General features: G+C 68.6%; 52 protein-coding genes and 1 tRNA gene (2 of these 53 only partly in view). 33 read left to right on the plus strand and 20 right to left on the minus strand.

Translation table 11 applies throughout. The features are described from left to right. The 3 genes in view from lepB to BSZ40_RS04375 are tightly spaced (at most 58 nt apart) and all read left to right on the plus strand, a layout consistent with a single transcriptional unit that may run on beyond the window. Positions 1-363, plus strand: partial view of a signal peptidase I gene (gene lepB, locus BSZ40_RS04365; protein WP_084542617.1) — the end only. Its footprint begins 432 nt before the window's first position; the window shows 363 of its 795 coding nt (coding positions 433-795); its start codon lies off the left edge, out of view; the stop codon is at positions 361-363. Further along, entirely contained in the window at positions 360-1,052 is a 693-nt protein-coding gene (locus tag BSZ40_RS04370; RefSeq protein WP_073823663.1) for a ribonuclease HII, read from the plus strand. The genes lepB and BSZ40_RS04370 overlap by 4 nt, the downstream gene beginning before the upstream one ends. 58 nt (positions 1,053-1,110) lie before the next feature. Continuing rightward, the gene (locus BSZ40_RS04375) at positions 1,111-1,419 is read left to right on the plus strand and encodes a DUF2469 domain-containing protein (RefSeq protein ID WP_073823834.1); all 309 of its coding nucleotides are present in this window, start codon (positions 1,111-1,113) and stop codon (positions 1,417-1,419) included. Here BSZ40_RS04375 and BSZ40_RS04380 read toward each other — a convergent pair. Further along, positions 1,416-2,048, minus strand: coding sequence for a DNA-3-methyladenine glycosylase I (locus tag BSZ40_RS04380; RefSeq protein ID WP_073823664.1), 633 nt, complete (start codon positions 2,046-2,048; stop codon positions 1,416-1,418). The genes BSZ40_RS04375 and BSZ40_RS04380 overlap by 4 nt on opposite strands. A 203-nt stretch (positions 2,049-2,251) precedes the next feature. Between BSZ40_RS04380 and BSZ40_RS04385 the strand changes: the two genes are divergently transcribed. From BSZ40_RS04385 to dprA, 3 genes are read left to right on the plus strand one after another with little or no spacing between them, the layout of a single operon-like run. Continuing rightward, on the plus strand, positions 2,252-2,614 hold the full coding sequence (locus tag BSZ40_RS04385) for a YraN family protein (protein ID WP_073823666.1): 363 nt from the start codon (positions 2,252-2,254) through the stop codon (positions 2,612-2,614). A 1-nt stretch (position 2,615) separates the two neighbouring features. Continuing rightward, positions 2,616-4,163, plus strand: coding sequence for a YifB family Mg chelatase-like AAA ATPase (locus tag BSZ40_RS04390; protein WP_073823668.1), 1,548 nt, complete (start codon positions 2,616-2,618; stop codon positions 4,161-4,163). Then, a complete protein-coding gene (gene dprA, locus BSZ40_RS04395; protein WP_084542618.1) occupies positions 4,144-5,436 on the plus strand; it encodes a DNA-processing protein DprA in 1,293 nt (430 codons plus the stop codon). Before BSZ40_RS04390 ends, dprA begins: the two co-directional genes overlap by 20 nt. 96 nt (positions 5,437-5,532) lie before the next feature. Here dprA and BSZ40_RS04400 read toward each other — a convergent pair whose 3' ends face one another. Then, positions 5,533-6,300, minus strand: coding sequence for a hypothetical protein (locus BSZ40_RS04400; protein ID WP_084542619.1), 768 nt, complete (start codon positions 6,298-6,300; stop codon positions 5,533-5,535). Positions 6,301-6,408: 108 nt separating this feature from the next. On the opposite strand from BSZ40_RS04400, the gene BSZ40_RS04405 reads away from it, so the two are divergent. Next, positions 6,409-7,215, plus strand: a complete 807-nt coding sequence (locus tag BSZ40_RS04405; protein ID WP_073823671.1) for a TIGR02452 family protein — start codon at positions 6,409-6,411, stop codon at positions 7,213-7,215. After that, positions 7,208-8,761, plus strand: a complete 1,554-nt coding sequence (locus BSZ40_RS04410; protein ID WP_073823672.1) for a PQQ-binding-like beta-propeller repeat protein — start codon at positions 7,208-7,210, stop codon at positions 8,759-8,761. Before BSZ40_RS04405 ends, BSZ40_RS04410 begins: the two co-directional genes overlap by 8 nt. Here the strand turns inward: BSZ40_RS04410 and BSZ40_RS04415 are convergent. From BSZ40_RS04415 to BSZ40_RS04430, 4 genes are read right to left on the minus strand one after another with little or no spacing between them, the layout of a single operon-like run. Beyond that, entirely contained in the window at positions 8,758-9,375 is a 618-nt protein-coding gene (locus BSZ40_RS04415) for a response regulator (RefSeq protein ID WP_073823674.1), read from the minus strand. The genes BSZ40_RS04410 and BSZ40_RS04415 overlap by 4 nt on opposite strands. Further along, positions 9,372-10,649: a sensor histidine kinase gene (locus tag BSZ40_RS04420; RefSeq protein WP_158020865.1), complete on the minus strand. Its 1,278-nt coding sequence runs from the start codon at positions 10,647-10,649 to the stop codon at positions 9,372-9,374. The genes BSZ40_RS04415 and BSZ40_RS04420 overlap by 4 nt, the downstream gene beginning before the upstream one ends. Next, the gene (locus BSZ40_RS04425; protein ID WP_073823677.1) at positions 10,598-11,347 is read right to left on the minus strand and encodes an ABC transporter permease; all 750 of its coding nucleotides are present in this window, start codon (positions 11,345-11,347) and stop codon (positions 10,598-10,600) included. The genes BSZ40_RS04420 and BSZ40_RS04425 overlap by 52 nt, the downstream gene beginning before the upstream one ends. After that, positions 11,344-12,249: an ABC transporter ATP-binding protein gene (locus BSZ40_RS04430; RefSeq protein ID WP_073823679.1), complete on the minus strand. Its 906-nt coding sequence runs from the start codon at positions 12,247-12,249 to the stop codon at positions 11,344-11,346. The genes BSZ40_RS04425 and BSZ40_RS04430 overlap by 4 nt, the downstream gene beginning before the upstream one ends. Before the next feature lie 101 nt (positions 12,250-12,350). Between BSZ40_RS04430 and BSZ40_RS04435 the strand changes: the two genes are divergently transcribed. Continuing rightward, on the plus strand, positions 12,351-13,271 hold the full coding sequence (locus tag BSZ40_RS04435) for a tyrosine recombinase XerC (protein WP_073823680.1): 921 nt from the start codon (positions 12,351-12,353) through the stop codon (positions 13,269-13,271). 115 nt (positions 13,272-13,386) lie between these two features. On the opposite strand, the gene BSZ40_RS11265 is transcribed toward BSZ40_RS04435, so the two are convergent. Beyond that, complete coding sequence (locus tag BSZ40_RS11265) at positions 13,387-14,037, minus strand: M23 family metallopeptidase (protein ID WP_084542620.1); 651 nt, start codon at positions 14,035-14,037, stop codon at positions 13,387-13,389. A 367-nt stretch (positions 14,038-14,404) separates the two neighbouring features. Here BSZ40_RS11265 and rpsB point away from each other — a divergent pair, with 367 nt between their 5' ends. From rpsB to BSZ40_RS04505, 13 genes are all read left to right on the plus strand, one after another. Further along, the gene (gene rpsB / locus BSZ40_RS04445) at positions 14,405-15,238 is read left to right on the plus strand and encodes a 30S ribosomal protein S2 (RefSeq protein WP_073823682.1); all 834 of its coding nucleotides are present in this window, start codon (positions 14,405-14,407) and stop codon (positions 15,236-15,238) included. Between the two features lie 21 nt (positions 15,239-15,259). Next, the gene (gene tsf, locus BSZ40_RS04450; protein WP_073823684.1) at positions 15,260-16,099 is read left to right on the plus strand and encodes a translation elongation factor Ts; all 840 of its coding nucleotides are present in this window, start codon (positions 15,260-15,262) and stop codon (positions 16,097-16,099) included. 150 nt (positions 16,100-16,249) lie between these two features. After that, a complete protein-coding gene (pyrH, locus tag BSZ40_RS04455; protein WP_073823686.1) occupies positions 16,250-16,984 on the plus strand; it encodes a UMP kinase in 735 nt (244 codons plus the stop codon). Then, complete coding sequence (frr, locus tag BSZ40_RS04460) at positions 16,981-17,538, plus strand: ribosome recycling factor (protein WP_073823688.1); 558 nt, start codon at positions 16,981-16,983, stop codon at positions 17,536-17,538. Before pyrH ends, frr begins: the two co-directional genes overlap by 4 nt. 35 nt (positions 17,539-17,573) lie before the next feature. Continuing rightward, positions 17,574-18,482, plus strand: a complete 909-nt coding sequence (locus BSZ40_RS12025; protein WP_222842746.1) for a phosphatidate cytidylyltransferase — start codon at positions 17,574-17,576, stop codon at positions 18,480-18,482. Between the two features lie 53 nt (positions 18,483-18,535). Then, on the plus strand, positions 18,536-19,741 hold the full coding sequence (gene rlmN, locus BSZ40_RS04470; protein ID WP_073823842.1) for a dual-specificity RNA methyltransferase RlmN: 1,206 nt from the start codon (positions 18,536-18,538) through the stop codon (positions 19,739-19,741). Next, positions 19,738-20,292 carry a DivIVA domain-containing protein gene (locus BSZ40_RS04475; protein WP_073823690.1) on the plus strand — a complete coding sequence of 185 codons (555 nt, stop codon included), beginning with the start codon at positions 19,738-19,740 and terminating at the stop codon, positions 20,290-20,292. Before rlmN ends, BSZ40_RS04475 begins: the two co-directional genes overlap by 4 nt. Continuing rightward, positions 20,289-21,512: a 1-deoxy-D-xylulose-5-phosphate reductoisomerase gene (dxr, locus tag BSZ40_RS04480; protein ID WP_073823692.1), complete on the plus strand. Its 1,224-nt coding sequence runs from the start codon at positions 20,289-20,291 to the stop codon at positions 21,510-21,512. Before BSZ40_RS04475 ends, dxr begins: the two co-directional genes overlap by 4 nt. Positions 21,513-21,515: 3 nt before the next feature. Beyond that, positions 21,516-22,811, plus strand: coding sequence for a M50 family metallopeptidase (locus BSZ40_RS04485; protein WP_073823693.1), 1,296 nt, complete (start codon positions 21,516-21,518; stop codon positions 22,809-22,811). A 45-nt stretch (positions 22,812-22,856) separates the two neighbouring features. Then, entirely contained in the window at positions 22,857-24,032 is a 1,176-nt protein-coding gene (gene ispG / locus BSZ40_RS04490; protein WP_073823695.1) for a flavodoxin-dependent (E)-4-hydroxy-3-methylbut-2-enyl-diphosphate synthase, read from the plus strand. Between the two features lie 69 nt (positions 24,033-24,101). Further along, positions 24,102-25,919, plus strand: a complete 1,818-nt coding sequence (locus BSZ40_RS04495) for a proline--tRNA ligase (RefSeq protein WP_073823696.1) — start codon at positions 24,102-24,104, stop codon at positions 25,917-25,919. 2 nt (positions 25,920-25,921) lie between these two features. Next, positions 25,922-26,413 (plus strand): peptide deformylase, encoded by a 492-nt coding sequence (gene def / locus BSZ40_RS04500; RefSeq protein WP_073823698.1) that lies wholly within the window; start codon positions 25,922-25,924, stop codon positions 26,411-26,413. 118 nt (positions 26,414-26,531) lie between these two features. Next, entirely contained in the window at positions 26,532-27,029 is a 498-nt protein-coding gene (locus tag BSZ40_RS04505; protein WP_073823700.1) for a DUF3145 domain-containing protein, read from the plus strand. A gap of 66 nt (positions 27,030-27,095) precedes the next feature. Here the strand turns inward: BSZ40_RS04505 and BSZ40_RS04510 are convergent, their stop codons facing one another. From BSZ40_RS04510 to BSZ40_RS04530, 5 genes are all read right to left on the minus strand, one after another. After that, positions 27,096-28,325: a beta-ketoacyl-[acyl-carrier-protein] synthase family protein gene (locus tag BSZ40_RS04510; protein WP_073823701.1), complete on the minus strand. Its 1,230-nt coding sequence runs from the start codon at positions 28,323-28,325 to the stop codon at positions 27,096-27,098. A 91-nt stretch (positions 28,326-28,416) separates the two neighbouring features. Then, a complete protein-coding gene (locus BSZ40_RS04515; protein ID WP_073823703.1) occupies positions 28,417-28,665 on the minus strand; it encodes an acyl carrier protein in 249 nt (82 codons plus the stop codon). A gap of 26 nt (positions 28,666-28,691) precedes the next feature. Then, positions 28,692-29,708, minus strand: a complete 1,017-nt coding sequence (locus BSZ40_RS04520; protein WP_073823704.1) for a beta-ketoacyl-ACP synthase 3 — start codon at positions 29,706-29,708, stop codon at positions 28,692-28,694. Beyond that, complete coding sequence (locus BSZ40_RS04525) at positions 29,705-30,613, minus strand: ACP S-malonyltransferase (RefSeq protein WP_073823706.1); 909 nt, start codon at positions 30,611-30,613, stop codon at positions 29,705-29,707. Before BSZ40_RS04525 ends, BSZ40_RS04520 begins: the two co-directional genes overlap by 4 nt. A gap of 63 nt (positions 30,614-30,676) precedes the next feature. Continuing rightward, entirely contained in the window at positions 30,677-31,873 is a 1,197-nt protein-coding gene (locus BSZ40_RS04530) for a PucR family transcriptional regulator (protein WP_073823708.1), read from the minus strand. Positions 31,874-32,051: 178 nt separating this feature from the next. Here BSZ40_RS04530 and aspA point away from each other — a divergent pair, with 178 nt between their 5' ends. Continuing rightward, positions 32,052-33,542, plus strand: a complete 1,491-nt coding sequence (gene aspA / locus BSZ40_RS04535; RefSeq protein ID WP_073823709.1) for an aspartate ammonia-lyase — start codon at positions 32,052-32,054, stop codon at positions 33,540-33,542. Positions 33,543-33,577: 35 nt separating this feature from the next. Then, the gene (locus BSZ40_RS04540) at positions 33,578-34,735 is read left to right on the plus strand and encodes a Gfo/Idh/MocA family protein (protein WP_073823711.1); all 1,158 of its coding nucleotides are present in this window, start codon (positions 33,578-33,580) and stop codon (positions 34,733-34,735) included. Positions 34,736-34,810: 75 nt separating this feature from the next. On the opposite strand, the gene aceE is transcribed toward BSZ40_RS04540, so the two are convergent. After that, entirely contained in the window at positions 34,811-37,555 is a 2,745-nt protein-coding gene (gene aceE, locus BSZ40_RS04545; protein ID WP_073823713.1) for a pyruvate dehydrogenase (acetyl-transferring), homodimeric type, read from the minus strand. A 183-nt stretch (positions 37,556-37,738) separates the two neighbouring features. On the opposite strand from aceE, the gene BSZ40_RS04550 reads away from it, so the two are divergent. The 8 genes from BSZ40_RS04550 to BSZ40_RS04585 all read left to right on the plus strand — a co-directional run bounded on the left by BSZ40_RS04550 (position 37,739) and on the right by BSZ40_RS04585 (position 41,324). Continuing rightward, complete coding sequence (locus BSZ40_RS04550; protein WP_073823714.1) at positions 37,739-38,143, plus strand: DUF3052 domain-containing protein; 405 nt, start codon at positions 37,739-37,741, stop codon at positions 38,141-38,143. Positions 38,144-38,229: 86 nt separating this feature from the next. After that, positions 38,230-38,303: transfer RNA gene (locus tag BSZ40_RS04555), tRNA-Val, on the plus strand. Between the two features lie 152 nt (positions 38,304-38,455). Then, positions 38,456-39,202, plus strand: a complete 747-nt coding sequence (locus BSZ40_RS04560; RefSeq protein WP_073823716.1) for a formylglycine-generating enzyme family protein — start codon at positions 38,456-38,458, stop codon at positions 39,200-39,202. Positions 39,203-39,345: 143 nt separating this feature from the next. Then, positions 39,346-39,735, plus strand: coding sequence for a hypothetical protein (locus tag BSZ40_RS04565; RefSeq protein ID WP_073823717.1), 390 nt, complete (start codon positions 39,346-39,348; stop codon positions 39,733-39,735). Between the two features lie 109 nt (positions 39,736-39,844). After that, positions 39,845-40,192 (plus strand): hypothetical protein, encoded by a 348-nt coding sequence (locus BSZ40_RS04570; RefSeq protein ID WP_124911489.1) that lies wholly within the window; start codon positions 39,845-39,847, stop codon positions 40,190-40,192. Between the two features lie 45 nt (positions 40,193-40,237). Then, positions 40,238-40,588 carry a hypothetical protein gene (locus BSZ40_RS04575; protein WP_124911487.1) on the plus strand — a complete coding sequence of 117 codons (351 nt, stop codon included), beginning with the start codon at positions 40,238-40,240 and terminating at the stop codon, positions 40,586-40,588. An 18-nt stretch (positions 40,589-40,606) separates the two neighbouring features. Then, a complete protein-coding gene (locus BSZ40_RS04580) occupies positions 40,607-40,960 on the plus strand; it encodes a hypothetical protein (RefSeq protein WP_124851902.1) in 354 nt (117 codons plus the stop codon). Between the two features lie 52 nt (positions 40,961-41,012). Continuing rightward, positions 41,013-41,324, plus strand: a complete 312-nt coding sequence (locus tag BSZ40_RS04585; RefSeq protein WP_073823724.1) for a hypothetical protein — start codon at positions 41,013-41,015, stop codon at positions 41,322-41,324. 72 nt (positions 41,325-41,396) lie between these two features. On the opposite strand, the gene BSZ40_RS04590 is transcribed toward BSZ40_RS04585, so the two are convergent. The 6 genes from BSZ40_RS04590 to BSZ40_RS04615 form a co-directional block, all read right to left on the minus strand. Continuing rightward, positions 41,397-43,676 (minus strand): DUF6493 family protein, encoded by a 2,280-nt coding sequence (locus BSZ40_RS04590; RefSeq protein ID WP_073823725.1) that lies wholly within the window; start codon positions 43,674-43,676, stop codon positions 41,397-41,399. A gap of 65 nt (positions 43,677-43,741) precedes the next feature. Next, positions 43,742-46,183 (minus strand): DUF6493 family protein, encoded by a 2,442-nt coding sequence (locus BSZ40_RS04595; protein WP_073823727.1) that lies wholly within the window; start codon positions 46,181-46,183, stop codon positions 43,742-43,744. Further along, on the minus strand, positions 46,170-47,552 hold the full coding sequence (locus BSZ40_RS04600) for an SWIM zinc finger family protein (protein WP_073823729.1): 1,383 nt from the start codon (positions 47,550-47,552) through the stop codon (positions 46,170-46,172). Before BSZ40_RS04600 ends, BSZ40_RS04595 begins: the two co-directional genes overlap by 14 nt. Positions 47,553-47,673: 121 nt before the next feature. Beyond that, positions 47,674-48,426: a siderophore-interacting protein gene (locus BSZ40_RS04605; protein ID WP_073823730.1), complete on the minus strand. Its 753-nt coding sequence runs from the start codon at positions 48,424-48,426 to the stop codon at positions 47,674-47,676. 52 nt (positions 48,427-48,478) lie between these two features. Next, positions 48,479-49,693: a glycoside hydrolase 5 family protein gene (locus BSZ40_RS04610; protein WP_073823732.1), complete on the minus strand. Its 1,215-nt coding sequence runs from the start codon at positions 49,691-49,693 to the stop codon at positions 48,479-48,481. Continuing rightward, entirely contained in the window at positions 49,693-52,743 is a 3,051-nt protein-coding gene (locus BSZ40_RS04615) for an alpha-mannosidase (RefSeq protein ID WP_073823734.1), read from the minus strand. The genes BSZ40_RS04610 and BSZ40_RS04615 overlap by 1 nt, the downstream gene beginning before the upstream one ends. Positions 52,744-52,890: 147 nt before the next feature. Between BSZ40_RS04615 and BSZ40_RS04620 the strand changes: the two genes are divergently transcribed. Beyond that, complete coding sequence (locus tag BSZ40_RS04620) at positions 52,891-53,901, plus strand: LacI family DNA-binding transcriptional regulator (RefSeq protein WP_073823735.1); 1,011 nt, start codon at positions 52,891-52,893, stop codon at positions 53,899-53,901. Positions 53,902-53,963: 62 nt separating this feature from the next. Here the strand turns inward: BSZ40_RS04620 and BSZ40_RS12055 are convergent, their stop codons facing one another. Continuing rightward, positions 53,964-56,502 carry the 3' portion of an endo-beta-N-acetylglucosaminidase gene (locus BSZ40_RS12055; protein ID WP_073823737.1) on the minus strand. Its footprint extends 1,601 nt past the window's final position, so 2,539 of the gene's 4,140 nt are visible here — the last part of the coding sequence; its start codon lies off the right edge, out of view; its stop codon occupies positions 53,964-53,966.

The raw sequence follows: 56,502 nt of genomic DNA on the forward strand, positions 1-56,502 counted from the left end.
CCGCAAGACGGCGACGATCACCTCGCCAAACGGATCATCGGCCTGCCCGGTGACCGGGTCAAATGCTGCGCCAGTGACGGACGCATCGAAATCAACGGGGTCCCGGTCACTGAGCCGTACCTGCAGCCCGGGGTGGTGCCGTCGGCCATCGACTTCGATGTCACTGTCCCGGCCGGGCGCATGTTCGTCATGGGGGACAATCGTCCCCACTCCGCCGACTCCCGCGCCCACCTGGACTCGCCGTTCTTTGGGACCGTGCCGATCGACGACGTCGTGGGCGTGGTCTACCTGACCATGTGGCCCTTTGAACGGTGGCACGTGCACACCAACCCCGGCAACTTCAATCAGGTCCCCCGCCAGTGAGCCCCACCCGCGCGCTGGAAAGCGCGCTCGCGGCCAGCCACGGGCTGGTGGCCGGGATCGACGAGGTGGGGCGCGGCGCGCTAGCCGGGCCGGTGAGCGTCGGGGTGTGTGTCATTGGCCCCGACACGGGCCCCGCCCCGGTGGGGTTGCGGGACTCCAAACAGTTGCGACCGGCCGCCCGGGCGGCCCTGTGCGGGCCGGTGCGCGCCTGGACGCTGGCTAGCGCCGTGGGGCACGCCTGGCCGACCGAGATTGACCAGGTGGGCATCGTGGGGGCGCTGCGCCTGGCGGCGCTGCGGGCCTTGGCCAGCCTGCCGCCGACGGCCCGGCCTGGCTACGTGCTGCTCGACGGCGTGCACGATTGGCTGGCCAGCCCGAGTGATCTTTTTGCCGCCGACGCCGCGGAGCGTCTGTGCCAGGAGTCCACCGGCCGGGCACCGCACGAAATTCTCACCGCCCCGGTGCGCACTGTCGTCAAGGGCGACGACTCCGTGTCCGTCATTGCCGCCGCCTCTGTCCTGGCCAAGGTCGAGCGGGACGAACTCATGGCCCGGCAGAGCGACCCGGGTTACGGCTGGGCGCACAACAAGGGCTACACCGCCCCGGCCCACGTGGCAGGGTTGCGGCGCCTGGGCCCCAGCCAGTTCCACCGCCGCTCCTGGCGCCTGCCGGGTGTCGGCGGGGCGTGAGATTACCAACCGGCGCGGGGCGTGGGCCCACCTGACGGCCTTTGGCATGATGGAGGGCGTGAGTATCGAGGACCTGGAGAATTACGAGAACGAGCTGGAGCTCGCTCTTTACAAGGAATACCGCGACGTGCTGCCCATGTTTAAGTACGTGGTGGAGACCGAGCGGCGCTTCTACCTCGCCAAGACCGTCAACATGCAGGCGCGTAATGTCAGCGGCGAGGTGTACTTCGAACTCACCCTCACTGACGCCTGGGTCTGGGACACCTACCGCACCTCCCGCTTCGTGGACCGCGTCCACGTGGTCACGTTCAAGGATGTCAACATTGAGGAACTGCCGCCCTCCGAGTTTGGCTTGCCGGACGTCTAAAGCAGGCCCGGCGGGCGGCAGCGGCGTCGGCCGCGCACGTCCCACAGGCCGGTGATGCCGCGCTTCCAGGTGCCCACGAGGTTGGTGTCGACCACGCCGATGGCCTCCATGAGGGCAAACAGGGTGACAGGGCCGACCCGCACGAAGCCGCGCTCCCGCAGGGCCTCGGTCAGGGCACGGGACTGGGGGCTGGCCGACGGTACGTCGGCCGGGTGCAGCGGGACCGGCGTGACCGCTGGTTGCTGGTCCCACACCAGGCGTGCCAGCCCGCCGCCGCGCCGCAGCTCGACCGTGGCCCGCGCGTTGGTTACCGTGGCCGCGATCTTGGCGCGGTTGCGGATCAGGCGCGGGTCGGTCAGGAGGCGCTCGACGTCGGCGGCGGTGAAGGCGGCCACGGCGTCCGGCGCGAAGTCCGCGAAGGCGGCGCGCAGGGCCGGGCGCTTGCCCAGGACGGTGCGCCAAGCCAGACCCGCCTGGAATACCTCCAGGCAGAGTCGCTCGAAGATTGCCGCCTCGGTGACCTGGCACTGGCCCCACTCCTCGTCGTAGTAGCGGCGCAACAGCGGATCGGTGGCCGCCCAGGCGGGACGCACCCGGGCGTCCCACGCGGGCGGATCGGTGGTGGACATGGCGCCCTCCTCCCTTCTCTGCAGTTGCGGCCAGGCTGGCACGGGCTGCGGGTTTTGCCAAGGTCAGCCGGGGAGCCTGTGGGCGGGCGGGGACAGACCGATCCTGGGGATAACTACCGCCACTGATTTCCACAGGGCGTGGCCCGTCCACAGCTGCCAGGCCCGCCTGGACACCGGCGCGCCGCCGCCGTCAGGCTGAGGACATGGATACCCCAGCCGAGCGGGGCCGCCGCGGCGAAGACATTGCGGTCCAAATGCTCACCGACCGCGGCCTGCACGTCCTGGCGCGCAACTGGCGCGCCGGGCGCCGCGGCGAGTTGGACATTGTCGCCCACGATCCCGCCGCCCGCGCCCTGGTGTTTGTTGAGGTCAAGACCCGCACCTCCGACGCCTACGGTTCGCCCGCCAGCGCTGTCACACCCCCCAAGTATCGGCGGCTGCGACAACTGGCCGCCGCCTGGCTGGAGTGCCACCCGCAGCAGGCCCCGCACGTGCGCATCGACGTCGTCGAGGTGCGGCTGCGGGCAGGCAACGTGCCGCTGGTGACCCACCTGCAGGGGGTGTGACATGCCGCTGGCCTACACCCGCGCCGTCGCGCTGAGTGGCATCACCGGTCACCTGGTCGAAGTCGAGGCGCAAACGACGGCCGGGCTGCCTGCCGTCGTGCTCGTCGGCCTGCCCGACGCCGCCCTGCGCGAGGCCCGCGAGCGCGTGCGCGCCGCCATCGGCTCGTGCGGCCTGGAGTGGCGGGAGCGGCGCACGACCGTCAACCTGTCCCCGGCGGGCCTGCCGAAGGCGGGCACCGGGTTCGATTTGGCGTTGGCGGTGGCGATGCTCGCCTCGCAGAGGTTGGTGGAGGCGGAGCGGGCGGCCCGGGCGGTCCACCTGGGGGAGTTGGGGTTGGACGGGCGGGTGTTGCCGGTGCGCGGCGTGCTGCCTGCGGTGCGGGCGGCGGTGGCGGCGGGGCACTGCCGGGTGGTGGTGCCCGCAGCCAATGCGCCCGAGGCGGAGCTGGTGCCGGGGGCGCGGGTGCACGCGGTGGAGCATTTGGCGGACCTGGTGGCCGACTACGGTGGACATCCCCAGGCGCGGCCCTGCCGCAGTGTGCCCGCGTCCCCGGCGCCGTCGGTGCCGCCCGCGGCCGACAAGGACTTGGCGGAGGTGGTGGGGCAGGCAGAGGCCCGGCGGGCCCTGGAGGTGGCGGCCGCGGGCGGCCACCACCTGCTGTTGATCGGCACCGCCGGGGCGGGCAAGACGATGCTGGCCGAGCGCCTGCCGGGCCTGCTGCCGCCGTTGGAGGACGAGACCGCGCTGGAGGTCACAGCCTTGCACTCGCTGGCGGGCGCATTGGGGGAGGCCAGTGACCTCGTGCGCCGCGCGCCGTTCCAGGCACCGCACCATTCGGCCACCGCCGCCGCCATCCTCGGAGGCGGGGCGGGTCTGCCGCGCCCGGGCGCGGTCAGCCTGGCCCACGGCGGGGTGCTGTTCCTCGACGAGGCCCCCGAGTTCGCCGCCCGGGTGCTCGACGCGCTGCGCCAGCCGTTGGAGAGCGGGCAGGTGGTGTTGCATCGCGCGGCGGGCAGCGCCACCTATCCGGCGCGTTTCCAACTGGTGTTGGCGGCCAATCCGTGCCCGTGCGGCAACGCCCTCAGCCTGGTCAAGACCTGCACGTGTTCCCCGCAGGCGCGCCGCCGCTACCTGACCCGCCTGTCGGGGCCGCTGCTGGACCGCCTGGATTTGCGGGTGCGGGTCGAGCCGCTGCAGGCCGCGGACCTGGCGGCCGGCGGCGGGCAGTCCAGCGCCGAGGTGGCCGAGCGCGTCGGGGCGGCCCGCGAGCGCGCCGCCCACCGGTGGCGCGGCACCCCGTGGCGGCTCAACAGCCAGGTGCCCGGTTGGCACCTGCGGGACTACACCGAGGGCCTAGCCCCGGGCGCGGAGCAACTGCTGCACGCCGCGTTCGCCACCGGGGCGATCTCGATGCGGGGCCTAGACCGCATCTTACGGGTGGCTTGGACGCTGGCGGACCTGGCGGGTGCCGCTCGGGTGGAGGTCGAACACGTCGGGGCGGCCACCGCCCTGCGGGAAGGAGTTTTCGATGAGCTCACCAGTAGTTGAAGACGGCCTGGGGGAGCCGGGCCCGGGCGGGGCCGGGCGCGAGGCGGCGGGTGGGACCAGTGCCGGGCAGACGCTCCAGCCTGCGGGGCCGGAGATCGGGCAGGGGCGCGGGCCGGGGACCGACGCCACCGACCCGGACGCCACCGGCCTGGCGGTGGCCGCCTGGTCCCGCTTGACGGAGCCGGGGGACCGGGCCGCGCACGCGCTCGTGGGGGCCCTCGGCTACCGGGAGGCTTGGCGGTGGGTGCAGCGCCAGCCGGACCCGGCGGCGGCCTGGCAGCTGACGGGGGCCGCCACCGTCCGCCAGTGGGCCACTGCCCTGGCGCGGTGGCGCCCGCGCCTGGCGACGGTAGAGCCCGCCCAGGAGCTGCACGCCGCCCGCCTGCTGGGCGCCACACTGCTGTGGCCTGGCCGCCCGGGGTGGAGCCCTGCCCTGGCCGATCTCGGCCCGGACGCGCCCCTGGCGCTGTGGGTGCGCGGCGAGGTGGAGCTGTTGGAGCGGGCCGCGGTGGGCGGGGTGGCGCTGGTCGGGGCGCGGGCGGCCACCAAGTACGGGCAGCGCATCGCCACCCACCTCGCCGAAGGTTTGGCGGGCCAGGGCGGGGCCGTCGTCGTCTCCGGCGGGGCCTACGGCATCGACGCAGCCGCCCACGCCGGGGCCCTGGCCATCGGCGGGGCCACCGTCGCCTTCCTCGCCGGGGGCCTGGACCGCCTCTACCCGGTCGGCAACCGGGACCTGCTGCAGCGCATCAGCCGCGCCGGCGCCCTGGTCAGCGAGTGCCCGCCCGGCACGTCCCCGTCCCGCGTGCGCTTCCTGCTGCGCAACCGCCTGATCGCTGCGGCCACCCGCGCCACCATCGTCGTTGAGGCGGCGGCCCGCTCCGGGGCCCTGAACACGGCCCGGCAGGCCACCGACCTGCTGCGGCCCGTCGGGGCGGTGCCCGGCCCGCTCGGCAGCGACCTGTCGGTGGGCTGCCACGGGTTGATCCGCGACGGCGCCACCCTCATCGGTTCGGTGGCCGACGCCCGCGAGCTCCTCGGCCCCATCGCCGTCACCGCGGCCCCAGGCAACCCCGACGACGGGGTCGTCGACGGACTGCGGGACAACGAGCGCCGCGTCTACGACGCCCTGCCCACCCGGGCGGCCCGCCCCGCCGACGCGCTCGCGGCGAGCGCCGGGTTGAGCGTGGCCGAGGTGCGCGCCAGCCTCGGGGTGCTGGCGCTGCTCGGCAAGGTCGAGCGCACGCAGGCGGGCCAGTGGCGCCGCACCTGACCGAGCGGGCCCGGCGGTCCGGATCGATGGAGGCAGCACGGAAGGGTGGGCACGCAGCGGGGCGAGACCAGCGGGTCGGCGGGCAAGCCGAAGCGATCACCTCGAATCTGTCGCGCCCTCCGCCACGTAGGGTTGCGTCCAAGTCACCGGCTGGAAACCCAGTTTGGTCAAAATCGGTGCCGAGGTTGGTAGCGCGTCCACCCACAGGGTCTCGGCCCCCGCCTCAATAGCGGCCGCTATGCGACTGAATACCGTCCGGGTGAAGTGTCCGCGCTGTCGCTGCGCGGGGATGGTGCGTCCCCCGGCCAGCTCCGCTGCAGCGGACGGATGGTCTAGGTGAAGGCGGCCGCCCGAGACGGGGACGCCGTCGACGTAGACGATGTGCACTTGGAGGCGGTCAGTATCGGCGGTCATGGTTTCAGCGAGTTGGGCCCGCTCGACTTCGACGTTGCGGCGGCCGCTGTCCCTGGAGATCCGGGCGTAGTCAGCGAGTTGCGTGATGCTGGCGCGGACCGTCGGCAAGGCCGCGGCCAGCCCGTCCTTGACGTTTTCTGGGAGCTGGTGGATGTCGAGAGCCAAGACCGTCTCCCGGTCCCCGGCGATCAGCCCCGCCTCCTGCAGCGCCGGGCCGAGACAGGTGGGTTGGTCATGCCCGTAGAGTTTCCATTCGAACCGTGCCCCCTGCGCGTGTGCCAAGCAGAGCTCGCGCCGGATGACGTTCGGCAACGCGGACGCGGGACACGCGCTGTAGGCAATCCTGACTTCCGAGCCGTCAGCACTGGTTTGCCTGACGAGCGGTCCGGGAGCGGGAGTTCCTGAGCGTCGTCGGATCGCATCAAGCGTTGCCAGTAGCGGTAAAGACATGGTTTTCCTCCTCCGTGGCGGCCTCTGGCAGGAGTTGATCTCCGCTGAGGGCAACTGTCCTTTCACTGGCGGTGCCCGGCCGCCGCGCCGGTGCCCTAGTCTCGACCCATGCATCCTAAACAAGCGCGGGTAGCTCAAGCCCAGGAGACCGTGGCGGCCCTCACCAGCGGCAGCTACGTGACGGCTAGCGGGCAGCAGGTGGATATCAGCGCCCCGCTGGCGGCGGCCGTGGCGGGCACCTGCGAGTACGCCCCCGACTGGCAGCCCCCGGCGCCCCGGCCGCGGGGGGCGGCCACTGAGCTCGTGGTGGTGGGTCTCGATACCTTGGCCGCGGCCCGGGACCTGCCCGATCCGGTGGTGCTGAACTTTGCCTCGGCCCGCCACCCGGGCGGCGGCTTCCTGAACGGCGCGCAGGCGCAGGAGGAATGCCTGGCCCGCGACACCGGACTGTACGCCTGCATCAACGGGCGGCGCATGTACCAGCACAACCGCGGCAAGGACTGCCTCTACACGCACGCCCTGATCTACAGCCCGGCCGTGCCGGTGCTGCGCGACGAGACCGGGCAACTGCTGGCCGCCCCGTGGACGACGGCCATCATCACCGCCCCGGCCCCCAACGCGGGGGTGGTGCTGCAGCGCGAGCCCCACCGGGTTGCCGACATCGAGGCCGCCCTGACCGAGCGGGCCCGGCGGGTGCTGGCGGTGGCACACGCCCACGACCACCAGCACCTGGTGCTCGGGGCCTGGGGCTGCGGCGTCTTCCGCAACGACCCAGCTACCGTGGCCCGGACCTTCCACCAGCTGCTGGTCGGCCCGTACGCCGGGGTCTTCACGCAGGTGGTGTTCGCGGTCCTGGACTCCTCCAGCAAACGCCGCACCCTGCAGGCCTTCCAACACCAGTTCGCCGGTGAGTGAGCTGACCTTCGCCCGCCTCCTGACCAGCGGGGCCTTCCCGGAGGCCCAAAACGCCACCCGGGCCTGGCAAGGCCGCGACGCGGTGGCAGTGGCAGGCAGCTGGTCGGGTCAGCACGAGGGGCGCGAGACCGGCACCGGCGGCGAGGCCCTCTACCTCTACCGGCGCGCCGATCTGGCCCTGGCGGGGGAGCGGGTGTTGCCGGACACCGTCAACGCGGTGGCGTTCCATCCGCACGCCCCCGTGGCGGTGGTTGGTTACGGCGGCTACGACGGCGGCACCTTCTTCACTGGGGGCGCCCTGTGGTGGAACTGGCAGACCGGGCAGGCCCGGCCGCTGCTGCGCGACGACCGGGAGGTCGTCGACGTCAGCTTCAGCGCCGACGGCAGCCAGCTGCACCTGACCTGCTCCCCGCCCGACGATGAGGCCCACCCTTTCTTGCACACCACCTACCTGCTGCCCCTGCCCAGCCCGTCTCCCGTGGAGCTGGCGCAGCTGACGGTGCTGGCCACCTTCCCGCCCCCGCCGCTACCGCAGGCGGCCTACCAAGCCCAGCAACGCGCCGAGCTGGCGGACCTGGCGGCCCTGGCCACCGCGCACGGGGCCGACTTCGCGCCCGCCCCCATGGTGTGGGACCTGCTGTTCCTGCCCGACGGGCGGCTGGTCAGCGCCCACGAGCGCGCCACCGTGCGGCTGTGGCAGGTGGAGGAAGGCAGCTGTCAGCAGTGGCAACTGGAGGCAGGCAACCGCTGCGTGCAACTATTCGCCACCGGCCCGCGCGAACTGGTCGTGGTCGTCGAAACCAACCGCTGGCACGCCCCAGACAATGCGCTCACCACGTTCTTCCGCCTCGACCTCGCCGACGGTGCGTCCCGCCTGCTCGCCCGGCAGGCCCACCTGCTGTCTCAGGCGGCTGATGGCACGTTCCTGGCCCGCCAGGTGCTGGACGGTCAGGCCCGCTACCGGCCCGCCGACCTGCTGCTCACCGACCAGCTCCAGGTGGCGAAGAAGCTACGGCTGGGCAGCTATGACATGCTCAACCACTACCTGCGGCTGGACGGCGCACCCCACCACTACTGCCTGCTCGGCGCCTCGCCGCCCACCCGCCACAAGTCCCTGTGGCGCCTGCAGCCGACCACCGGCGAGCGCGAGCACTTCGCCCCCCTGGACGGCCCCGCCGAGCAGTGGCTGAACACCGCGGCCGTCTACCACCCCGACCGGCTGGTGGTGGCCGGTGCCATCCTCCACCAGCAGACCACCAGCTACTGCTTGCAGGCCTTCACTCCCACCGGGCAGGTGGCTTGGCGCCACCACCTGCCCACCCGGATCGTGGCCGCCACCCGCGGCCCGGGCGGGCGGCTGGTCACGGCCACGCGCGACGGGCAGCTGGCGGTGTGGCGCCTGGCCGACGGGCAGCAGCGCTCCACGCAGGCAGTCTTGCCGACCCCCACCACCGCCCAGCCCTTGTCCCTGACCAGCAACGACACGCACCTGGCGGTCGGGCTGAGTGACGGCCGCATCGCCGTCTACCGGTGGGCGGCGGCCTAGAGCAGGCCCTGCTCGTAGGCCACCCGCACCGCGGCCGCCCGGTCGGCCACCCCCAACTTGTCGTAGATGTGGCGCAGGTGCGTCTTGAACGTCGCCTCCGACACGTGCATGCGGGCCGCCGCCACCCGGTTCGGGCCCCCCTGCGCCAGCTGGCGCAACACCTCCACCTCCCGCGCCGTCAGCTCCGGCACCGCCTGCCCGCCCGGTTCGCCCGCCAGCAGACGCAAAACCGCCGGGTCCAGCACCGCTCGCCCGGCCGCCACCTCCTGGACGGCCCGCACCAGCTCGGCGCGCGGCGCGTCCTTCAACAGGTAGCCGTCGGCGCCCGCCGCCAGGGCCGCGCGCACATCGCCCTCGGCGTCGTACGTGGTCAGCACCAACACCCGAGCCCGGCTGCCGCGCCGCCGCAGCTGCGCGATGGCGCTCGGCCCGTTTCCGTCCGGCATCCGCAGGTCCGTCAGCACAACGTCTGGGTCCTCCCGCAGTGCGACCGCCACCAGCTCCCGCCCGCTGGCCGCCTCGCCAACCACCTCCACCTCGGCGGAGCGTTGCAGGATCGCGGCTATTCCGTCGCGCACCAACGGATGATCGTCCGCAATCACCACCCGGATCATCCCTGCGTCCTTTCCGGCAGGTCGGCCACCAACTCCACCCCGCCCATCGGTCGATTCTCCACCCGCAGGCGCCCGCCGTGCTGCGCCACGCGCTCCCGCAGACCCCGCAGTCCATACCCCGGCACCGCTTGGGGCCCGAGGCCCACCCCGTCGTCGCGCACCACCAGGCGCACCCCCGCGCCGTACTCGAGCGCCACCTGCACCCGGCGGGCCCGCGCGTGGCGCGCCACGTTCGCCAGCGCCTCCTGCGCCACCCGCATCAACGTGGCATCCCCCGCGTGGGGGCGGCGCCGCCCAGCCACCGTCAACTCCGCCGCCAGGCCCGTGCGTGCCCGCCACTGCGCCAACAGGTCATCCAGCGCCAGCGGCAGGTCCGCGTCGTCCAGCCGCGCCGACGCCAGCGCCGCCACTGCCCGCCGGGCCTCGCTTAAGGCCGAGCGGGCCGTGGCGGACACCACCGCCAGTCGCGCGGTGCGGTCCTGGTCGCGCTCGTCGTGCAACACCTCCAACTGGGCGATGATGGCCACCAAGTCCTGCGCGACAGTGTCGTGAATTTCCCGGGACAGGCGCGCCCGCTCCTCACTCACCCCCGCCTGCCGGGCCCCCGCCACCAGCTGCGCCGTCAACCGCGCCGAACGTTCCTGCTCCCGCCGCAGCTCCTTGTTGGCGGCCGCCAACGACGCCACGAGCTGCCGCTGCCTAAGCTCCACCTGCCGCATCGACAGCGAGATCACCAGGTTGATAACGAAGAAAGCCAGATAGAAACCCGGCTGGAACAGCCACGAAAACCACCCGCCCGCGGTCGCCACCGAGATCGCCGCCGCCGTGGCCACCGTGCCCGCCACCTGCTCCCGCCGCCCCGGCAGGGCCTGCGCCTCGTAGTAGGACAAAAACAGGTAGATCCCGAAACACGGGGACAGCAACTGCGCCGGGACGCACACACAGATATTGCCCCAGTAGCAGGCCCGCGCCGCCGCCCCGCCCGACTCCGCCCGACTCCACCCCCACCGCAAGACCGCCAACACCCCGGTCACCAGGGCCAGCCACGGCACCAACCACGGCGGGGCGATGGCCGCCCCCAGGTAAGTCAGAAACAGAGCGGCGCTCGCGGCCCCCGCCAACAAGCCCAGGCTGACAGACAGGGGGACGACGGGTGGCGGGCTAGCCCCTGCGTCACCGCGCCCCGGCGGGGCGGGGTTGGGGGAGCACGGCTGCCGGTCCATCACTCGACCTTGAACGACCGGGTCGCGGCCCAGCAAGCTATCGCGGTCCATACCAGCAGGATAAGCAGCGGGCGCACCACGGAGGCCTGGGGGCCACCGGTCAGCTGCATCGTCTCCGCCGCCGCCCCGCCCGGGGTCAGCTCGGTGGCCAGGCGCAACCAGGGAGCAAACTGTGCGCGCGGAAACCACATGCCCGCCGCGCCCCACACCAGCACCGCCAGCACGTTGCCGATCCCGGCCGCTGCCTTAGCGCTCGGCACGAGGGCAGCCAACCAAGCGCCGAGCGCCACAAACGTGACGGTTGACAGTCCCGCCCCGAGCGCGAACCAGCCCGGCGCGGGCGGCCATCCCGCCCCCGCTAGGGCCGGAATAAGCACGAGCAGCAGCTCCACGGCGGTCGCGATCAGCAACACGAGGACAAACAGGGCCGTCAGCAGCGCCCCCGGGGTCGAGGGAGTGGTGGCCAGCCGACGCAGCACGCCCCACTGCCGGTAGTTGCCGAGGATCGTGGGAATGACCGTCAGGCCCAACACCGAGCCCGCGAACAACACCAGCACCGGCGTGTAGGCGGCCACCACCGAGCGGCCGCCCATGGCTGACGTCGGGGTACGGGCGGCCGGCAGGGCGGCCATGACGAGCATGGCCACCACCGGGATGACTACCCCGAAGATGAGGGCCGCGCTCTCCCGGCTCAGCAGCCGGGCCTCGTTCTGCAGGTGCGCCCATAAGGGGCGAGTCCGCGTGTTCATTTTTCCTCCTCAGGGCGGGTCAGGGCGAGAAAAGCGTCGTCGAGACTGGGACTGGTCACCCGCAGGTCGGTCAGGGGATAGCCGACGTCTGTCAAGGCCCCGATGACCTGCTGAGGGGAGGCAGGCCCACCGCGCACCACCACCCGGTCGCGCGCTACCGCCACCTCGTGAACATCCGGCAGGGCCCGCAAGGCGGCCAACGGCAACTGCGGCAAGGCCGCAAACGACGTCTCCTGCCCGCCGACCGCGCCGGTGAGCGCCGCGGGGCTGCCGCTGGCGATCACCCGGCCGTCGCCGATCACAAACAGCTGATCGCACAACCGCTGGGCTTCCTCCATAAAGTGGGTGACCAACACCAGCGTCACCCCATCGTCGCGCAACGCCTCCAGGTAGACCCAAATATCGCGACGCGCGGCCGGATCCAGGCCCGTAGTCAGCTCGTCCAGAAAAGCGATGCGCGGGCGACCGATCAGCGCCAATGCCACCGACAGGCGCTGCTGTTGGCCACCAGACAGTGCAGAAAACCGCTGCTCGGCCTGCGCGGCCAACCCGAAGTGATCCAGCAACTCGCCGCTGGGGCGCGGGTGGGGGTAAAAGGCCGCATACAGCTCCAGGGCCTCGCGGACCTTGATCTTGTCCGGCAGGCGACACTGTTGCAGCTGCATCCCCAGCAACTCCCGCAGGGCAGGCGGGTTGGCGGCGGGATCCAGGCCCGCCACCCGCACCTGGCCGCCGTCCCGCTGCCGCAGCCCACCGATGCACTCAATCGCGGTGGTCTTACCCGACCCGTTCGCGCCGAGAATGCCGACGATCTGTCCCGCCTGCACGGACAACTCCACACCCCGCAACACCTGGCGGGTGCCGTAAGACTTGGTCAACCCGGATACCTCTATCAGTGCCATGCCTCCAGCCTCGGCCCTGCCAGGGCCGCCCACCTCACCCGCTCGCCTACTTTCCCCTCATCCGATCGGATGAGGAGGCCGCCCCCGGGCATACTGGAGCCATGGACAGTCCGAACCCGCACTGCCCCGCCGGACGGGTGCGCGACGCTTTTGCCCGGCACCTGCGGGCCGGGCGCGGCCTGTCGGAGCACACCGTGCGGGCCTACCTCACCGACCTGCAGACCGTCTACACCGCCTGCGATGTCGACGAGGACGCCCCCCTGCGCCTGACTTTGGCCCAACTGCGAGCCTGGCTCGCCCACCAAGCCGCCGCCGGACTGTCCCGCGCCACCCTCGCCCGCCGCGTAGCCAGCCTGCGCACCTTCACCGCTTGGCGAGCCCGCGTCGGCTACGCCACTGACGATCCCGCCGTGCGCCTGCGCGGCGGCAAAACCGAAAACAAACTGCCCACCGTGCTGAGCACGGACGCCGCCCACGATCTGCTCACCCACGCCAGCGCGGCCGCCGCCAGCCAGGACCCGCTCGCCCTGCGCGACCTCGCGATCCTGGAGGTGCTGTACGGCACCGGCATCCGGGTGTCCGAACTGACCGGCCTCGACCTCGGCAGCGTGCGGGCAGGGGAGCAGCTGCTGCGGGTGCGCGGCAAGGGCAACAAGGAACGTGTGGTGCCCTACGGGCAGCCCGCGGCGCGGGCGCTCGCGGCCTACCTGGAACGCGGCCGCCCGGCGCTGGTGGCGCGCCATACCGACTCAGCCTTGTTCTTGGGGGCGCGCGGGGGCCGGATCGATCCGCGGGCCGTGCGACGGCTGCTCGCCGCGGCCACAGCCCGGGCGGACCTACCGACCGTCGGCCCGCACGCCTTGCGGCACAGCGCGGCTACTGCCCTGCTGGCCGGAGGAGCGGACCTGCGCAGCGTGCAGGAGCTGCTTGGGCATTCCTCGTTGCAAACCACCCAGCGCTACACCCACGTCTCGGCCGAACGATTGCGGGCCGCCTACAACCAGGCCCACCCGCGGGCGTGACGGAACCGTCGCCCGCCAGACGAGCAGGCTCTGGCGGCGGGCGGGGCACAGGGCACCCAGACAGGGCTCGCTTGGGCTGCGGCTGCCTGCGTGGCTGGCGGGCCGACGCCAGTTCCTAGGGCGGTTTGAGCACAATGAGCTCGCGCAGCAAAGTCAACGGGTCGAGGTAGCGGTCGCGGCCGCGGCCGCGGCGCGCTCCCCAGTGCAGGGCATCGCCGTCCGGCAGATGACCGGGTTGCAGGATGCCGATCACCTGTCCCCGGCGCACCGCCTGTCCGGCTTGGACGCTGGCGACCACCGGCTCGTAGGTGGTGCGAATGCCGTCAGCGTGATCAAGGGAGACCACCGGTTTGCCCGCCACCACGCCCGCGAAGGCCACGGTCCCGTCTCCCGCCGCGTGCACGGGACTGCCCGCCGCCGCCGCGAGATCGACCCCGCGATGCCCGGGCAGCCAGCGGTGGGCGGGGAGGGAAAACGGGCGAACCACGCCTCCCGGGACCGGTTTGCGGTACCGCACGCGCCGGGCCGGGGCGGGCAGGGGCGGCAAGTCCGGACCGGGCTGCTCCCAGGTGCCGCCGGGACCGCGCGGGGCCGCCCGTCCCAAAGGTGCCAACGCCGGGCTGGCCCGGGCGGGGACCCGCAGCCCGACTTCCGGCGCCTCGCCGCTGGCTCCGGGTGGTGCCAGGCTGCCTCCGCCGGGCAGCAGCAGCCCAGCGATCCCCAGTACCCCGAGCCACGCCAGCACCTCCCCACGGAAGATCTGCATACTGCGCCTCCTCTCGCTTGGCCGCGGGCGCCAGCCTGCCTCACCGTCAGGCGGCCGCGGTAACGGGGTTCGCCCGCCTGTGGATCAGCCGCGGCTTCGGGATCCTGTGGATCACTAAGTGAGCCACCTCCCAGACAGCCACCGGCAGGGGGCGCTTGGTCTGCGCTAAACTGTGCGTCGCACCTGACAGTCGTCGGGTGACATCGCGTGCCCGCTCATTCCCTGCGGGGCGTGCGCAGCAAGGTCCCTGCGGGGTGCTGCGGGCGGTGGGCACCAGGACAGCCACAGCCGTGGCGGACAAACCGAAACGGGCCGTAAGGCCCCAGAACGCAGCGCCTGCCTTAAGGGCTGCACGAAAGGACGAGCAATGGCCGTCGTGACCATGCGTCAGCTCCTGGAGTCCGGTGTCCACTTTGGGCACCAGACCCGCCGGTGGAACCCGAAGATGAAGCGCTTCATCCTCACCGAGCGCAACGGCATCTACATCATTGACCTGCAGCAGACGATCGCCGACATCGACCGCGCCTACGAGTTTGTGAAGGAGACCGTCGCGCACGGCGGCACCATCCTGTTCGTGGGAACCAAGAAGCAGGCGCAGGAGGCCGTGGCCGAGCAGGCCCAGCGGGTGGGCATGCCCTACGTCAACGAGCGGTGGCTCGGCGGTATGCTGACCAACTTCTCCACCGTCTCCAAGCGGCTGCAGCGCCTGAAGGAGCTCGAGCAGGTCGACTTCGACGACGTCGCGGGCTCGGGCCGCACCAAGAAGGAACTGCTGATGATGCGCCGCGAGTTCATGAAGCTCTCGCGCACCCTGGGTGGTATCCGTGACATGGTCAAGGTGCCCTCGGCGATTTGGATCGTCGACACCAAGAAGGAGCACCTGGCCATCGCCGAGGCCCGCAAGCTGAACATCCCCGTCGTGGCGATCCTCGACACCAACTGCGACCCGGACGAGGTCGACTACCGCATCCCGGGCAACGACGACGCCATCCGCGCCGTTGCCATCCTCACTCGGGTTGTCGCCGATGCGGCCGCTGAGGGCCTGGTGGCCCGGGCGGGCGGCGGCAAGGGCGCGGCTGCTGACGCCGAGCCGCTGGCCGAGTGGGAGCGCGAATTGTTGGGGGCGGAAGAGGCTGCCCCGGAGCAGGCCGCCGAGCAGGCCCCGGCGGAAGACAACGCTGCCGACGCCGAGCAGGCCTGAGACAAGAAGGACGAAGGATTCATGGCTAACTACACTCTGGCTGACATCAAGGCGCTGCGCGAGAAGACCGGCGCCGGCATGATGGACGTGAAGAAGGCGCTTGAGGAAGCTGCTGGCGACCTCGACAAGGCCGTCGAAATCATCCGCGTTAAGGGCCTGAAGGGCCTGACCAAGCGCGAGGGCCGCGCCGCTTCGGCGGGGTTGGTCGTGGCCGAGGTCGTCGAGAAGGACGGGCAGAAGATCGGCTACCTGGTCGAGCTGAACTCCGAGACCGACTTCGTGGCAAAGAACGAGAAGTTCATCGACTTCGCCGGGCAGGTGCTGGCGGCGGCGGTGGCTGCCGACGCCCGCGACCTGGAGAGCCTGCTGGCCGCTGAGGCCGACGGCCGCCCGGTCAAGGACCTGGTCGACGAGATCGCTTCGGTGATCGGCGAGAAGATTGTCGTGCGGCGCGTGGCCCGCGTGTCCGGCCCCGAGGTGTCGGTTTACCTGCACCGCACCGCCAAGGACCTGCCGCCGCAGGTGGGGGTGCTGGTGGCCTCGTGCCCGGCGGCTGCCGAGGCGGCGCACGACGTGGCGATGCACATCGCGGCCTACTCGCCGAAGTACCTCAGCCGCGACGAGGTCCCGGTGGCCGACGTTGAGGCCGAGCGTAAGGTGCTGGAGGACGCCACCCGCGCCGAAGGCAAGCCGGAAGCGGCGCTGCCGAAGATCGTCGAGGGCAAGCTCAACGGCTTCTTCAAGGAGATCGTGCTGCTGGACCAGCCCTTCGCCAAGGACCCGAAGATGTCGGTAGGCAAGTTCGTGGAGGCCACGGGCGGACAGATCACGGGCTTTGCCCGCTTCCGTGTCGGGGCTTAACCACTAGTTGACCGGCCGTCCCTTCGTGGGGCGGCCGGTCTGCCTATGAGCACAGCGGAGACAAAACGCATAACCAGAGGCCCCGCGTTCGCCCGCAGGCACGCTTTAGCCTTGTAAGAAATCATTTCCTGGCCGAGGAAGGACGAATACATGACCACCACAACCCCGCGGCGGGTGCTGCTGAAACTATCAGGCGAGGTTTTCGGCGGTGGCGCGATCGGTTTGGACCCGGACGTGGTGTCTAACGCCGCCCAACAGATTGCCTCCGCCGTGCGCGCGGGGGTGCAGGTGGCGATCGTCGTGGGAGGTGGCAACTTCTTCCGCGGGGCGCAACTGGCCGAGCGTGGCCTGGACCGGGCGCGCGCGGACTACATGGGCATGCTCGGCACGGTAATGAATGCCTTGGCTCTCCAAGACTTCCTCGAACAGGCTGGGGTCTCCACGCGCGTGCAGACCGCCATCACCATGGGGCAGGTGGCCGAGCCCTATATCCCGCTGCGGGCAATCCGGCACTTGGAGAAGGGACGCGTCGTCGTCTTCGGGGCGGGCGCGGGACTGCCCTACTTCTCCACCGATACGGTGGCCGCCCAGCGGGCACTCGAGACGGGCTGTAGCGAGCTGCTGGTGGGAAAGAACGGGGTAGATGGGGTCTATACCGCTGATCCCCGCCAGGACCCTGCGGCCACTAAGCTTGACCACGTCACCTATAGCGACGCGCTGACGCAGGGCTTGAAGGTTGTCGATGCCGCGGCTTTCTCTTTGTGCATGGATAACAACCTGTCGATGCGGGTTTTCGGCATGAACGAACCAGGTAATGTCACCCGGGCGCTCATGGGTGAGACAATCGGAACGCTGGTCACCGTCAATGAAGGAGAAGCCCTGTGATCGAAGAAATCATGCTGGAGGCCGAGGAGAAGATGGACAAGGCCCTGGCAGTGGCCCGCTCCGAATTTGCCGCCATCCGCACCGGCCGCGCCAATGCCGCGATGTTTAACTCCATTGAGGTGGAGTACTACGGTGCCCCCACCCCGCTGCAGCAGCTGGCGACCCTGAACATTCCCGAGGCTCGCACGGTGCTGATCTCGCCGTTCGATCGGACCGCCACCAACGAGATCATGAAGGCCATCCGCGAGTCGGACCTGGGGGTCAACCCGTCCGACGACGGCCAGGTCATCCGCGTCGTCCTGCCCGCCCTCACCGAGGAGCGGCGGCGCGACTACGTCAAGCTGGCCAAGACCAAGGCGGAGGAGGCCCGGGTATCGGTGCGCGGTATCCGCCGCAAGGCCAAGGAAGAACTCGAGCGCCTGGTGAAAGACAAGGAGGCCGGCGAGGACGAGGTGCAGCGGGCGGAGAAGGAACTGGAATCGGTCACCAAGAAGCACACCGACGCCATTGATGAGGCCCTGGCAGCCAAGGAATCCGAGCTGCTGACCGTCTGAACGGTTTGCGCCCGAGTTTAGTGAGGACAAGGACAGTGAGCTCCCGCTCGAAGCCTGCCGCTTCGCCGCGCCCAAAACTTCGTCGGTCTCTGACCGCTCCCGGGCCCACGCGACTGCGGGAGCCACTGCCCCCCACGGGCCGTGCTGGCCGCAACCTGCCTGCCGCCATCGGGGTGGGACTGGGGCTAATTGGCCTAATCGCGTTCACGCTGTGGTGGGCCAAGCTCGCCTTTTTGGCGATTTTGGTGATCGCCCTGGGGATGGGGCTGTGGGAGCTAGCCAGCGCGTTTGCGGTGCGCAGCATCCGGGTGCCGCTGCCGCCCCTGTGGCTGGGCACGGCCTGCATCGTGCTAGCGGCCTACTGGTGGGGCCCGGAGGCGATGCTCACGGCCTTCGTGGCCACCGTGGGCGCGGCGTTTGCCTGGCGGGTGGCCCAATCAAACGACACGGCCACGATTCGCGACGCAACCGTCACAGTGTTTGCCACCGCCTACCTGCCGCTGGCGGGCGGTTTTGTGGCCCTCCTGATCGCCCCGGTGCGGGGCGTGACCTATGTCCTGCTCTATATTGCGGTCACGGTGGCCAACGACGTGGGCGGCTACGCCGCGGGCGTGCTGTTTGGCAAGCATCCAATCGCCCCTACCATTTCCCCGAAGAAATCGTGGGAGGGACTGATTGGCTCGTGGATCTTTGCCTGCGCCGTCGGGTTGGTGGGCATGTGGATCTTGGCGGCCCCGTGGTGGTTGGGGCTGTTGCTCGGGTTCCTCGGCGTGTTGGCGGCCACGACCGGAGACCTAGCCGAGTCACTGCTCAAGCGGGACCTGGGACTGAAGGACATGGGGTCGATCTTGCCCGGTCACGGAGGGCTGATGGATCGTCTCGATTCGCTGGTGATGACCGCACCGGTGTGTTATCTGCTGTTGCCGTGGGCGTTGGAGGGGTAGTGGTGAGCCAAAAATCTGCAGGTGCGGCGCGGCGGGCCCGCCCGGGACGGCCGGTGCTGGCCCGCCCCAGCGCTGGTCAACGGCAGGTGCGTCCCACCGATGAGCCGCCGACGGGGGCCAGCCATCCCGCTGCCAAGCCGGTGCTGAACTTCTCCGCCCCCAAGCGCGGCAAGCCGCCGCGCCACTTGGCGGATCTGGAGTTGACCGAGCGCAAGAGTGCGCTGCGGGAGGCCGGACTGCCTGCCTTCCGGGCCGATCAGCTCTCCCGGCACTATTTCACCCACCTGACGCGCGAGGCCGCCGAGATGACGGACCTGCCTGCGGGGCAGCGCGCGGCGCTCGTCGATGAACTGTTACCCCCGTTGGTACAGCCCGTGCGCACGCTGCAGGCCGACGGGGGACGCACCCTGAAACATTTGTGGGAGCTGCACGACGGGGTGCGGGTGGAGTCGGTGCTGATGGCCTACCGGGACCGCACCACGTTGTGCGTCTCCTCGCAGGCCGGGTGCGGGATGGCCTGCCCATTTTGTGCCACCGGCCAGATGGGGCTGACCCGCAACCTGTCGACCGCCGAGATCGTGGAGCAGGTGCGCCTAGCCGCCCGCGCTTCTCGGGACGGCGATTTGTCCTCGGGCCCGGCCCGGCTCAGCAACATCGTGTTTATGGGCATGGGGGAGCCCTTGGCGAATTACCGCGCGGTCCTGGGAGCGGTGCGCCGCCTGGTGGCCCCCGCTCCGGAGGGCTTTGGCATCTCGGCGCGCGGTATCACCGTCTCCACGGTCGGGCTGGTGCCCGCCATAAACAAGCTGGCAGCCGAGGGCCTGCCGGTAACGTTGGCGGTGTCGCTGCACGCCCCAGACGACGACCTGCGTGACGACCTCATTCCCATTAATTCCCGCTGGAAAGTGCACGAACTGCTCGATGCCGCCCGCGGATACTTCGAGGCCACCGGCCGCCGCGTGTCGATCGAGTACGCCCTGATTAAGGACATGAACGATCACGCCTGGCGGGCGCAACGCCTGGCTGATGAGCTCAATGCGCGTGGCTCCGGGTGGGCCCACGTAAATCCGATACCGTTGAACCCCACACCGGGCTCGATCTGGACGGCCAGCGAACCTGAGGTGATGGACACGTTTGTGCAGACCCTGTTAGATGCGGGGATTGCCACCACAATTAGAGATACTCGAGGCAGCGACATTGATGGGGCGTGCGGACAGCTCGCCACCGAAGTTTTGCAGCAGGAAAGGAGTCAGAGGTGAGTGGGCTGTTTGAAGCGGTTGGCAAGCTCTCCTCGGGCTACGGCAAGAGCGCGGTAGATGAGTTCTTTGCGCGAGCCCGCAGCGCCTACGAGGGTGCCCACCCAGACGGCGTGATCATTGATGCCCGCGCTGTCCGCGAGGTGACTTTCCCGATCGCGCGGGGTGGGTACTCGATGCAGGCGGTGGATGAAGCACTCGACCGCCTCGAGTCGGCCTTCATTCAGCGGGAGCGGGCCGAACACATCGCCCGCTTGGGGCGCCAGTCGTGGCTCGACTCGGTGGCCGATCGCGCCAAGACCCTCTACCCGCGGCTGCTGCGCCCCATGGGGGAACGCTTCGCCCACCCCAAGCGGGGCCGCGGCTACCGTGCGGCCGAGGTTGACGAGATGTGCAACCGGCTGATCGGCTACTTCGACGAGGGACGGCCGCTGGCGTCGGCAGACTTGCGGTACGCGATCTTCCCGTCGGCCCGCGGCAAGTCCGCTTACGCCGAGGGCCCGGTGGACGCCTTCTTTGCCCGGGCGGTAGAGGTCTTGCTGGCTGTCGAATGATCGACGTCGTTATTCTCGGGTCTACGGGGTCGATCGGTACCCAGGCCCTGGACGTTATTGCGCGCTGCGGCGCGCCGGTGCGGGTGGTGGGGCTGGCAGCGGGTGGTGCGCAGCTTGAGCTATTGGCCCGCCAGGCGGTGGACTGGCAGGTGGAGTACGTCGCCATTGCCGACGACACCCGGGTTGCCGACTTGCAGCTAGCGATGGCGGCCGCGCGTGCTCGTCGCCAGCATCCCGGCCCGTCGCCGGAAATTCTCGCCGGGCCCACCGCCGCAGCGAGCTTGGCGGAATTGGTGCCTTCCGGTTTGGTGCTCAACGGCATGAGCGGATCGATCGGATTGGGGCCGACGTTGGCGGCACTGCGTGCGGGGGCCGAGCTGGCGCTTGCCAACAAGGAAAGCCTGGTGGCCGGGGCGAGCCTGGTGCGCCGTGCCCAGCAGCGCCCGGGGCAGATCCGGCCGGTCGACTCGGAGCATTCGGCCATGTGGCAGGCGCTGGCCGCCGGGCGGCACCGCCGCGGCCTGGTGGCCGAGCACGTGGACGGCACCAGCGAGGTGGCGCGCCTCATTCTCACCGCCTCGGGAGGCCCATTTCGCGGTTGGACCCGCGCACAGCTGCGGGACGTGACGGCCGCCCAGGCCTTGCAGCATCCGACGTGGGCGATGGGCCCCGTGGTGACTATCAACTCCTCGACCTTGATGAATAAGGCGCTGGAACTTATCGAGGCCCACGTGCTCTTTGACGTGGCGCCGGAGCAGATCGTGCCGGTGGTGCACCCGCAGTCTGTGGTGCATTCCCTGGTGGAGTTCATCGACGGCTCGACCCTGGCCCAGGCCTCCCCACCGGACATGTGCCTACCCATCGCGTTGGGACTGTCCAGCCCCCAGCGGTGGGCGGGGGCGGCGTTGCCGTGTGCGTGGGACGCCCCCGTGACGTGGACCTTTGCGCCACTAGACGAGGAGACTTTCCCCGCGGTGTCCCTGGCCCGGCAAGCCATAGCGGCTTCCGCTAGCCACCCGGCGGTGCTGAACGCCGCCAACGAGGAGTGCGTGGCCGCCTTCTTGGCTGGCCGCCTGGACTATCTGGGTATCGTCGACATCGTCGCGGACGTGTTGGCCGAGCACCAGGATCCCGGCGAGGTTTCTACGTTGGCGGACATCACCGCCATTGAGGACGGAGCCCGCCTCCGCGCCCGCGCGCTTATCAGTGAAAGGGACTGAAGCTTGTACCTGCTAGGAATCCTGGCCCTCGTGGTCGGGCTCGTCGTCTCGGTGGCCCTGCACGAAGTCGGGCACATGTGGCCCGCCAAGAAATTCGGGGTCAAGGTACCGGAGTTCTACGTGGGCTTCGGCCCCAAGCTCTGGGCGCGGCAGCGGGGGGAGACCGAGTACGGGGTGCGGGCGGTCTTGCTCGGCGGTTTTGTGAAGCTGGCGGGCATGTATCCGCCCGCGCGCAAACCTGACAAGCCCCGCAAGGACGGCAAAGAATCCGATATTGCCTGGGCGCGCCGCGACGCCATGAAAAGCCTGGCGCCGGGGGAGGAGCACCGGGCCTTCTATCGCCTGACGGTGCCCCGCAAGATCGCGGTGATGTTGGGTGGTCCCCTGATGAATCTGGCCATCGCGGTGGTGCTGATGGTGGTGGCCCTGTCCGGCATCGGCGTGCCTCGTTACGACTCTGGCAGGATCGCGACGGTGGCCGAGTGCATCGACCCGGCCGGGGCCGCCACCCAACCCGGGCAAGGGCAGGGAGCTGAGGTTAGCTGCCCCACGGGCCTGGTGCCCGGCCCGGCCTACGCGGCCGGGCTGCGCCCCGGCGACGAGATCGTCTCCTGGAACGGCACCCGCATCGCCAAGTGGGACGAGGTGCTGGGGGCGGTGGCCGCCTCCCCCGCGGGACAGCCAGCCACCGTCGTCGTGCGGCGCCTCGGGCAGGAACAGACCTTGCAGGTAACCCCCCTTAAGGTCGTGGTTGCCACCGGCGACGGGCAAACGGAGCGGTCGTTTGTGGGACTGACACCGCAGGCGGGACTCAGCCGCTTGTCGCTGCCGCAATCGTTTGCCACCACCTGGCTGACCTTCAAGGGCACCCTCGGCGTAGTGGCAGATCTCCCCAGCAAGCTCTCCAACGCGGTCTTCGCGTCCTTCGGGAGTGAGAAGCGCGACCCCAACGGCGTGGTGGGCCTGGTGGGGGTCGGCCGGGTGGCAGGCGAGATCAGCTCGGCGGACATCGGCGGCGCCCCGGCGGGTGCCCGCGTCAGCAGCATGCTGCTCTTGCTGGCCAACCTGAACCTGTCACTGTTCATCTTCAACCTGCTGCCGCTGCTGCCGCTCGACGGTGGGCACATCGCGGGGGCCCTGTGGGAGGGGCTGCGCAAGACCTATCACCGGTTGACGGGCCGCAGCCACGCCGGGCCTGCCGATACTGCCAAGCTGCTGCCGTTGACCATGGTGGTCGGGGGCGTGCTTATCGCCATGATGTTGATACTTATTGTGGCGGACTTCCTCGCCCCGGTTTAGCCGAGCGGCCTAGCCAGTGGGCGTTTTGGGACCGGGGCGTGGATAATGCTCTGCGTGAGTGCGATTAATCTTGGTATCCCGTCCGTCAAGTCGGCCCCGCCGGTACTCAGTCCGCGCCGCGACACGCGCCAGCTGATGGTCGGCAGTGTGCCGGTGGGGGGTGGGGCCCCGATCTCGGTGCAGTCCATGACGACCACCAAGACCCACGACATTAACGCCACGTTGCAGCAGATCGCCGAGTTGACGGCCGCCGGTTGCGACATCGTGCGGGTGGCCTGCCCCACCGACAAGGACGCCGAGGCGCTGAAGATCATCGCTATGAAGTCTAAAATCCCGGTGATCGCGGACATTCACTTCCAGCCCAAGTACGTTTTCGCGGCGATCGAGGCCGGGTGCGGGGCGGTGCGCGTCAACCCGGGCAACATTCGCCGTTTTGACGACCAGGTGAAGGAAATCGCGAAAGCTGCGTCCGACCACGGGGTGTCCATTCGCATCGGCGTTAACGCCGGTTCGCTGGATCGCCGCCTGCTGGCAAAGTACGGCAAGGCCACGCCGGAGGCGCTGGTGGAGTCTGCTGTCTGGGAGGCATCGCTTTTCGAGGAACACGGTTTCCACGACTTCAAGATCTCGGTCAAGCACAACGACCCGGTGGTCATGGTGCGGGCCTACCAGCTGCTGTCCGAGGCAGGTAGGTGGCCGCTCCACCTGGGGGTGACGGAGGCCGGTCCGGCCTTCCAGGGGACGATCAAATCCTCGGTGGCGTTCGGGGCGCTGCTCAGCCAGGGGATTGGGGACACCATTCGGGTCTCGCTATCTGCCCCGCCCGTGGAGGAAGTCAAGGTCGGCTCCCAGATCCTGGAATCGCTCAACCTGCGGCCGCGCACGCTGGAGATCGTCTCGTGCCCCAGTTGCGGGCGCGCCCAGGTGGATGTCTACGAGCTGGCCGATTCGGTCACCGAGGGCCTGAAGGACCTGAAGGTGCCGCTGCGGGTGGCGGTGATGGGCTGCGTCGTCAACGGGCCGGGAGAGGCGCGCGAAGCCGACCTTGGGGTCGCGTCCGGCAACGGCAAGGGGCAGATCTTCGTCAAGGGTGAGGTGGTGGAGACGGTCCCCGAGGACCGCATCGTGGAAACCTTGATCGCCCATGCTGAACGCATTGCCGCGGAAATGGGGCTGGAGGAAGGCTCGGGCACTGCCGACGTGAGCGTGGCTGCCCGCTAGCTGGACGGCGTTTTCGACGCCACACCGGGAACCTCTCGGCTAGGTGGGCCTATCCACTAGGGTGGTGGGGTGCTGAACACGATGTCGACCCTGTTCCTGCGCACGTTGCGCGAGGACCCCGCAGACGCGGAAGTCATGTCCCACAAGCTGCTGGTGCGTGCCGGCTACATCCGCCGGGCCGCCCCCGGTGTCTACTCTTGGCTGCCCCTGGGCCTGCGCACGTTGAAGAAGATCGAACAGATCGTGCGGGAAGAGATGGACGCCGTGGGCTGCCAGGAGGTGCATTTCCCGGCGCTGCTGCCGCGCGAACCGTACGAGGCCTCCGGGCGGTGGGCGGACTACGGCGACAACCTGTTCCGCCTGCAAGACCGCAAGGGTGGGGACTACCTGCTGGCCCCCACCCACGAGGAGATGTTCACCCTCCTGGTCAAGGACCTGTACTCCTCGTACAAGGATTTGCCCGCCACTCTGTACCAGATTCAGACGAAGTACCGCGACGAGGCGCGCCCGCGCGCCGGCCTGCTGCGGGGCCGCGAGTTTGTCATGAAGGACGCCTACAGCTTCGACATCGACGATGCCGGGCTGGCCGCCTCCTACGACGTGCAGCGGCAAGCCTACGAGCGGATCTTTTCCCGCCTCGGGCTGGAGTACGTGATCGTCTCGGCGATGAGCGGGGCCATGGGCGGGTCGCGGTCGGAGGAGTTCTTGCACCCGACCCCCATCGGGGAGGACACGTTCGTGCGCTCCCCGGGCGGTTACGCGGCCAACGTGGAGGCCGTGACCACGGTGGTGCCGCCCGCGCAGGATTACCAAGCTGTGCCCGCCGCCTCGGTGGTGGCCACTCCGGGCTGCAAAACCATCGCGGGGCTGGTCGACTACCTGAACGAACACGCCCCGCGTCCGGACCGAGCCTGGCAGGCGGCGGACACCCTGAAGGTCGTGGTGCTGGTCCGGGTGCAGCCGACTGGGCAGCGCGAGGTGTTCGTCGTCGGCGTGCCGGGCGACCGGGATGTGGACCTCACCCGCCTGGAGGCGGCGCTGGCACCGTGCACGGTGGAGCCCGCGACGGAGGAGGACCTCAAGGCAGTCCCGGACTTGGTGGCTGGTTACATTGGCCCGCAGGCCCTCGGGCCTAACTCGCCCAACCGGACGCTGGACGCGGACGGCCAGCCCACGGGCTCGGTGCCGTTCTACCTCGACCCGCGCGTAGTGGAGGGGACGGTGTGGGTGGCGGGTGCCAACCAGGCCGACGCCCACGTCATCAACCTGGTGGCGGGCCGCGACTTTACGGCCGACGGGGTGCTGGAGGCCGCCAATGTGCGGGCCGGAGACCCGGCGCCCGACGGCTCGGGGCCGTTGGAGTTGGCCCGCGGCATCGAGATCGGCCACATTTTCCAGCTGGGCCGCAAGTATGCCGAGGCCCTGGGCCTGAGTGTGCTCGACCAACACGGCAAGTCTGTGGTGGTGACGATGGGGTCCTACGGGGTGGGTATCTCCCGGGCCTTGGCGGCTATTGCGGAAGCCAACCACGACGAGCGGGGCCTGACCTGGCCCATTCAGGTGGCGCCTTTTGAAGCGTTGGTGCTGGCCACCGGTAAGGGCGAGGAGATTTTCGCCGCCGGACGGCAATTGGCCGAGCAGTTGGATGCCGCCGGGGTGGAGGTGCTCTACGACGACCGCGTAAAGGTTTCGGCGGGCGTCAAGTTTGCCGACAGCGAGCTGATTGGCGTGCCCTACGTGCTGGTGGTCGGGCGTGGTCTGGCGCACGGGGTCGTGGAGATTCGCGACCGCCGCAGCGGCGAGGCTATTGAGGTGCCGGTGGCCGACGCCGGGGCGAAGTTGATCGAAATGGTGCAGGCCGCCCGTGCGGCCGCGGAAGGAAAATAGCCATGGCAATGCGGGACATCCGCGTGGTGGGCGACCCGGTGCTGCGCACCCCGTGCGAGACGATCACCGATATTGACGACCGAGTCAAGGCGCTGGTGGAGGATCTGCTGGAGACGGTGGACACCGAGGGGCGGGCCGGGTTGGCTGCCAACCAGATCGGGGTGTCGCTGCGGGCCTTCTCGTGGAACATTGATGGCGAGATTGGTTACGTGCTAAACCCGGTGCTGGATGAGCTGGACTTCAGCGAGTACCAGGACGGTGACGAGGGTTGCCTGTCGGTGCCGGGCCTGTGGTATCCGACCGAGCGGGCCTGGTATGCGCGGGTGCGCGGTATCGATCTGGATGGCAAGGAAGTGATCGTGGAGGGCGAGGAGCTGATGGCTCGCTGCCTGCAGCACGAGACCGACCATCTGGCCGGCAAGCTCTACATTGATCGGTTAAAGGGGGAGACCCGCCGCAAGGCTTTGCGGGCGGTGCGCGAACTTAACCTGTGAAATTTGTCTGCCCGGGCTAGACGTGCCCGGGCAGACATGTAACTATTAGGTAACGCCGTTTGGGGCATTCCACTAGGTCTGGCTTGGGGAAGACATACCTAGCAAGGAAGGCAACGAGATGGATGACGTATCCACCCGCGGTGTGTTTTTCGTGCACGCGGTGCCCCATGCGCTCACTCCACACGTGGAGTGGGCTATCGGGGCCGTCCTTGGCTATGACGTCAAGCTCAGCTGGACTGCGCAGCCCGCAGAGCCCGGCACCGTACGAGCGGAACTGTCTTGGGTGGGACCGGTGGGAACCGGTGCCCGCCTGGCCAGTGCGCTAAACGGCTGGGGGGAGACCCGCTACGAGGTGACCGAGGACGGTACTGTCGCCTCGGTGGGGGCCCGTTGGTCGCACACGCCGGAATTGGGCATCTTCCACGCGCAAGTGGATATTCACGGCAACATCGTCATCCCCGAAAACCGGTTGCGGGCGTTGATTGAGGTCGCCGACAACGCCGACCTTTTGGGGGCACTCGCCTTGGCCCTTGGCCAGGACTGGGACGACGACCTCGAACCCTACCGTTACGCGGGCGAGTCTGCGCCCGTGCGGTGGCTGCACAAGGTCGGGTAGTTGCCGCGAGCGGGCGGCCCCGGCGCCAGTGGTTGGAGCCGGGGCCGCCCGCTGCGGTGGGGCCTGTTACGAGGCGGAGGCGAATACCAGGGCCACGTTGTGGCCGCCGAAGCCGAATGAGTTGTTGATCGCCGCTACCGGGCCTTGCGCGGCCAGCGGCCGTGGTTCGTCCCGCACTAGGTCGATGCGCAAGTCTTCCTCCGGCTCGGTGACGTTAATGGTCGGCGGGGCGAGACGTTCCCGCACTGCCAGCACGGTCAACACGGCCTCGAAGGCCCCCGCCCCACCGAGCAGGTGGCCGCTGGCGGACTTTGTCGCCGAGACTGCCGCGCGCGGCGCCACCCGGGCGATGGCGTGGGCCTCCACGACATCACCCGCCGGGGTGGAGGTGGCGTGGGCATTTACATGGTCAATGGCCGCGCCGTCCAGCCCGGCGTCTTCCAGGGCGATGCGCATGGCGCGTTCCTGCCCCGCGCCCGTGGGGTCCGGCGGGGCAATATCGAAGGCGTCAGCTGTCATGCCGACCCCGAGCAGGCGGGCGTGCACCCGGGCCCCGCGGCGGGCGGCGTGCTCGGCTGACTCCAACACCAGCACCCCGGCGCCCTCGCCGAGCACGAAGCCGTCCCGCGTGGTGTCGTACGGGCGGCAGGCAGTGGCAGGATCGTCGGTGCGGGTCGAAAGGGCGCGCATGCGGGCAAATGCTGCCAGGGGCAGCGGGTGCACCGCTGCCTCCGAGCCGCCACAAATGACCACGTCGGCCCGCCCGGAGCGAATCATCTGCGCACCGTAGGCGATCGCCTCCGCGCCCGACGCGCAGGCCGAGACCGGGGCGTGTGCGCCCGCCTTGGCGCCGAATGCCACCGAGATGGTGGCGGCGGGTGAGTTGCCCATCAGTAGGGGCACCGTCAGGGGCTTAGCGCGGCGGGCACCGCCCGCCCGGATCGCGTCCCAGGCCCCCAAAATCGTGTGCACGCCCCCGATGCCGGTGCCAATAACCACCCCGAGTCTCTCCCCCTCCACCGCGGGTTGGCCCGCGTCCTGCCAGGCCTCTTTAGCCGAGATCAGGGCGTAGCGGGCCACCGGGTCGGTGCGCGATAACTCCTTGGCCGAGAGCACCTCCGCCGGGTCGACCGCTACCTGGGCAGCGAAGTCGACGGGGATTTCGTATTCGGCGATCCAATCCGCCTCGATGGTCTTGACGGCCGACCGCCCGGCCAGGGCCTCCTGCCAGGTGGAAGGCACATCACCGCCGAGCGGGTTGAACGTGCCGAGGCCAGTTACTACAACTTCGGTCATTTTTCCTCCACAGGTGCCCGCCGAGGGGGCGCAGTAAAAGTAAGGGGTAGGGGCGCCGCCGGGTGTGGCGGCGCCCCTAAGTGCTGAGCTTTCAGCCCTGTGCCTTGCGCACGTACGCTACGGCGTCGCCGACGGTGACCAGACTGGTGGCGTCCTCGTCGGGGATCCGCACGTCGAAGCGCTCCTCGGCGGTGGCCACGATCGTCATCATCGACAGCGAGTCGACGTCGAGGTCGTCAGCGAACGACTTGTCGGCCGTCACCTCGGCCACGTCGATGCCGGTCTCCTCGTTGACGATCTCAGCCAGGCCAGCCAGGATCTCGTTCTCGGTAGCAGCCATTGTTTTGCCTTCCTTGTTCGATGCCGTTACTCGGCGGTTGGGTTTGGGGTGGGCAGCGTCACAACCTGGGCAGCGTAAGCCAGGCCGGCGCCAAATCCAATCTGCAACGCGGTCTCGCCGCCCTTTACGCGGCCCGCGCGATAGAGGGCCTCGGTGGCCAGGGGCACGGAAGCAGAGGACGTGTTGCCGGTGGTGACGATGTCGTCGGCGATTACACAATCCGCGCGCAGTCCGAGTCGTTTGGCCATGGATTCCACGATGCGCATGTTGGCTTGGTGGGGAATGAAGACGTCAATATCGGTGGCCTGCAGTCCGGCGGCCGCGATGGCAGCCTCGGCAACCTTGGCCACCGAGAAGACGGCCCACTTGAAGACCGAGGGGCCTTCCTGGTGCAGCACGGGCACGCTGACTTCCTCCGGGTTGGCGGCGTAGTCCAGCCACGACGCGGTTTGGCCCACCAGGCAGGCCTTGTCGCCTTCCGCTCCCCACACGGTGCGGGCGATTTGTGGGGTGGAGCTCGGCACGACGACGGCGGCTCCCGCGCCGTCGCCCAACAGGAAAGAGATTGTGCGGTCGGCCGGGTCAATGAACTGCGAGAGCACCTCGGCACCGATTACCAGCACGCAGCGATTGCTGCCCGCGCGCACCAAGGCGTCGGCCTGGGCCACGGCGTAGCAGTAGCCAGCGCAGGCAGCGGAGATGTCCCAGGCCGGCACCGGCCCGCAACCGAGCGCCGCCGCCACTTGCGGGGCAATGGCGGGGGTCTGCTCGAAGTGGGTGATGGTGGCCACGATGACCGCGTCGACGTCCGCGACCGACAGGCCGGCCTGCGCGAGGGCGGCTTGACTGGCCTGGACCGACAGACTTAGCAAGGTCTGGTCAGGGCTGACCCGGCAGCGGGTAACCATGCCGGTGCGTTGGCGGATCCACTCGTCCGAAGAGTTGATTGGGCCGATGATATCGGCGTTGGGCACGACGCGGGATCCGCGTACGCCCCCCACGCCTGCGAGGCGGGAACCGGCTACAGGAGCAGTGCTGATCACGCGAGCTTCTCCTCCACCTCGGATACCGCTGCCGGTGTGTCGAGCGCGACGGCCGCCACGCCCGGAATGGCACGCTTGGCAATGCGGGTCAAGACCCCGGCGGGGCACAGCTCAATGAGTAGCTCGGGCCCCTGCTCGGACACGTAGTCGCAGCAGCCAGTCCAGTCGACCGGACTGGTCAACTGCGTGACGAGGTTGCGGCGCACAGCGTTGGCCTTGGTCAACGGGTAGCCGTCCCAATTGGAGAGCAGGGTGCGGCGGGGCCCCACGAAATCAATGTCGGCCACCGCGGCAGCCAATGCTTGGGCGGCGGGCTCCATGAACCGGGTGTGGAAGGCCCCGTGAACTTCCAGGGGGACCACGCGCGCCCGCGCGGGCGGATTTGCTGCCAGCTGCGCCAGCGCCTCCTTGGTGCCGGAAGCCACCAGCTGTCCGGCCCCGTTGTAGTTGGCCACAAACGCGCCTGCCTGCGTGATGGCGGCGTGCACCTCGCGGGCATCGCCGCCCACCACGGCGCTCATCCCGGTGGCAGGCCCCTGGTTAGCGGCTGCGGCCATCGCCTGTCCGCGGGTGGCGGCGATCCGCACCGCGTCGGTCGGGCTGATGGCCTCGGCCACGGCGGCGGCTGTGATCTCGCCGACCGAATGCCCCGCCACTAACTGCACGCGGGGGTGCAGCGGGGCCAGGGCCCGCCACGCCAGCAGCCCGGCCGCAACTAGGAGCGGCTGAGCCACGGCCGTGTCTTTCAGGTCCGCGGCGCTACCGTCCACGCCGAGGGCCAGCAGGTTGATGCCTGCGGCCTGCGAAAGGTCGTTGAGGAACGGGCGGGCACCGTCGACTTCCAGCCACGGTGCGAGCATGCCAGGGCGTTGGGAGCCCTGGCCGGGACAAAGCACAGCAATCACGTCTGCAAGTCTGGCGCGCCCGCCGGGCGGCGGGCACGACCGGCAAGCACGAACCCGCCGCCGCTACTTTGGAGGATCAGGACAAACCGCCGGGCTAGCTGTGTGCTTGCTCACCTCGTCGAGGCGTCCGACTGCCAAAGCGATCTGCAGCACGTATCCTTCGCGCGCATCAGTGGGATCCCAGCCGATTAGTTGCGCCACGCGGCGCAGCCGGTAGCGCACCGTATTGGGGTGAATAAACAAACTGCGGGCGGCACCCTCCAGCGAGCGCCCCAACGTGAGGTACTCGTGCACCGTATCGACCAGGGGGCGGCCAGCCGCCAACAGCGGGACGTAGATCTGCTCCCGCATCTCGGCGCGAGCCAGTTCGTCGCCCGCCAACACGCGTTCGGGCAGCAGATCCGAGCTGCTGGCCGGGTCGGGGGCGCCCGGCCAGGCTTCTACGGCGGTCAGGCCCGCCACTGCGGCGCGCACTGACCGCCCGGCGTCGGCCACGTCTGCCACCACCGGGCCGATGACGGTCCGGCTGGGGAAGGCTGCCGCCACCTGCGTGGCGGCTTGCCGCGGATCGGTGCCACCCAGCAGCACCAGGGCCAGCGAACCGTACAGACCAACCAGTGCCGTGGGGCAGGCCTTGCGGGCCGCCCGCCGAATATCGTGCATGGCGGCCTCGGCCAAGGCCGCGCTGCCAACGACGGCGCACGCCGAGACCTTCGCGTCCCAGCCGAGCGCAGCCAGGTGGGAGTAGAGAGAGGCGTCTCGTTCCCCGCGCACCAAGCAATCCACCACCAGTGCCTCCAGGCGCGCGTCCCACGCCCCGCGTTGTTCGGCCGCCCGGGCGTAGGCCTCGGCCGCCGAGAACGCCACGTCGCGGGCATAAACCAAAACCGCGTCGTGGACCGTCGTGCGCGCGGACTCGGGCACCAGAGGCACGGCTTCGGTGGCCACCACATCGACCACTATGCGAATGAGCGCGAGCGTGTGCTGCAGGGGGATTGAGCGTGCCAGCTCCCGGGGAGCGACATTAAAGATCTCCGTGGCGTCCGAGGCGCTCTGCCCCTGGTCCTCAAACCAGCGCGTAAAAGAATTGATGCCGGTGCGGGCAACCACCGAAATCCAGGAGCGGTCTTGCGCGCCGAGTTGGGAATACCACGGCAAATCGTGCTCGATCTTCTTCAAGGCCGCGTTGGTCAACGTGTCAGCGCTGGCACGCAAGCGGTGCAGGGCGTGGGTACGCGAAGTCGCATCGGGTTCGTGCATAGCTCAAAAGCATAGGCCACTGGCGCGCAAATTTTGTGGCAAACCACGAAAAATGGGGCTGGTGGCGGCATCGCCGTGGCGCGGGGGACCCGTGCGCGGGCCGCGCGCAGATTACTATTTGGACGGAGCGATTGGTCTGGGACTTTGTTCCCCGAGTGTGAAGGTGCATGGCAAACCAATGAGTGACACCCGAATTGAAGAGGACCTGCTGGGCGCCCGCGAGGTGCCCGCGGAGGCCTACTACGGCATCCACACGCTGCGGGCGGCGGAAAACTTTCAAATATCTGGCCACACGGTGTCGCAAGTGCCGGCCTTCGTGCGGGCCATGGTCATGGTCAAGCTGGCGGCGATTCGCGCCAACCGGGAGATCGGGACCGTGCCCTTGGATGTTGCTGACGCCATCGAACAGGCCTGCCTGGCCATCCTCCACGAGGGCCGCTGCCTCGACCAGTTCCCGGTCGACCTCTTCCAGGGCGGCGCGGGCACGTCGGTGAACATGAACGTCAACGAGGTCATCGCCAATCTGGCCCTGGAGTTCCTCGGCCTGCCCAAGGGGCGCTATGACGTCGTCAATCCCAACGATCACGTCAACAAGGCCCAGTCCACCAACGATGCCTATCCCACCGGATTTCGCATCGCTGTCTTCCGACGCATCGTGCAGTTGGAGGACCACGTCATCCAACTGGTCGCGGCCCTGCGGGCCAAGGGCGTGGAGTTTGAGCCCATCTTGACGATGGGACGCACGCAGCTACAAGACGCCGTCCCCATGACCCTGGGCAGCGCCTTCGAGGCCTTCGCGGAGCTGCTGGAGGAGGAAATCGTGCGGCTGCGGGCCAATGCCCGCCTATTGTTGGAGGTCAACCTGGGGGCCACCGCGATCGGTACCGGCCTGAACACCCACGCCGACTACCGTCAGACGGTCCTCAAGCACTTGCGGGAGGTCACGGCCCTGGAGGTGGAGGGGGCCCGCAACCTCATTGAGGCCACCTCGGACACTGGTGCTTACGTCTCCATGCACGCCGCCCTGAAACGCCTGGCGGTCAAACTCGGCAAGGTCTGCAACGATCTGCGCTTGCTCTCCTCCGGTCCGCGGGCGGGGCTAAACGAGATCAACCTGCCTGAGATGCAAGCCGGCTCGTCCATCATGCCCGCCAAGGTAAACCCGGTGATCCCCGAGGTGGTTAACCAGGTGTGCTTCAAGGTCATCGGCAACGATGTGACGATCACGATGGCGGCCGACGCAGGGCAGCTGCAGCTCAACGTCATGGAACCGGTCATTGCCCAGTCGATGTTCGAGTCCATCGACCTGCTGGCCGCCTCCTGCCAGACGTTGCGGGAGCGCTGCGTGGAGGGCATCACCGCCAACGCTGACGTGTGTTGGGGCTACGTCACCAACTCCATCGGTATCGTCACCTTCCTCAACCCCGTTATCGGCCACCACAACGGAGATTTGGTCGGCAAGGAGTGCGCGCGCTCCGGTCGCTCGGTGCGCGAAGTGGTGCTGGAGATGGGACTGCTGGACGAGGAAGAGCTGGACCGCATTCTCTCCCCGGAGAACCTGGCCAACCCGCAGTATCGCGGCGCCATGTTCGCCACCTCCGACCCGTCGGTGCCGCTGGCACCGGTCGACCCAGAGGCAGTCATCGAAGCCGAATCCCAGCTCGACTAACGCCCGCGCCCGGTGCGCGAGAAAGGCCCACAACGATGCAAACCCTGAGAGTCGGGGTCGTGGGGGCCGGCGCCCGTGGCCGCCTGGCCTGGCACGCCGAGGCGCACGACGCCGTCATCGTCGGAATCTGCGATCCGCACCCGCAGCGGGCGCGCGCCCGTCTGGCGCGTGACGTGCCGGTGGTCGCCACCGTCGCGGAGCTGACGGCCCTGGGCATAGACGTGGCCTTCGTGACCTCGCCGGACGACACCCACGCGGCGGTGACCACCCAGCTGCTGCATGCCGGGGTGGCGGTGTACCTAGAAAAGCCGTTGGCGATCACCCTGCCGGATGCGACCGCGGTGCTGCAGGCCGCCTACGACAGCGGCAGTCGCCTGTACGTGGGGCACAACATGCGCCACATGCAGGTGGTGCGTCTCATGCGGCAGCTGATCCAGCAGGGCGAGATCGGGTCGGTCCAAGCCATCTGGTGCCGCCACTTCGTGGGCAGCGGGGGCGACTTCTATTTCAAGGACTGGCACGCCGACCGGCGGCACGTCGGGGGGTTGCTGCTGCAAAAGGGGGCGCACGACATCGACGTTATGCACTGGCTGGCGGACTCGGCCACTACCCGCGTTAGTGCCATGGGCAGGCTAGCGGTCTACGGTCAGATCACGGATCGGCGGGACAACTCGGCGCAACTCATGCCGCAGTGGCACAGTCTGGACAACTGGCCGCCCCTGGCCCAGCGGGGTCTGCATCCGGTGATCGATGTGGAGGACCTGTCCCACGTGTTGCTGCAGTTGGGCTCGGGGGTGTTGGCCACTTATCAACAGTGCCACTTCACCCCGGACTACTGGCGGAACTACACCGTCATCGGCACCCGGGGACGGTTGGAGAACTTCGGAGATGGCCCCGGGGGAGAGGTGCGGGTGTGGAAGACGCGCGGCTACTACGAGCCCGCCGACGAAGTCCACCCCATCACGGAAAGTGGCACCGGCCACGCGAGCGCCGACGCCCTGACCGTGGCCGAATTCTTCCGCTTCGTGCGCGGCGGCGGGGCCACCGACACCTCGCCAGTGGGGGCCTGGCAAGCCGTGGCCGCCGCCATTTGCGCCACCGACTCCCTGCGTAGCGGCAGTCAGCCGCGTGAGGTGCCGACACTAGCTCCGCACCTGGTGCAGTATTTCGCCGCCGGGCAACGCCGCTGCTAGCCCCTTCGCCAAGCTGCTCCACCCGTGGCTTGGGGGCGGGCCCCGCCGGGGCCCGCCCCCAACCGAGAGCCAGCTTTAGGCGTCGCCGCCCGTCGACCCGGAAGTACCGGCGTTGACGTTCAGCAGGTCGTACTTGTCCATCGCCTCACGCACCACAGACGCGGGCAGCGCGCCCTGCGCGACCAGCGCCTGCAGCGCCTTGACGACCACCGAGTGGGCATCGATCTTGTAGTAACGCCGCGCCGCCGCCCGGGTGTCCGAGAAGCCGAAGCCGTCGGCCCCGAGCGTGTGGAAATCGCCCGGCACCCACTTGCGGATCTGATCGGGCACCAGGTGGTCGTAGTCCGAGGTGGCCACGAACGGGCCGCCCGCGCCCGCCAACTTGTCCGTCACGTAGGCCCGCCGCTGGGGCTCCTCCGGGTGGAGGTAGTTGAACTCGTCGGCGGCCAACCCGTCGCGTCGCAGCTCGTTCCAGGAGGTGACGGACCACAGCCCGGCCCGCACCCCCCAATCGGCGGCCAGCAGCCGCTGGGCCTCTTCGATCCATTTCACCCCGACGCCGGAAGCCAGCAGCTGCACCTGCGGCCCTTCCCCCTCCGGGGTGGGCGCCAACTGGTAGATGCCGCGAATAATGCCGTCCACGTCGACATTCTCCGGCTCGGCCGGGTGGGCGTAGGGCTCGTTGTACACCGTCAGGTAGTACATGACGTTGCGGTCACGGGTCTCGTCTGGGCCGTACATGCGCTGCAAACCGTCGCGCACGATGTGGCGGATTTCGTAGGCGTAGCCCGGGTCGTAGTGGATAACCGAGGAGTTAGTGCCCGCGATGAGGGGGGAGTGGCCGTCCATGTGCTGGGTGCCCTCGCCGGCCAGCGTCGTGCGGCCCGCGGTGGCCCCGATGAGGAAGCCGCGGGTCAGCTGGTCCCCGGCCGCCCAGAACTGGTCGGCCGTGCGCTGGAAACCGAACATCGAGTAGCAGATGTACATCGGCACCATCGGCTGGCCATGGGTGGCGTAGGAGGTGCCCACCACCTGGAAGGCCGCCGCCGAACCCGCCTCGTTAATGCCCGTGTGCAAGATCTGACCCTGCTGGGACTCCTTGTACGACAGCATCATCTGGTGGTCGGCGGACACGTAGTTCATGCCGCGCGTATGGAAGATCTTGGCGCTGGGGAAGATCGAGTCCAGGCCGAAGGTGCGCGCCTCGTCCGGGATGATCGGCACGATTCGGTGCCCGAACTCCTTGTCCCGAATTAGGTCCTTCAGCAGGCGCACGAACGCCATCGTGGTGGCGATTTCCTGCTTGCCGGAGCCGCCCTTGAGGACGTCGTAGACCTTGTCGGCAGGCAGCGTCACCTCGACCGGGTTGTCGCGGCGCTCCGGGACGAAGCCACCGAGCGCCCGGCGCCGCTCGCGCATGTACATGAGGGCTGGGTCGTCGTCGGCGGGCCGGTAGTACGGCGGCAGGTACGGGTTGGCCTCCAGCTCCTCGTCCGAGATCGGGATCTGGAACCGGTCGCGCATCTCCTTCAGATCGGTGGCCTTCAGCTTCTTCATCTGGTGGGCCGCCATGCGACCCGCAAACGACGGGCCCAGCCCGTAGCCCTTGACGGTGTGGGCCAGGATGACCGTCGGCTGGCCGGTGTGCTCCATGGCCGCCTTGTAGGCCGCGAAAATCTTGCGGTAGTCGTGCCCACCGCGCTTCAGGGCCCAGATCTCGTCGTCGGTCATGTGCTCTACCAGCGCCTTGGTGCGCGGGTCGCGCCCGAAGAAGTGCTCGCGCACGTACGCGCCGTCGTTGGCCTTGAACGTCTGGTAGTCCCCATCCAGGGTCTCGTTCATCAGGTTGACCAGGGCGCGGTCCTTGTCGGCGTTCAGCAGTTTGTCCCAGCCGCGGCCCCAAATGACCTTGATGACGTTCCAGCCGGCGCCCCGGAAGAAGGCCTCCAGTTCCTGGATGATCTTGCCGTTACCGCGCACGGGGCCGTCCAAGCGCTGTAGGTTGCAGTTGACCACGAAGGTCAGGTTGTCCAGCCCCTGCTGTGCCGCCAGCTGCAGCATGCCGCGCGACTCTGGCTCGTCCATCTCGCCGTCGCCGAGGAAAGCCCACGTGTGCTGCTGGGAGGTGTCCTTGATGCCCCGCATGTGCAGGTACTTGTCGACCCACGCCTGGTAGATGGCCTCCGCCGGGCCCAGGCCCATCGAGACGGTCGGGAACTCCCAGAAGTCCGGCATCTGCCGTGGATGCGGGTAGGAAGGCATGCCGTGCTCGGAGGAAACTTCCTGGCGGAAGCCGTCCAGGTCTTCTTCCGTCAGGCGCCCCTCCAGGAACGCCCGCGCATAGTTACCTGGCGAGGCGTGTCCCTGGAAGAACACGTGGTCGCCGCCGCCCGGGTGGTCCTTGCCGCGGAAGAAGTGGTTCAACCCGACTTCGTACAGGGTGGCTACCGAGGCGTACGACGAGATGTGTCCGCCCACGCTCAGGCCCGGGCGCTGGGCCCGGGTGACCATGACGGCCGCATTCCAGCGAATCCAGCCGCGGTAGGTCTCCTCGACCCGTTCGTCGCCCGGGAAGTAGGGTTCCTCGTGCACGCCGATGGTGTTGACGTACGGGGTGGTGTACGACGCCGGGATCGCCACGTTCCGCAGACGCGCCTCGCGTAGCAGCGACAGCAGCACGTAACGCGCCCGGGGGCCACCGCGCTCGTCAATCAAGCCATCGAGCGAATCCAGCCATTCCTGCGTTTCCTCCGGATCAACGTCCGGCACTTGGCTCAGAAGGCCATCGATCAGTGGGGGTGTCCCGTTGGTCAGGCTCACGACTCCTCTTTCCCGCTACTTCGTCCGCCGGCCCTCGTCGGCTCGGCTGGGGACCATTGTCCCACTACTCTAGGGGCCTTCTTCGGGATTGCGGTCAAGAAGGTGACGTGCATCGCGGGGGATCTGTCACAATATGGGCATTGGTGGCGTGCGCCACCAGCAGACTGAAGGAGAGATAGCAAGGTGGCAGGCGGCGCTTCACTGGGCTTCACGCAAGGGCAAGTGGTCCAGGAGTTCTACTACGACGACGATGTCGCACTGGAAGTGCGTGCAGCCATTGAGGCCGCGACCGGCGAAGCACTGGTGGACCCCAATTACGGAGACGTTACCGACGGGGCGCTGGTGTGGTGGCGTGCCGACGACGCCGAGGAAGAGGACCTGGTTGACGTGCTCGTCGACGTGCAGGCCAACCTCGACAACGGCGGGTTGATCTGGGTGCTCACCCCCAAACCCCGGCGGGTTGGGCACGTGCCGCCCGGAGACGTCGCCGACGCCGCCCGCATCGCCGGCATGCAGGCCACCTCCGCCGCCTCGGTCTCGGACGAGTGGGCCGGGACCCGGCTGATGTCGCGGGGGCGCCCGGCCTAACAACCCGAGGTGGGTTGGTTTGCGGGCAGCGGCCTGCCGACGGCCGGTTTTTCAATAGCGCTGCGCATGGGCTAGGCTACCGGCGCGGGCCTGTAGCTCAGCTGGTCAGAGCGCCTGGTTTACACCCAGGAGGTCGTCGGTTCGAACCCGGCCGGGCCCACCTTTGAGTTCGGGGCGCATAGTGACTTGTTTCCCCCACCGCCTCCAGGCGGGCAGACCCGTCCCTTGGTTCAAGGTGTAAGACCTTGCCGGGGTAATTGGCGCTAGAGGGTTGGCCTGTTAGTCTGAAATGTGTCTTTCCTCGGCCCGCAAATGGTCACTGTGCCCGCCGGTTCGATCACGTTGCGGGACGCAAGGACGAAGACCTCCCGCTCCGTGGAGTTGCGGGAGTTCCAGCTGGCGTCCACCCCGGTGACCTGGGGCCTGTTTTCGCGCGTGCTGGGTGGGTGCCGGGTGGCAGACGAGGATGCGGACGTGCCCGCGCATTCGGTGTCGTGGCTGGGTGCTGTGAACTGGTGCAACGCGTTGTCGCGTCAGGCGGGCCTCGCTCCGGCTTATCAAGTTGGCGATACCGGGGTGTTGTGGGAGGTGGGATCCGAGGGGTTTCGGCTGCCGACGGAGGCGGAGTGGGAATGGGCCTGCCGAGCGGGAACGGCCGGCCCGCACTACGGCCCGCTGGCCGACATTGCGTGGACGGAGGCCGATGCGGTTACGGGGGCGCAGCGAGTTGGGCGGAAACAGCCCAACGCTTTCGGTCTGTTTGACATGCTGGGAAACGTGTGGGAGTGGTGCTGGGACTACTCCGATCCGGCCCGGTACGCCGACTATCGTGTGCTGCGCGGCGGCGGATGGGCGGACAAGCATTGGAGCGTCCGGGCTTCCGTGCGGCGGGGAAGCATGCCAGAGGCGCGGCTTGATGACGTGGGGTTCCGCATCGCCCGGGGAGCTGCGGGTCAGACTGCTAGCCAGGCTGGGCAAGGCTGGTCCCGCCGGGCCGATCAGGAGCGGGCGAGGGTGAGTGGCCCGGTTCCTTTCGGCTGGACGCCGCTCGGCACCTAGCTCACACTGGGGTGGCCCGTTGGTCTCGGTTTCGGTCAGCGGAGCGGGCCTGCTTGCCATCCGTTCGTTCCTACGGCTCCCGCGGGGCGCCCCGACAGGGTACCGTTGTGCCGCACATCCCCGACAAGATGCGGAGTTCAACTATGGGAAAGTCCAAAGGTTTCGTACTGGCCGGCTCGATCACGCTCTTGAGTAGCGCGTTGTTAATGTCGCTAGGCACCATCGTGCAGGCAAACTCTGAGCCGTGGGAAAAAAACAACTTCGCTGCTGTGCTGGTCTATGCGGCCCTGGTGGGCGTGCTGGTTGGTTCCATTCTGCAGATCATCGGCATCTCCCGGATGGCCGCCAACATCGACGGTATGGCCGAGCGAATCGTCGGGGGTCTGCCTTTCGGGACGCCCGCCGTTGGAGGACCGTCGACGCCTGGCGCTAGCTACCCGACGCCGATGACCCCGCCCGTCGGCGGTGGAGCGGACTACGGTATGGCGCTGCCGCCGTCGGGCGAGCCCCAGTTCCCGGGCCAGAGCCGGTAGCAGCCGCGGGGCGAGTATGGCGGGGGTGAGGGCGGGCCCTGCCCGCCCTCACCCCCGCACAGAAGCAGATGGGTGCAGCGCTCGCGAGACAGAAGGAGCCTGAGGAGACATGAAACCAAGTCGGCAAATGGTGGCAACTACTGGCCTCCTTAACGTGGGGGGTGCCACCATGCTATTTATCGGCTGGCTCTCTTATATTAGTTCCGCCAGTAGGTATCAGGCGGGCAGCATCATGGTGGTGTTTTTGGGGCTGGGCATGCTGCTGGCAGGCGTAGCCTGTGGAGCTGGGGCTTGGTTTCGCCTGGCGGCCAATGTGGAAGAGATCGGGCGCCTAGTGGCGGAGTTGCCGGGGGCGCCGAAGTATCTCAAATTGCAAGACGCGCCTACGCCTGGGGCTGGCGGGGATACTGCTGGGCCTGAGCTGGCGGACGGGGATCCGGCAGAACCCGATATTTAGAGGCCAATAGTTAACGCGTGTCGGAGAGAAAAGGGGAGGAAAAGCGTGGAAAATAGCAAGAGTGCGATGTTTAGTGCCGGGGCGATGATGCTGGCGGGGCTCGCCGTCATCGTGCTGACTTTGCTTGCTTCCTTAAGGGACTTTTCTTTTCTCACTATATTCGGGGTGTTTGGGGGACTAGGTATCCTCCTGGTGGGCTTCCTCGTGTCTGTGCGCGCCTGGTACCAGGTGGCGAGCAATGTTGATTCGATACTGCAGCAGCTCCTGGACCGGCAGGCGCTGCGGCAAGGCCAGCAGGTGGCGGCTGCCGAGGAACTGCCCGCCTACGGGATCGGAACTGCGCGCAACTCCCCGGCCGCGTCCCGCGTCGTGGCGCACGAGTCAAGAATGGACTGAGGCTCGATGGAGGAGAGTATGGAAAACGTGACGGGCGGGCCCGCGATTAGGGTTGGCGGATTCTTTACCCTGGTTGGCTTTATTCAGTTCTTCTTTGGCTCGATCCTTGTAATGGCTGTTATCGGGAGTGGCGATAATCCCTTAGGCGTCATCATGGGGCTGGGCATGCTGTCGCTGCTGATCGGTATTGCCGCGGTGCTGGTCGGCTGTGGTCGGATGTCCACCGATGTTGACGAGGCCGCACGCTTGCTCCGGCGACTGGCGGACCCGCGGAAAGAGGGCAACACGGAGAGGGAACCTGCTTACGGGGTGGCGCACGGTGTTGCGGCGCCCGGCGATCCCGGAGATGAAGCCGAAAGTGTAACCAGTTAGCGCGGTTTCGTCGGGCTAAAAGATAACGAGCATTAGACTTGCGGGAGGGCTGGTGAAGATAAGTAGCTGGAGAGTTAAGACGGGGGGTGCCTTGTTATTTGTGGGGCTGCTCGCATTGTTCGGCTCCCTATTGTCATCGCTTTTTCTTTCCGGTAAAGATTTGCCTGTTTTACTGCTGCTGAGTCTGCTCTGCAACACGATCGGCATCGCGTTGGCAGCCAGTGGCTGGGGCCGGATGGCGGACAATGTCGGGGAGATTTTGCGGTGCGCCCAGGCGCTAGCGGCGCAGGAAAGTGCTAAAGGCACAGATATCGCGGCCGCTTTCCCCGCTTCGGGGTCGACCAGCGAGTCGCAGGCCGAATAACGGTAGGCCAGGCGGGCGAGCGCTGCCGCGCGGGGACTCCGCGATAGGCCTGCCCGCCCTCCCCCTGTGCCGCTAGTCCAGCAGCGCCCGGGCCGCCTTGGCCACCACCGAGGGGCCGGTGAACTGTTCCAACCAGGCCCGCAGTGTCGGGTCGACGACCGGGCGGCCTAGGCGGGTGGCTTCGTTGCGTAACAGAATTAGCAGCTTGTTGAGCCCGGCTTGGCTGGGGGAGAGCCGCGGCAGGAGTGCCGTCAGCAGGTCGACGACACTGTGCGGGGCCAGCTCGGCGGCGTCGCGCAGGGCGGCGGCCCAGCGAGACAGGACCATGGCGGGTGCCGCCGCTGCGAAACCGGCGGCTGCCTGCGCGAGCGGCAGGCGGCCGGGTATCGCCTGGGCGAACAGTTCCGCCGCCAGGGCCGCAGTTTCACGCCTCTTGCTGGCTAGGCCCAACGCCAACATTTGCGCGGTCTGCTCCGTCCACTGTCCGGGATGGCAGGCCAGCGCCTGCAAGATGGCCTGATCGGGGCGAGCCGTGGCATCCTGAGTGCCGCCGTTCAGGTCGAGCATGCTCATCCCTACCAGCGGCAATGTTGAGGACGGGCAGGCCAGCACGATGGCGTGGGCCAGCAGCGGGGTCAACGCGGGGAAGGCGGGCGCGCCGATCGCGCCCGGCTGGTGGCGCGCGTCCCCGATGGGCATCGTCGGTACAACCCGGCAGTCCCACCACACCCACCGCGGTTCGCCCCGCGAATTGAGTTCGCTGGAGCCAGCAGAGGACCATTCCAGGCGGCAACTGCTGGGGGCCGGGGGCCGCAGCCCGAGCAGCTCGGCGCCGGCGGTCACGTCGGCGGCGCGCAGGCGCGCCAAGGCTTGGGCGGCGTCCGCGGGCAGCGGCGCCCCCGGCAGGGCCGCCACCCGTCGGGCCAGCTCCGGCAGCTCTAGCCAGCCGTCCGGCCGTGTCGGTGTGGCCAGCAGTTCCTGGGGGACCCGTTGGCCCCGCTGTATTTCCAGTACCTCGCCGATGCGGGCGTACAGCACTGGCAGTGCCTGCGCCAACTCGCCAGGCACCGGGCCGTCGCCGGGCGGCAGCGGCCAGGTCGGGTGCGGCAGAGTTGAGCGTTCCACCGGCGGGCACCACTGCCAGTCGTCGGTGAGCGCCAGCACCAGGTGCGCCACCAGATCGTCATTGCGTTGCACCAACCGGCGGGCGCGCCGCTGCAGCGGTTGGAGACAGGCGCGGGCGTCCGGGGTCCTGGCCAACCAAGCCAGCGCCAACTCCAACTCGCAGGCGTCGCCCGAACCCTCCAGCAGGGCGGCGAGGCGCTCGCTCGCAGTGGCCTGACTCCACGGCACGAGCGAGTGCGACTCGGTGGGTCCCGCAGGCGCGTGCGCGGCGGCCACCGGCGGCACGGGGACGGCGGGCAGTTCCAGCCCCAGCTCGGCCACCACCGCAGGGGCCATCACCTCAGTGTGCGCCTGCAGCAGCGTCCGCGCCCCCAGCTCCAGCAGGGCCCGGGCGGCGGCGCGCTGAACGTCGTCGTGTGGATGGGTGAGCGCTGGGGCCAGCGCCTCGGCCCGCTCGGTGGCAGCCAGGTTGGCGCCCGCCACCACCCGAATCGTGGCCAATGCTGAGCTTTTGGTGCTCGCCAACGCCGGGGCGCAGGCGGCGGCAAACGCGGCCGCGTCCAGCAGCCCGGGGCGGGCCAGCGCCGCCAATTGCTTGACCGCCAGCGTCACGGTGGCGGTGATGCCGGAACCCAGCGCCTGCAAGAGCAAGTCCTGATCGGCCGCTGCCTCCCTGGCCGACGGCGCTAGGGCGGTGTACAGGCGCGAATACCAGCCCGCGCGATACGCCGAGAAGTCGCGGTTGAGGGCCTCCAGGCAGGCACGCAACACCCGCGGCCGGGGCGCCAAGCCGTCGACAATCATCTCCTGCACCGTCGCGGCCCAGCTGTTGCTGCCCAAATTGAATTTCTCCAGATTGGCCAGCGAGACTTCGCCGCCGCCCTCCACTTCGAAAATGCGCCAGAAAATCTGCTCCCGGAACTCAGCGTCGTGTCGCAGCAGGTGCCCGCGCATCCCCGAGCGCGCATCACCGTTGAGTAAGTTGATCATCTCCAGGATGTAGTCGTCGTCGACCGGCTCGTGGTGATCGTCAAAAAGCACCGCCAGGCGGCGGCAGAAAAACCGCAAACCCACGTGCGGGCTATAACCGGACCTCATGCGCGCCAGCCAGCCCGCACCACCCCACCGCTCCCGCACGTGGCGATAGATATCGACCAGCGGGGCGTCGGCCACCAGCAGGGCTTTTACTTCGGTGGCTACCTGGTCGTCGAGCGCAAGTTTGTGCATATCAGCGGTCCTGTTTTCAGCGAGTCCGCGGTGCGTGGCCGTGCCGCGCAATCCGTGTCAACATCTCAGCCGCGCCCAGGTGCTCCTGCCGCCGGGACCGGCAGTTGTTTGAGGGCGGAGGCAAGTTGGGTTTTGGTTTTGGTCTGCGGTTGCAGGGCAGGCGGGATGGGGATGGGAGTTTGCTGTTGGTGGGCGAGGCAAGCCAAGAGAGTGACGAGCTTGTGGGCGTGGCGGATGGGGGCGAGGTGGGGCAGGAGCTGAGTGAGGGTTTCTTGAGTGCGCCAGGCAGCCAGAGGGCTGATGCTGGCCGTGTCTTGGAGGGTAGTGGCGAGGCGACCGGCGAGAAGGTGACCGGTTTGGAGGTGGGTAAGGGTGTGGGCGGCGAGGGCAGTGGGGTTTAGCAGGTCATGGGTGGCGAGGTTGGCGAGGGCTTCCGCGGTCGCGGCCCGCTGGTGAGGCTCTTTGGTGCCGGTGGCAAGGGCGAGGGCGGATAGGGCGGGAGCGCCGGGAACCTGGGTGGTGTTACCGAGGGCCGAGATGAGGTCAGCGACGCCGCGGACGTTGACGACGCGGGTGGCGGCGAAGATGGCGGGAAAGAACTGCGCGGCCAACACATCCGGATTAGCCGACAACAACCAACCCGCCCAGGCGGCCAGCGCGTCATACCCCGCCAGCCAGCGTGCCTCGTTGAATCGGAAGGCGTACTCGGTAGCTAACGGTCCGGTGTCCGCCCACTGCGCGGCGAAACCCTCGGCCGTCACCTCGCTGGCGTGCCACCACGGCAGGCGCGGCAGGAACAGCACCGCGCGGGCCTGGCGCTCGGTTGGCTCCCAGTAACGCAGCTCCCACCGGGCGGGCAGCGGTGGCAGGGGCGAGTTCGCCAGCTGCCCGCCCCTGCAGGCGTCGGCCACGGCGACGTCCCACAGGAAGCGCGGCGCGTGCGAGTCCCAAAAGCGATCCCCAAACCAGAGCCGTTGGGGCTGAGTGCCGTGGGTGTGCGCCTGCCAATAGCCTGGCGGCATCTCCACCTGCCAGTGTGGCGGCACCGGTTCGCAGCTGCGCAGCGCGACCCTATCGGCGTACCGCCCGGCAGGTAGCTGCAGTTCCACCCCGGTGGCCAGCGCCCGCACGTAGGCAGCCACCGATGCCAGCGGGCAGGCACCCCACTGGCTCGCCTCGTCTGCCAGCTTGCGCGCGGCGGCGTCGATTGTCTGTGGGCGACGTCGCAGATGCGTTAGCACGCGCGGCAGCTCTCGGCCGTCGCCCCGTTCGTGCAGCAGCGCGCAGACCGCCACCGCACAGTCGGCGTCGCCGACAAACTCCGGCAGCGCGGCGGCGGCAGGCAGCGGTTGGAGGGTGGGGGGTGGTGGTTGCGGAGTGCTGGGGGTGGGCGTGGAGGCGGGGGAGGGCAGGGTGGGCAGGCGTTTGCGGGCGTGGGCTTGCAGGTCGGTGGGCAGTTCGGGCAGAACGCTGGTCACCAGCTCAACCACGGCGGAGGTGGTCTGGGGGTGGCCAGTGGTGAGGGCGGCCAGGAGGTCGATCTGGGCGCGGCGGAGCTTCTTTTCCTTGCGCCATAGGACCGCTGGGCTGGCGGTGAGGAGGGCGGTGGGGTCGAGGGTGGGCAGGGAGGCGGTCAGCATTCCTTGCGCCAGGGTCACGGCAGTGGAGGGGGTGGTGGTCAGGACAGCGAGATAGCGGTCGGCGCGAGCGGTGATTTCGGTGGGGGTCGGGGCCAGGAGGCGTTGGACCTGCAGGGCCAGGGTGATGTTTTTGGCGGACCAGTCCCGCAGCAGGCAACCCAGGCTCTCGTCCAGCAGTCGCTGCCGGAACCCCGGCTCCTGCGCCGCCACGGCGGCAAACGCATGGTTCCACTGCTCCCGCCGGTCGTTAACCACCGCCCCGTGGGATCCCAGTTCCGGAAAGGCAAACAGGTCCCACAGCTCCCGCTCCAGGGCCTCCGGGAAGGCGCGCAGGTCCCGCAGCACCGCCTCGACCGGGCCGGTGGACACCGGGCGGCCGGCGTCGTCGTGCTCCCACGGCGCATCCCCCAGCTGCCAGCAGAATCGCTGCAGGTACTCGGGGGTGCGCAGATAGATGCCCCGCGCCCGCAGCAGGCGCAGGGCCAGCTCCCACAGGTGGGGGCGCGAGGCACACCACTCCACCAGCTCGGCGCAAAAGGCAGTCACCCACGCCGTGTCCCGCTCGACCGCCGCGGCGTAGACCACCTCACCGAGCGCCTCCCACTGGCGCTGCACCTCGTCTGGCTTCTCCCACGGTGCCAGGTATTCCACCACCGTCGACTGCTTCCGGCCGAGCGCCACGAGCGCGAAGACGGCCCGAGGAGTGGGGCCTTCCTGCCGCAGCAAGCGGGAAGCGGGCAACGTCTTGGCTAGGGCTGCCCGCTCCGCAGGGCTTGCGTCGGCCAGTGCCACAGCCAGGGCAGCGGAGGAAGTGTCCGTGAGTTTGAGGGCTGCGCGTAGCGCGTCCCGGCGGTCAGTTAGCTGCATGGGATGCCTCCTGTGGGGCGATGCGGGCGGCCAATACGTGCTTGCACGGCCCGCGGGTGCCTCGATGTTTGGCGTACCACGGGCACGTGCACCGATCGTCCTGCGGCTGGCCGCCCAGGCGCACCTCGTAGCGGATGGTGCCGGATTGCACGTAGGTGACCTCGGCAGCGTGACTCACCGCCCCGGCGGCCACTAGGCCGTGGGCGGCGGTCAGTCGCGGGTGCAGCGCGGACAAAGCCTCGGCCTGCACGGGTAGCGGCCGATGGAAGTAGGCGCCCGCCGCCACGTCGAAACCCACCTGCCCGGAGGAGGCCAGCAGCGCCAGGCCCGCGTGCACCCGCTGCGGGCTCACCGCCGCTTCGCGGGCCATCCGCGCCACGTCGATGCGCGGCTCGAACCGCAGCAAGATCTCCAGGAGGTCCGCATCCGCCGCCACCTGCTCGCCCGCTAGCGCGTGCAGCACCGCCCCTTCACCGGAAAAACCGCGTGCCTTCTCCGGGCTCAGGCCCAGCGACAGGCGGGCACCCGGCAGCCGCAGCACCCACACGCTGGCCTGGGGCAGGCTATTGCCGTCCACCGGGGCGCTGTAGGCATCCAGCCCTTGGGCGAACCGGAGCAGCGGCTCCAGGCTCCGCAACCGCTCCGGCCCCGCCACGCACACCGCGCCCGGGCTGGGGCGGGAGGCCAGTCGCAGCCCGCGGGCCGCTCGGGTCGCCCACAGCACCGACTTGGTGGTGCTGGAGCGGGGCAGGGCCTGGAGGAACTGGCGGGCGGCGGGGGCAGCGAGACTATGGCGCAGCGTCATGTTGGCGCTGAGCATTTGCGTCTCGGCGAACCCCTTCAACCACCGCGTGGGCAGCGGCACCTGCTCCTCCGTGACCGCCGCGTCCAGTGTGCGCACGTGCAGTGCCGCGCTGCCCACCTCCAGGTGCAGCGGTTCCCCGGCCCGCAACCCCGCCAGGGCCTGGCGCAGTGGGGGATTGACATCCACGTTGGTCACGCCCACTGCCTGGAAAGAGGCATCCAATGCGCCGGAGTCAACGTCCAGTCGGGCGTAAACCCCACAGCAGGCACTAAACGACTCAAACCGCAGGCCCTCGGCCGTGGACGTCACCACCGGATCGGCCGCCCGCAGGACGGCCGCCAACATGTTCGGCGGGATGTAGTAGCGGGTCCGCGCCACTCGGGCCACCGCCAGCAGGGCGGCGGCAACGACACCCGGGTGCGAGACGAAACCGGAGAAGAAGTAGGGATGGGCCACCGCGCCACTGGGGTCGCAGCCGCCCGACGTGGTCAGCGCCAACTCTGCCCGCCCTGACCCGGATGCCAGCGCCGAGGCAGATAGGTAGTGGTAGGTCAACGTCGTCACGTTCCGGCTCCCTGCTTCCGCGGCAACCTGTTCCGGAGGCTACCTGCGTTCGGGAGTGTAGTGCCCGGCACAGACGCGCTACCGGAATGTCGCCAGACTGCGACGCGGCGGGCGTTTGGGGCTACCGGCCCGGCCGGTGCGTGGTGCCCATCGCGCGCCCGCTCAACCAGTAGGCCTGCGCCCGCAGCTGGTCGCGTGTGAAGCCAAGTTCCTTCAGTCGGGAGCGCAACGGACGCAAGGCTGCACCTTCCACTGCCGCCCAGGCGTGCCAGCCCGTCCAGTCAACCTCTTCCACCGCTGCAGCCAAGGAAACCGGACGGGTGGGACGGATCCAGGTGACAGTTTCGGCAGGCGCGGCCACGGGGATAGCTTGGTCATCACTGCGGTAGGCCGCCAATAAGAGGCGCGTCGGGATGGTGGGGGGTAGCGCGCGCACCAAGCTGTTGAGCGCAGGCACAGCGGCCGCGTCGCCGATTAGGAGGTAGCCCTGCGGGGTAGGCGAGGGCAGCTGCCACTTGGACGAACCGAACTGGGTCAGGGCCAGTTCCTGCCCCACCTGCACTCGCCGCGCCCAGGTCGAGGCGGGGCCAGCTGGCTCGTGCAGCACAAACTCCAGGCTGAGTATGCCCTGCTGGTGGTCGACGGCGGCCACGGTATAGGCACGCTGGTAAACCTGATCGCCGCCGTCCGGGGAGGGGAACCAAGCCCGCACCCAGGCGGTCGGACTGAGTTCGGCGGTCGCCAAGAAACTGTCGAACTTGAGGTCAACCCGGCGGTAGTGAGCAGTTAGGTCGTGCACCGCGACCACGCGCCCCACCTGATCCTTGGCGCCGAGCAACTTCAATATGGCTCCGCCTAAGCCACGCTTGGTCATGGCCTCTCCTTCCCGCCGTGCAGGTTAGGGTAGCCTAAGTGTCAGCGGCTAGCTAGAGCAGATACAGCTCCCGGGCCGCGAGTTGCGGGGCCGCCACCTGGTCAGCCAGGACGATGGCCGGCGGCGTTCCCGCCACCGCGAGCTGCGCCCAGTGCGCAAAAAATTCGCCTGTCGGGTGGGCCACCGAACGGTTGGAACCGTCCCGCTCCGCCGCCAAAACCAGTGCCGGGCGCCGTTGCGGGGCGGGGGCCCGGCCCGAAGTAGCGCGCTGTTCCTTAACCAGCTGGGCCACTTGCCGACCGATGGGCTTGACTCGCCCCTGCTCATCAAACAAGCCGAGGGTGTATTCCAGTTCCGGGAAGTCCGCCAAGCGGCGCGAGACGTCGTGCGAGCACCACCACGTGATCGCCTCGACCTGCGGCACCTGGGTAACTGACCGGAAAGTCTGCTCTACGAACGGGCCCACCGCGTTGGGCGGCAGGGTCGTGGTGGGCGCGCCGACCTCCTGGAGCCAAACCGGGCGCTGCGGATCCGGGGACCACGCGATTGCCAGCTCCACCAAGTAGCGTGCAAACCACCCGAGCGCCGGATGTTCTCCCCCCAAATGCGGCCCGACGTGCGCGAAAATCCACGAATGCACCGTTGTGGCGGCACCCAGACCGACAGCGTGCGCCGGGGTGAATGGGTGGGAGTCCACAAACCAGAGGTCATCGTCGAAGCTATGCACGTGCCGCCTCCTCGGCAGGGCTGCTTGGCAGTCGGCCAGCAGTTGTGCCGTCCAGGCCTCGGCTTGGCTAGGGGTCAGCGCAGCGGCAAGCGGGTGGCGGGGGGCGGCAAACTGGACGAACTCATTGCCCAGCGTCAACCCCGTCACGTTGGAGTGGCCCGCCAGTGCGGCTCCCAACTCGCGGGCCAACTGCCCGCAGGCGGCGACCACGTCGGGGTCCGTGAACATGTTGCGGGCATGCCACGACACCAACCAGGCCGGGACAAAGTCGTAGGACGACAGATGACCGTTGAGCACATCAACACTCACTTCAAGTCCACGCTGGGCCGCCAACTCCACCACCGTGACCACGTCCGCAATTGCCGCTGGGCGGATATACGTCCGGTTAGGCTGCAGCACCGGCCACAAAGGAAAAATACGCACGTGGTCTAGGCCCAAAGATGCGATCGCATCGAAGTCCCGCGCCACCTGCGCAGCCGAAAAATCCAGCCACGAGTGGAACCAGCTGCCGGACGGGGTGTAATTCACTCCAAAACGCATTACTCGTCCTTCTTTAGCCGCAGGGTGACAACCTGGAAGGGGCGCAGTGCCAGGGCCACGCCGTTGGTTACGGCGGTGATGGCCGTGGGAGTCAGGTGGCTGGTGGCGCCCTGCCCCAGCGTTTCCTCCAATAGATCGGTCTCGATCGCTTCCGCCAGCGGGAACGACGTCCGCAACTGCCCCGTGGCGTAGGTGCCGCGGGCCTCGTACAGTCGCACGATCACGTCTCCGCTGCCGTCGTCGGCCAGCTTCAGGGCCTCGACCACCAGCCCTGTTCCGCTCACCTCGACAAGTGGCGCTACCGGCTGACCGACTGCCCGCAGCGGCGGCAGGGCCAACTGTTGGGCCGCCGCCACCGCCGTCAGCACGTCGGCGGTGGGGGTAAACGTGAAGCGGAAAGTGTGGTGGCCGACATCGGCGGCGGGGTCGGGGAAAACTGGGGATCGCAACAAGGAAGGCCGCAGCTCGACGTAGGTGGCCCCCGTCTGCAGGGGGCGGCGCACCAGTTCGTAGCCGTGCGTGGCGTCGTTGGCTATCGCCATGCCGACTACGCCGTCGTCCACCAGCACCCAACGGTGAGCGCTGACCTCAAACCGGGCCGCGTCCCACGAGGTATTGGTGTGGATCGGGCGCGTGAGGTGTCCGTAATGGGTCTCGAATTTGGCGGTCGTAGTGTGGACGTTGAGCGGCCAGGCGAACTTCAGGAGCTTCTCCCGTTCGTGCCAGTCGGCCTCAATCTCCACCGTCAGGGGGCCAGCGCTCGCCAGCCAGTACGTGACCGTGAAGGTGGAAGCTGCGGTGGCGTACGACACGCGCACTCCCGCCCGGTCGGGCGCGGAGACCTGCTCCACGCCTTGGGGCGGCAGCACGGTGTACCGGCGCAGGTCGTGGGCCTCAATGTCCCAGGCGTCCCAAGTGTTGGGGAAGTCGTCGTGTAGGTGGAGTTCCCCGGCCGCCACGCCCGCTGGGATCGCCTGCCAACCGGTGGCCCGGTCGGTGAAACTAGTGACGTAACCCGTAGCGGCGACGTGCAGGCTGACCGCCTCGTTTTGCAAGGTGTAGCCGTCACCTTGCGGCACTAGCTCGGCCGCGCTGACCGGTAAGGCCGGGGCGGCACTAAAGGGGGTTACGCCCGCCAGCGGGAAAGAGGTGACGTTAAAACTCTGCTCCTCGCCCCCGTGGCCGCCGACCAGGGCGCGCATTGCCGCTGCGATCAGGTCGCGCAAACGATCCGCCACCTCCCGGTGGGTCTGCTCGATCTCGTCGTGTACCCAGGCAATAGACGAGCCCGGCAGGATGTCGTGGAATTGTCCGAGCAAGACCGCCTGCCAACAGTCGGTCAGTTCCTTCGCCGGGTAGTCCAGCAGTCCGCGCGCGGCGGCGGTGGCGCACCACGCCTCGGCTGTTCGCAGCAGCGCCTCGCAGCGGCGGTTGCCGGCCTTCGTGTTGGCCTGGGTGGTTAAAGTGCCTCGGTGTAGCTCCAGGTACAGTTCCCCCACCCAAGTCTCGGCTTGGGGATGGTCTGCCACCGCGGCGGCGAAGAACTCGGCAGGGGTGCCGAAGTGGACGCGGGGGGAACCGGCCAGGTTGGCGCACCGTTGGCCCTGCCAAAGCATCTCTCGCATCGGTCCGCCCCCGCCGTCGCCGTAGCCGAAGGGAATCAAAGACCGGTTGGTGGCGCCCTTGTCCGCGAAGTTTCTCTCGGCGTGGGCTAACTGGGCGGCGCTCAGGTCTGAACCGTAGGTGTCAGCGGAAGGAAAGTGCGTGAAGATGCGCGAGCCGTCAATGCCTTCCCACCAGAACGAGTGGTGGGGGAACTTATTGACCTGGTTCCAGGAGATCTTTTGGGTGAGGAAGTAGTGGGCTCCGCCGAGGCGGGCCAGCTGTGGGAGCGCACCGGAGTAGCCGAAGGAATCTGGGAGCCAGAACTCGCGGGTGCGCACCCCCAGCTCGGTGGCGAAGAAGCGGGTGCCGTGCACGATCTGCCGGGTGATCGACTCCGACCCGGGGAGCACCGCGTCCGGTTCCACCCACATGCCACCGACCGGCACGATCCTGCCCTTTTCTACCCAGGCTTTCACGCGCGCGAAGACTTCTGGGGCGTCTTGCTGTAGCCAGGCTAGGTGCTGCGCGGCCGGGAGCGCAAAGGTGAAGGCGAAACCGTCGTCTAGCAGACGCAAAACGTTGGCTAGCGTGCGGACCACCTTGCGGCGCGTCTCCCGCACGGGCCACAGCCACGCCGAATCGATGTGGGCGTGGGCCACCGCTGTCAGGTGGTGCGCGGCGGCATCGGCGGGTTGTGCCAGCACTGTCTGCAGGCAATCTCTCGCCGCCTGCGCGCTGCCTGGGATGTCGGAGAGCGACAAGCTGTCGAGGCTGGCGGTCATCGCCGTCAGTAATTCCCAGGTGCGGGGAGAATCGTCAGGTAGTGTGCGGCAAAGTCCATAAAGCGCGGTCAGGTCTGCTATCAATTCGCGCACTTGCGTGTGCACCTTGACTACCTCGGCCCGTGCGAGACGGAATAGTGGCTCCGGTCCGCAGGTTGTGGGATCTCCCAAAGGGGTTTCCTGGAAAGGAGGTACTTCCAGCAGTAGGGGATTAGCGGCGGCTTCGATGAAGAATTCGACTCGCGCGGTGCCGGGTGGGACTCCGATCCACTGGTTTTTCGGGTTAATGGCCTTAACCACGATGCCTGCGTTGTCGTAGACCAGTCCTTCGCACTGGAAGCCAGGGGAGTGGTCGAACCATCCCAAATCGATAACGATCTCGAGGTGATCCTCCCGCATCTCAGCGGGGATATCTGCATAAATATGCAACCAAGTGGTGGTCCAGGCGGGTCCCCAGGCGGAGCCAACCGGTAAGGGGGAGTAGTTCTGAGACCGGGCGGTGGCGAACGGAACCGGGGGAGGGGGGCCAGGCGTTTGCGTGGTTGCGGGTATCTGCCAGGCGGCGATATTCAGCGGGATGACGGGAGTGGTCTCGGCGCGCCGAATTCGTTCGGTCAGGGTGCGGTCGATCCGCTTCTCCATAAGCGCGCGTTGCGTGTGCATTGGGCTCCTTGGCTTTCTCGGTTCGCGTGGGCGCACCCGCGAGGGGCGGCGCCGTTGCTGTCCCGGTATAGTGAACAACATGCTAATGCGGTTCAGCTTGCTCGTCAACGGCGCATTGCGCTCCGTGGCTACGCCATAATTACAACTATGAACCGTCCGACCATTCGTGACATCGCCCGGGCTGCAGGAGTCTCCCCGAGTGCGGTGTCCTTCGCGCTCAATGGGCGCCCTGGCGTGTCGCAGGAGACACGCGAACGTATCCTGGCTGTCGCCGCCGAGCTGAAGTGGCGACCCAACGCGCTAGCCCGCGGCCTGTCCGAATCTGCCTCCCGGACCCTCGGCATGACTATTGCCCGCCCCAGCGAAGCTCTCAGCGCCGAGACCTTCTTTCTGCAACTCATCACCGGTATCGAACGGGTACTTAACAGCCGCGGCCTGTCGCTCATTTTGCGCATCGTGGACACCGTGGAAGAAGAGATCGACGGCTACGAAATGTGGTGGAGCTCCCGACGAGTGGACGGTGTCTTCGTGGTCGACCCCCGGGACGACGACCCCCGGTGGGAGGTGCTTAACCAGCTGGAGATGCCGACCGTGGTGGTCGGCGGCAAGGTAGAAGGGCCCCACACCTCGTCGGTGTCCATCGATGATGCTGCCATCATGCGGCACGCCGTGCAGCATCTGGTGGCGGCTGGCTACACCAGCCTGGCGCACGTGGCCGGCCCCTCCGACCTGCGTCACTCTCGCCGCCGGGCCGTTGCGTTCGAGGAAGCAGCTCAGGCAGCAGGTATTAAGCAGGCGCGCTCGCTGCCGAGCGACTACACCGAACAGGCGGGGCGGGACCTGACGGCCCAGCTGCTGGCCGAGCTGCCTAGCCCGATCGGGATCGTCTACGACAACGACATTCTCGCCCTGGGCGGGGTGGAAGCCGCGGAGGCGGCGGGCAAGTCAGCCCCCCAAGACGTCGGCTTCCTTTCCTGGGAAGACTCGCCTGTCTGCCGAGTGGTCTCCCCAGCCCTCAGCGCCATCAGCCGGGACCCAGCACAGTTAGGGCAGGCGGCAGCCCAACTGATGGCGGAGATGCTCGAAGGCGCCCCCGGCAAGCACGAGGACTTGGAGATTCCCCAGCTGATCGCCCGGGGGGCCACCCAGCGGCTTTAGCCCGGAGACGGTGAAGGGCCGGGAGCGGATTAAGTTCGCTCCCGGCCCTCACTACCGTTCAGCTACTTGCGCAGCAGCAGGCGCACCGAGAGATGCACCAGCGGACCGAGCCGGTCCGGATCCCCGAGCAGGGTAACCGTGGTCGGCCGCAGGGCTGTCAGTGTCGCGCGAGCTTCCCGCCCCAAGTGGCTGCCGGGGGTAAGCAGCAGCACCCCGTCGTGGGCAGCGGCCAGCGCTGCCCCCGCCACGGCGAATTCGTAGCTGCCGCCATCGGCCAATGCCACGTAGCGTGCCTGCGGAGCGTACTGCTGCGCCAAGAGGGCGGAGGTTTGGTAGCGGTTGGCGCCCACTACCTTGGTTACCTCTCCCTGCCCGGCCAGGGCAGCGGCCGCCCGGGAGCCCACCGCCACTCGTTGCAGTTGTGGGTGTGCGGCCAGGAACTCAGCGGTTGCGGTGGGCAGCTTGCTGCCGCCGGTGAGCACGACGACAGCGTCGGCTTGCCGGGCCACACTTCCCGTGGCCACAGAGTCGGCTGGCAGCACACCGTCTATGGCGAAGACCCGGGTGGCGGGATCGGCAGCGAGCGTCCGCTCGGCGACCGCCACCGCGGTGGCGAAGCGGTTGGGGCCAGCCAGTCGCTCTACCGTCAAGCCCTGTGCCTGTAGTTGGGCGATTTTGGCATCGCTCACCCAGTGTGGCCCGCCGACAACCACCACGTGCTTGGCACCCCGCTCGCGCAGCGCCGCCAAGACTTGGTCCTCCAGCTGTTCGGCTGCTGTCCACAGTACGGGCGCGCGGAGCGCGGCAGCCAGTGGGAGCGCAGTGGCGGAGTCGATGTCGGAGGCCGCCGACGCCAGCACCACAGTTGAGTCAAATTCTCCTGCCGCGTAGACCGCGAGGGAGTGGGAGACGCGGTCAGCCCCACCAATACGCCTCACACCCGGTGCAGCCGGGGGGCGCGGCGTGGCCGTCGGCTCCGGCGTGGCCGTCGGCTCCGGGGTGGCCGTCGGCTCCGGGGTGGCCGTCGGCTCCGGGGTGGCCGTCGGGTCGGGAGTGGCCGTCGGGTCGGGAGTGGCCGTCGGGTCGGGAGTGGCCGTCGGGTCGGGAGTGGGTTCGGCACCCGGCGCGACCTCAATGGTCACCCGCTGACTGCCTTCGTTACCTGCACCGTCCCGCGCAACAACCTGCACCTCGAAGGTGCCGCTGGCCGTCGGCGTGCCACTGATGGTGCGCTGCTCGGGGTCCCACTGCACCCCGGCAGGCAGTCCGGTCACGCTGATCTCGGCCACCGAGACGTTATCGGCCGCCCGCACCGAGATGGATGTCAGCTCTTGCCCGACGGCCACCTGCTGCGCCGTCCACGGGCTGAGGCCGACCACCGGGGCGGCCTCGTCGGTGAGCACCACCTGGTCGCCCTGACGGCGCAACGTCACTGGCTGCGAGGTATTGCCCGCATAGTCCGTGATCGCGAATGTGGCCGCCTGGTCGTCGGTCAGCGCCCGACGGCGCGTCAGCCTGCCGTTCTCGTCCGTCACCCCCCACGAAGCCCGGTTGGCCTTTCCGCGGGTGGCGACCCAAGACTCCTGCCCGGTAGCGGTCAGTTTCTGCCAGTCGGTGGCGGTGGGGTTTGCCAGCTTGTAGGCCCCCTGCCCCAAGTCGACGTAGTCCCGGCTTTCCAACGGGTGGGCCCACGCGTCGTGATAGCGGCCGCGTAGCGCAGTGCCTGCCACCACGGTTTGCCCCCCACGCGGCTGCACCGTGACGTTAAAGGGCAGACCCTCCCGTGGCGCAGGCAGGGTCGCGCTGGTGGCCTCCGGTCCCACCTGCACCTCGCCGTACCCACCAAATGGGGAGGTCTCCTCCTCATACAGAGTCTCTACCCGCACCACGTAGCCCTCGGCGGGGGCCCCCGCAGCCGGGGCCTGCCAATGCACCGTCACCTCACCGGGCCGGGCGGCCTGCGTGAAGTAGCCATTGGCGTCGGCTGCTTCGTCCAGGGTGAGGGCAGATGGCAGAGAGCTGGTGGCCACCGACAACTCGGCAGGGGCGGAGAGCTGGCCGTCCTTGCCCACCGCATACAGCCGCAACGTGAAGTCGCCCGCCATTCCCACATTCTTGATGTGGCGGGCGTCAGTGAAGCCGGCAGCCAAGAACTTCGTGGTTCCCTCGGCGTCGACCGCCTGTAGCAGGTAGGAGTCAACCTGACCGAAGTCCCCCTTGTCCCAACTGACTTCCGCCTCACCCGTGGCGTACCAGGTGTCCAGCCGCAAGCCGGTCGGGGTCGGCGGAGCCGCGGCCTGTCCGTGCGTGAGTCGCAGCTGGCCGACGTTGAACTGGGTGGCCTCCGCTTGCCCATCGATGGTCAAACCCATGGTGACGAGCTGCCGACCCGCGTAGGCGGACAGATCCACGGTGGAGGTTGCCCACTGCGTGCTGCCTTCTCCCAGCGGCAGGTTGACCACTTCCTGCGGCGCGTCGGCAAAGATCAGCGCCAGTGCCAAGTTGGCGTCATCACTGGTGGCCTTTTTCCAAGTGACCTCTGCGCGCGCGTCTGCGGCTACCGCCAAATCCGTCTTGAATAGCCGCAGCGTCGCAGGGGCC

The sequence above is a fragment of the Buchananella hordeovulneris genome (assembly GCF_001907235.1).
In the GTDB taxonomy this organism is placed as follows: Bacteria; Actinomycetota; Actinomycetes; order Actinomycetales; family Actinomycetaceae; genus Buchananella; species Buchananella hordeovulneris.

Excerpts from the sequence above, each read along its gene's own strand:
- tsf (WP_073823684.1), top strand. The coding sequence starts at position 15,260 with ATGGCTAACTACACTCTGGCTGACATCAAGGCGCTGCGCGAGAAGACC.
- dprA (WP_084542618.1), top strand. The coding sequence starts at position 4,144 with ATGAGCTCACCAGTAGTTGAAGACGGCCTGGGGGAGCCGGGCCCGGGC.
- BSZ40_RS04515 (WP_073823703.1), bottom strand. The coding sequence starts at position 28,665 with ATGGCTGCTACCGAGAACGAGATCCTGGCTGGCCTGGCTGAGATCGTC.
- BSZ40_RS04530 (WP_073823708.1), bottom strand. The coding sequence starts at position 31,873 with ATGCACGAACCCGATGCGACTTCGCGTACCCACGCCCTGCACCGCTTG.
- BSZ40_RS04560 (WP_073823716.1), top strand. The coding sequence starts at position 38,456 with ATGGTCACTGTGCCCGCCGGTTCGATCACGTTGCGGGACGCAAGGACG.
- BSZ40_RS04385 (WP_073823666.1), top strand. The coding sequence starts at position 2,252 with ATGGATACCCCAGCCGAGCGGGGCCGCCGCGGCGAAGACATTGCGGTC.
- BSZ40_RS04380 (WP_073823664.1), bottom strand. The coding sequence starts at position 2,048 with ATGTCCACCACCGATCCGCCCGCGTGGGACGCCCGGGTGCGTCCCGCC.
- aspA (WP_073823709.1), top strand. The coding sequence starts at position 32,052 with ATGAGTGACACCCGAATTGAAGAGGACCTGCTGGGCGCCCGCGAGGTG.
- BSZ40_RS04435 (WP_073823680.1), top strand. The coding sequence starts at position 12,351 with ATGGACAGTCCGAACCCGCACTGCCCCGCCGGACGGGTGCGCGACGCT.
- BSZ40_RS04615 (WP_073823734.1), bottom strand. The coding sequence starts at position 52,743 with ATGCACACGCAACGCGCGCTTATGGAGAAGCGGATCGACCGCACCCTG.
- pyrH (WP_073823686.1), top strand. The coding sequence starts at position 16,250 with ATGACCACCACAACCCCGCGGCGGGTGCTGCTGAAACTATCAGGCGAG.
- BSZ40_RS04505 (WP_073823700.1), top strand. The coding sequence starts at position 26,532 with ATGGATGACGTATCCACCCGCGGTGTGTTTTTCGTGCACGCGGTGCCC.
- BSZ40_RS04540 (WP_073823711.1), top strand. The coding sequence starts at position 33,578 with ATGCAAACCCTGAGAGTCGGGGTCGTGGGGGCCGGCGCCCGTGGCCGC.
- BSZ40_RS04430 (WP_073823679.1), bottom strand. The coding sequence starts at position 12,249 with ATGGCACTGATAGAGGTATCCGGGTTGACCAAGTCTTACGGCACCCGC.
- BSZ40_RS04390 (WP_073823668.1), top strand. The coding sequence starts at position 2,616 with ATGCCGCTGGCCTACACCCGCGCCGTCGCGCTGAGTGGCATCACCGGT.
- BSZ40_RS04510 (WP_073823701.1), bottom strand. The coding sequence starts at position 28,325 with ATGACCGAAGTTGTAGTAACTGGCCTCGGCACGTTCAACCCGCTCGGC.
- ispG (WP_073823695.1), top strand. The coding sequence starts at position 22,857 with ATGCTCTGCGTGAGTGCGATTAATCTTGGTATCCCGTCCGTCAAGTCG.
- BSZ40_RS04565 (WP_073823717.1), top strand. The coding sequence starts at position 39,346 with ATGGGAAAGTCCAAAGGTTTCGTACTGGCCGGCTCGATCACGCTCTTG.
- BSZ40_RS04425 (WP_073823677.1), bottom strand. The coding sequence starts at position 11,347 with ATGAACACGCGGACTCGCCCCTTATGGGCGCACCTGCAGAACGAGGCC.
- BSZ40_RS11265 (WP_084542620.1), bottom strand. The coding sequence starts at position 14,037 with ATGCAGATCTTCCGTGGGGAGGTGCTGGCGTGGCTCGGGGTACTGGGG.
- BSZ40_RS04620 (WP_073823735.1), top strand. The coding sequence starts at position 52,891 with ATGAACCGTCCGACCATTCGTGACATCGCCCGGGCTGCAGGAGTCTCC.
- BSZ40_RS04590 (WP_073823725.1), bottom strand. The coding sequence starts at position 43,676 with ATGCACAAACTTGCGCTCGACGACCAGGTAGCCACCGAAGTAAAAGCC.
- BSZ40_RS04405 (WP_073823671.1), top strand. The coding sequence starts at position 6,409 with ATGCATCCTAAACAAGCGCGGGTAGCTCAAGCCCAGGAGACCGTGGCG.
- BSZ40_RS04415 (WP_073823674.1), bottom strand. The coding sequence starts at position 9,375 with ATGATCCGGGTGGTGATTGCGGACGATCATCCGTTGGTGCGCGACGGA.
- def (WP_073823698.1), top strand. The coding sequence starts at position 25,922 with ATGGCAATGCGGGACATCCGCGTGGTGGGCGACCCGGTGCTGCGCACC.
- dxr (WP_073823692.1), top strand. The coding sequence starts at position 20,289 with ATGATCGACGTCGTTATTCTCGGGTCTACGGGGTCGATCGGTACCCAG.
- rpsB (WP_073823682.1), top strand. The coding sequence starts at position 14,405 with ATGGCCGTCGTGACCATGCGTCAGCTCCTGGAGTCCGGTGTCCACTTT.
- BSZ40_RS04610 (WP_073823732.1), bottom strand. The coding sequence starts at position 49,693 with ATGCGTTTTGGAGTGAATTACACCCCGTCCGGCAGCTGGTTCCACTCG.
- BSZ40_RS04570 (WP_124911489.1), top strand. The coding sequence starts at position 39,845 with ATGAAACCAAGTCGGCAAATGGTGGCAACTACTGGCCTCCTTAACGTG.
- BSZ40_RS04420 (WP_158020865.1), bottom strand. The coding sequence starts at position 10,649 with ATGGACCGCGATAGCTTGCTGGGCCGCGACCCGGTCGTTCAAGGTCGA.
- BSZ40_RS04605 (WP_073823730.1), bottom strand. The coding sequence starts at position 48,426 with ATGACCAAGCGTGGCTTAGGCGGAGCCATATTGAAGTTGCTCGGCGCC.
- BSZ40_RS04595 (WP_073823727.1), bottom strand. The coding sequence starts at position 46,183 with ATGCAGCTAACTGACCGCCGGGACGCGCTACGCGCAGCCCTCAAACTC.
- BSZ40_RS04580 (WP_124851902.1), top strand. The coding sequence starts at position 40,607 with ATGGAAAACGTGACGGGCGGGCCCGCGATTAGGGTTGGCGGATTCTTT.
- BSZ40_RS04400 (WP_084542619.1), bottom strand. The coding sequence starts at position 6,300 with ATGTCTTTACCGCTACTGGCAACGCTTGATGCGATCCGACGACGCTCA.